The sequence below is a fragment of the Parahoeflea halophila genome (assembly GCF_900220985.1).
Taxonomy (GTDB): Bacteria; Pseudomonadota; Alphaproteobacteria; order Rhizobiales; family Rhizobiaceae; genus Hoeflea; species Hoeflea halophila.
In genome coordinates this window covers 115343-171139 of the sequence record NZ_OCPC01000004.1, presented here as the reverse complement: position 1 = coordinate 171139, position 55797 = coordinate 115343, and the positions used below count along the sequence as shown (strand labels likewise).

At 61.0% G+C, this 55797-nt stretch carries 56 protein-coding genes and 2 pseudogenes (2 of these 58 only partly in view); 30 read left to right on the top strand and 28 right to left on the bottom strand.

Translation table 11 applies throughout. The features are described 5' to 3' along the window. Both grpE and hrcA read right to left on the bottom strand, forming a co-directional pair. Positions 1-361: the 5' portion of a nucleotide exchange factor GrpE gene (grpE, locus tag CRO46_RS14120; RefSeq protein WP_097108436.1), read on the bottom strand. It extends 293 nt beyond the left edge of the window; the window shows 361 of its 654 coding nt (coding positions 1-361); it begins with the start codon at positions 359-361; its stop codon lies beyond the left edge, outside the window. Between the two features lie 192 nt (positions 362-553). Beyond that, complete coding sequence (hrcA, locus tag CRO46_RS14115) at positions 554-1639, bottom strand: heat-inducible transcriptional repressor HrcA (RefSeq protein WP_097108435.1); 1086 nt, start codon at positions 1637-1639, stop codon at positions 554-556. A gap of 192 nt (positions 1640-1831) precedes the next feature. On the opposite strand from hrcA, the gene rph reads away from it, so the two are divergent. From rph to hemW, 3 genes are read left to right on the top strand one after another with little or no spacing between them, the layout of a single operon-like run. Beyond that, positions 1832-2557: a ribonuclease PH gene (gene rph, locus CRO46_RS14110; protein WP_097108434.1), complete on the top strand. Its 726-nt coding sequence runs from the start codon at positions 1832-1834 to the stop codon at positions 2555-2557. Between the two features lie 5 nt (positions 2558-2562). Beyond that, complete coding sequence (locus CRO46_RS14105; protein WP_097108433.1) at positions 2563-3216, top strand: non-canonical purine NTP pyrophosphatase; 654 nt, start codon at positions 2563-2565, stop codon at positions 3214-3216. Further along, positions 3213-4433 carry a radical SAM family heme chaperone HemW gene (gene hemW, locus CRO46_RS14100; protein ID WP_097108432.1) on the top strand — a complete coding sequence of 407 codons (1221 nt, stop codon included), beginning with the start codon at positions 3213-3215 and terminating at the stop codon, positions 4431-4433. The genes CRO46_RS14105 and hemW overlap by 4 nt, the downstream gene beginning before the upstream one ends. Before the next feature lie 30 nt (positions 4434-4463). Here hemW and CRO46_RS14095 read toward each other — a convergent pair whose 3' ends face one another. The 3 genes and pseudogenes from CRO46_RS14095 to CRO46_RS20365 all read right to left on the bottom strand — a co-directional run bounded on the left by CRO46_RS14095 (position 4464) and on the right by CRO46_RS20365 (position 7517). Next, positions 4464-6494 carry a putative bifunctional diguanylate cyclase/phosphodiesterase gene (locus CRO46_RS14095; RefSeq protein ID WP_244577900.1) on the bottom strand — a complete coding sequence of 677 codons (2031 nt, stop codon included), beginning with the start codon at positions 6492-6494 and terminating at the stop codon, positions 4464-4466. 148 nt (positions 6495-6642) lie between these two features. Continuing rightward, complete coding sequence (locus CRO46_RS20165) at positions 6643-6861, bottom strand: DUF6500 family protein (protein ID WP_097108430.1); 219 nt, start codon at positions 6859-6861, stop codon at positions 6643-6645. Between the two features lie 354 nt (positions 6862-7215). Beyond that, positions 7216-7517, bottom strand: a pseudogene (locus CRO46_RS20365) (GFA family protein). 225 nt (positions 7518-7742) lie between these two features. Here CRO46_RS20365 and rsmI point away from each other — a divergent pair. After that, on the top strand, positions 7743-8696 hold the full coding sequence (gene rsmI / locus CRO46_RS14085; protein WP_097108429.1) for a 16S rRNA (cytidine(1402)-2'-O)-methyltransferase: 954 nt from the start codon (positions 7743-7745) through the stop codon (positions 8694-8696). Beyond that, a complete protein-coding gene (locus CRO46_RS14080) occupies positions 8693-9061 on the top strand; it encodes a YraN family protein (RefSeq protein ID WP_097108428.1) in 369 nt (122 codons plus the stop codon). Before rsmI ends, CRO46_RS14080 begins: the two co-directional genes overlap by 4 nt. A 5-nt stretch (positions 9062-9066) precedes the next feature. Here CRO46_RS14080 and CRO46_RS19860 read toward each other — a convergent pair whose 3' ends face one another. After that, positions 9067-9312: a hypothetical protein gene (locus CRO46_RS19860; protein ID WP_143439052.1), complete on the bottom strand. Its 246-nt coding sequence runs from the start codon at positions 9310-9312 to the stop codon at positions 9067-9069. Positions 9313-9419: 107 nt separating this feature from the next. Further along, positions 9420-10961, bottom strand: a complete 1542-nt coding sequence (locus CRO46_RS14070) for a sensor histidine kinase (protein ID WP_179759067.1) — start codon at positions 10959-10961, stop codon at positions 9420-9422. Between the two features lie 314 nt (positions 10962-11275). On the opposite strand from CRO46_RS14070, the gene gshB reads away from it, so the two are divergent. Beyond that, positions 11276-12223, top strand: a complete 948-nt coding sequence (gshB, locus tag CRO46_RS14065; RefSeq protein ID WP_097108426.1) for a glutathione synthase — start codon at positions 11276-11278, stop codon at positions 12221-12223. Between the two features lie 110 nt (positions 12224-12333). Next, the gene (locus CRO46_RS14060; protein ID WP_179759066.1) at positions 12334-14034 is read left to right on the top strand and encodes a mechanosensitive ion channel family protein; all 1701 of its coding nucleotides are present in this window, start codon (positions 12334-12336) and stop codon (positions 14032-14034) included. Positions 14035-14045: 11 nt separating this feature from the next. Here the strand turns inward: CRO46_RS14060 and CRO46_RS14055 are convergent, their stop codons facing one another. After that, on the bottom strand, positions 14046-14348 hold the full coding sequence (locus tag CRO46_RS14055; RefSeq protein WP_097108424.1) for a YciI family protein: 303 nt from the start codon (positions 14346-14348) through the stop codon (positions 14046-14048). A 410-nt stretch (positions 14349-14758) separates the two neighbouring features. On the opposite strand from CRO46_RS14055, the pseudogene CRO46_RS14050 reads away from it, so the two are divergent. Continuing rightward, a pseudogene (locus CRO46_RS14050) lies at positions 14759-16291 on the top strand (YifB family Mg chelatase-like AAA ATPase). Between the two features lie 89 nt (positions 16292-16380). Here the strand turns inward: CRO46_RS14050 and cysK are convergent. From cysK to dut, 3 genes are all read right to left on the bottom strand, one after another. Then, positions 16381-17352: a cysteine synthase A gene (gene cysK, locus CRO46_RS14045; RefSeq protein WP_097108423.1), complete on the bottom strand. Its 972-nt coding sequence runs from the start codon at positions 17350-17352 to the stop codon at positions 16381-16383. Between the two features lie 406 nt (positions 17353-17758). Beyond that, positions 17759-18763: a proline racemase family protein gene (locus tag CRO46_RS14040; protein ID WP_097108422.1), complete on the bottom strand. Its 1005-nt coding sequence runs from the start codon at positions 18761-18763 to the stop codon at positions 17759-17761. Beyond that, positions 18760-19224 carry a dUTP diphosphatase gene (gene dut, locus CRO46_RS14035; protein ID WP_425479284.1) on the bottom strand — a complete coding sequence of 155 codons (465 nt, stop codon included), beginning with the start codon at positions 19222-19224 and terminating at the stop codon, positions 18760-18762. Before dut ends, CRO46_RS14040 begins: the two co-directional genes overlap by 4 nt. 111 nt (positions 19225-19335) lie before the next feature. On the opposite strand from dut, the gene CRO46_RS14030 reads away from it, so the two are divergent. Further along, on the top strand, positions 19336-20925 hold the full coding sequence (locus tag CRO46_RS14030; protein ID WP_097108420.1) for a peptide chain release factor 3: 1590 nt from the start codon (positions 19336-19338) through the stop codon (positions 20923-20925). A gap of 126 nt (positions 20926-21051) precedes the next feature. After that, entirely contained in the window at positions 21052-21534 is a 483-nt protein-coding gene (locus CRO46_RS14025; protein WP_244577899.1) for a DUF305 domain-containing protein, read from the top strand. A 272-nt stretch (positions 21535-21806) separates the two neighbouring features. Here CRO46_RS14025 and CRO46_RS14020 read toward each other — a convergent pair whose 3' ends face one another. Next, complete coding sequence (locus tag CRO46_RS14020; RefSeq protein ID WP_097108418.1) at positions 21807-23195, bottom strand: HD-GYP domain-containing protein; 1389 nt, start codon at positions 23193-23195, stop codon at positions 21807-21809. A gap of 139 nt (positions 23196-23334) precedes the next feature. On the opposite strand from CRO46_RS14020, the gene CRO46_RS14015 reads away from it, so the two are divergent. The 4 genes from CRO46_RS14015 to CRO46_RS14000 all read left to right on the top strand — a co-directional run bounded on the left by CRO46_RS14015 (position 23335) and on the right by CRO46_RS14000 (position 25854). Beyond that, positions 23335-23634: an ArsR/SmtB family transcription factor gene (locus CRO46_RS14015; RefSeq protein ID WP_097108417.1), complete on the top strand. Its 300-nt coding sequence runs from the start codon at positions 23335-23337 to the stop codon at positions 23632-23634. Beyond that, positions 23631-24665 carry a permease gene (locus tag CRO46_RS14010; RefSeq protein WP_097108416.1) on the top strand — a complete coding sequence of 345 codons (1035 nt, stop codon included), beginning with the start codon at positions 23631-23633 and terminating at the stop codon, positions 24663-24665. Before CRO46_RS14015 ends, CRO46_RS14010 begins: the two co-directional genes overlap by 4 nt. Positions 24666-24771: 106 nt before the next feature. Then, positions 24772-25320, top strand: coding sequence for an XRE family transcriptional regulator (locus tag CRO46_RS14005; protein ID WP_097108415.1), 549 nt, complete (start codon positions 24772-24774; stop codon positions 25318-25320). Between the two features lie 6 nt (positions 25321-25326). Beyond that, complete coding sequence (locus CRO46_RS14000; protein ID WP_097108414.1) at positions 25327-25854, top strand: GNAT family N-acetyltransferase; 528 nt, start codon at positions 25327-25329, stop codon at positions 25852-25854. A gap of 168 nt (positions 25855-26022) precedes the next feature. On the opposite strand, the gene CRO46_RS13995 is transcribed toward CRO46_RS14000, so the two are convergent. Both CRO46_RS13995 and CRO46_RS13990 read right to left on the bottom strand, forming a co-directional pair. Beyond that, positions 26023-26619, bottom strand: coding sequence for a MarR family winged helix-turn-helix transcriptional regulator (locus CRO46_RS13995; RefSeq protein ID WP_244577898.1), 597 nt, complete (start codon positions 26617-26619; stop codon positions 26023-26025). Positions 26620-26789: 170 nt separating this feature from the next. Continuing rightward, positions 26790-27701, bottom strand: coding sequence for a pirin family protein (locus CRO46_RS13990; protein WP_097108413.1), 912 nt, complete (start codon positions 27699-27701; stop codon positions 26790-26792). 228 nt (positions 27702-27929) lie between these two features. On the opposite strand from CRO46_RS13990, the gene CRO46_RS13985 reads away from it, so the two are divergent. Then, on the top strand, positions 27930-28145 hold the full coding sequence (locus CRO46_RS13985) for a hypothetical protein (RefSeq protein ID WP_143439051.1): 216 nt from the start codon (positions 27930-27932) through the stop codon (positions 28143-28145). 99 nt (positions 28146-28244) lie between these two features. Then, positions 28245-28505 carry a hypothetical protein gene (locus tag CRO46_RS13980; RefSeq protein WP_097108411.1) on the top strand — a complete coding sequence of 87 codons (261 nt, stop codon included), beginning with the start codon at positions 28245-28247 and terminating at the stop codon, positions 28503-28505. Positions 28506-28621: 116 nt separating this feature from the next. Here CRO46_RS13980 and CRO46_RS13975 read toward each other — a convergent pair whose 3' ends face one another. After that, positions 28622-29095 (bottom strand): Lrp/AsnC family transcriptional regulator, encoded by a 474-nt coding sequence (locus CRO46_RS13975; RefSeq protein WP_097108410.1) that lies wholly within the window; start codon positions 29093-29095, stop codon positions 28622-28624. 109 nt (positions 29096-29204) lie between these two features. Between CRO46_RS13975 and CRO46_RS13970 the strand changes: the two genes are divergently transcribed. Both CRO46_RS13970 and CRO46_RS13965 read left to right on the top strand, forming a co-directional pair. Then, the gene (locus CRO46_RS13970) at positions 29205-29420 is read left to right on the top strand and encodes a DUF6356 family protein (RefSeq protein ID WP_097108409.1); all 216 of its coding nucleotides are present in this window, start codon (positions 29205-29207) and stop codon (positions 29418-29420) included. Positions 29421-29426: 6 nt separating this feature from the next. Further along, on the top strand, positions 29427-30236 hold the full coding sequence (locus CRO46_RS13965; protein WP_097108408.1) for a class II glutamine amidotransferase: 810 nt from the start codon (positions 29427-29429) through the stop codon (positions 30234-30236). A gap of 115 nt (positions 30237-30351) precedes the next feature. Here the strand turns inward: CRO46_RS13965 and CRO46_RS13960 are convergent, their stop codons facing one another. Both CRO46_RS13960 and CRO46_RS13955 read right to left on the bottom strand, forming a co-directional pair. Beyond that, entirely contained in the window at positions 30352-31152 is an 801-nt protein-coding gene (locus CRO46_RS13960) for a glutathione S-transferase (RefSeq protein WP_097108407.1), read from the bottom strand. Between the two features lie 4 nt (positions 31153-31156). Next, positions 31157-31600: a cupin domain-containing protein gene (locus CRO46_RS13955; protein WP_097108406.1), complete on the bottom strand. Its 444-nt coding sequence runs from the start codon at positions 31598-31600 to the stop codon at positions 31157-31159. Positions 31601-31710: 110 nt separating this feature from the next. Between CRO46_RS13955 and CRO46_RS13950 the strand changes: the two genes are divergently transcribed. Beyond that, positions 31711-32637, top strand: coding sequence for a LysR family transcriptional regulator (locus CRO46_RS13950; protein WP_097108405.1), 927 nt, complete (start codon positions 31711-31713; stop codon positions 32635-32637). A gap of 201 nt (positions 32638-32838) precedes the next feature. Here CRO46_RS13950 and coaBC read toward each other — a convergent pair whose 3' ends face one another. From coaBC to ubiE, 6 genes are all read right to left on the bottom strand, one after another. Continuing rightward, on the bottom strand, positions 32839-34056 hold the full coding sequence (coaBC, locus tag CRO46_RS13945; protein WP_097108404.1) for a bifunctional phosphopantothenoylcysteine decarboxylase/phosphopantothenate--cysteine ligase CoaBC: 1218 nt from the start codon (positions 34054-34056) through the stop codon (positions 32839-32841). Then, complete coding sequence (locus CRO46_RS13940) at positions 34053-34475, bottom strand: type II toxin-antitoxin system VapC family toxin (protein ID WP_097108403.1); 423 nt, start codon at positions 34473-34475, stop codon at positions 34053-34055. The genes coaBC and CRO46_RS13940 overlap by 4 nt, the downstream gene beginning before the upstream one ends. Further along, positions 34472-34741: a FitA-like ribbon-helix-helix domain-containing protein gene (locus CRO46_RS13935; RefSeq protein ID WP_097108402.1), complete on the bottom strand. Its 270-nt coding sequence runs from the start codon at positions 34739-34741 to the stop codon at positions 34472-34474. Before CRO46_RS13935 ends, CRO46_RS13940 begins: the two co-directional genes overlap by 4 nt. A 181-nt stretch (positions 34742-34922) precedes the next feature. After that, a complete protein-coding gene (locus CRO46_RS13930) occupies positions 34923-35360 on the bottom strand; it encodes an FKBP-type peptidyl-prolyl cis-trans isomerase (protein ID WP_097108401.1) in 438 nt (145 codons plus the stop codon). 210 nt (positions 35361-35570) lie between these two features. Continuing rightward, complete coding sequence (ubiB, locus tag CRO46_RS13925; protein WP_097108400.1) at positions 35571-37145, bottom strand: 2-polyprenylphenol 6-hydroxylase; 1575 nt, start codon at positions 37143-37145, stop codon at positions 35571-35573. Positions 37146-37150: 5 nt separating this feature from the next. Continuing rightward, positions 37151-37927, bottom strand: a complete 777-nt coding sequence (gene ubiE, locus CRO46_RS13920) for a bifunctional demethylmenaquinone methyltransferase/2-methoxy-6-polyprenyl-1,4-benzoquinol methylase UbiE (RefSeq protein ID WP_097108399.1) — start codon at positions 37925-37927, stop codon at positions 37151-37153. A 189-nt stretch (positions 37928-38116) separates the two neighbouring features. Between ubiE and mutM the strand changes: the two genes are divergently transcribed. From mutM to CRO46_RS13885, 7 genes are all read left to right on the top strand, one after another. After that, positions 38117-39013, top strand: coding sequence for a bifunctional DNA-formamidopyrimidine glycosylase/DNA-(apurinic or apyrimidinic site) lyase (gene mutM, locus CRO46_RS13915; RefSeq protein ID WP_097108682.1), 897 nt, complete (start codon positions 38117-38119; stop codon positions 39011-39013). A 61-nt stretch (positions 39014-39074) separates the two neighbouring features. Further along, the gene (locus tag CRO46_RS13910; RefSeq protein WP_097108398.1) at positions 39075-39848 is read left to right on the top strand and encodes an enoyl-CoA hydratase; all 774 of its coding nucleotides are present in this window, start codon (positions 39075-39077) and stop codon (positions 39846-39848) included. 195 nt (positions 39849-40043) lie between these two features. Continuing rightward, a complete protein-coding gene (gene rpsT / locus CRO46_RS13905; RefSeq protein ID WP_097108397.1) occupies positions 40044-40310 on the top strand; it encodes a 30S ribosomal protein S20 in 267 nt (88 codons plus the stop codon). An 887-nt stretch (positions 40311-41197) separates the two neighbouring features. After that, positions 41198-42658 (top strand): chromosomal replication initiator protein DnaA, encoded by a 1461-nt coding sequence (dnaA, locus tag CRO46_RS13900; RefSeq protein WP_097108396.1) that lies wholly within the window; start codon positions 41198-41200, stop codon positions 42656-42658. Positions 42659-42875: 217 nt separating this feature from the next. Then, positions 42876-43994, top strand: a complete 1119-nt coding sequence (gene dnaN / locus CRO46_RS13895) for a DNA polymerase III subunit beta (RefSeq protein ID WP_097108395.1) — start codon at positions 42876-42878, stop codon at positions 43992-43994. Between the two features lie 63 nt (positions 43995-44057). Further along, the gene (recF, locus tag CRO46_RS13890; protein WP_097108394.1) at positions 44058-45209 is read left to right on the top strand and encodes a DNA replication/repair protein RecF; all 1152 of its coding nucleotides are present in this window, start codon (positions 44058-44060) and stop codon (positions 45207-45209) included. 44 nt (positions 45210-45253) lie between these two features. After that, complete coding sequence (locus CRO46_RS13885; RefSeq protein ID WP_097108393.1) at positions 45254-46012, top strand: molybdopterin-synthase adenylyltransferase MoeB; 759 nt, start codon at positions 45254-45256, stop codon at positions 46010-46012. 90 nt (positions 46013-46102) lie between these two features. Here CRO46_RS13885 and CRO46_RS13880 read toward each other — a convergent pair whose 3' ends face one another. Beyond that, complete coding sequence (locus CRO46_RS13880; RefSeq protein ID WP_097108392.1) at positions 46103-47107, bottom strand: 2-hydroxyacid dehydrogenase; 1005 nt, start codon at positions 47105-47107, stop codon at positions 46103-46105. A gap of 316 nt (positions 47108-47423) precedes the next feature. Between CRO46_RS13880 and CRO46_RS13875 the strand changes: the two genes are divergently transcribed. After that, positions 47424-47960 carry an SH3 domain-containing protein gene (locus CRO46_RS13875; protein WP_425479283.1) on the top strand — a complete coding sequence of 179 codons (537 nt, stop codon included), beginning with the start codon at positions 47424-47426 and terminating at the stop codon, positions 47958-47960. 119 nt (positions 47961-48079) lie between these two features. Here the strand turns inward: CRO46_RS13875 and ilvD are convergent, their stop codons facing one another. Continuing rightward, positions 48080-49912, bottom strand: a complete 1833-nt coding sequence (gene ilvD / locus CRO46_RS13870; protein ID WP_097108390.1) for a dihydroxy-acid dehydratase — start codon at positions 49910-49912, stop codon at positions 48080-48082. A 197-nt stretch (positions 49913-50109) separates the two neighbouring features. Then, positions 50110-50541, bottom strand: a complete 432-nt coding sequence (gene irrA / locus CRO46_RS13865; protein ID WP_097108681.1) for an iron response transcriptional regulator IrrA — start codon at positions 50539-50541, stop codon at positions 50110-50112. Positions 50542-50776: 235 nt separating this feature from the next. Between irrA and fabA the strand changes: the two genes are divergently transcribed. The 3 genes from fabA to fabI all read left to right on the top strand — a co-directional run bounded on the left by fabA (position 50777) and on the right by fabI (position 53399). After that, a complete protein-coding gene (gene fabA / locus CRO46_RS13860; RefSeq protein ID WP_097108389.1) occupies positions 50777-51292 on the top strand; it encodes a 3-hydroxyacyl-[acyl-carrier-protein] dehydratase FabA in 516 nt (171 codons plus the stop codon). A gap of 68 nt (positions 51293-51360) precedes the next feature. Further along, entirely contained in the window at positions 51361-52584 is a 1224-nt protein-coding gene (gene fabB / locus CRO46_RS13855; RefSeq protein WP_097108388.1) for a beta-ketoacyl-ACP synthase I, read from the top strand. A 5-nt stretch (positions 52585-52589) separates the two neighbouring features. Further along, positions 52590-53399: an enoyl-ACP reductase FabI gene (gene fabI / locus CRO46_RS13850; protein WP_097108680.1), complete on the top strand. Its 810-nt coding sequence runs from the start codon at positions 52590-52592 to the stop codon at positions 53397-53399. 83 nt (positions 53400-53482) lie between these two features. Here the strand turns inward: fabI and CRO46_RS13845 are convergent, their stop codons facing one another. Together CRO46_RS13845 and pnp are read right to left on the bottom strand one after the other, a co-directional pair. Beyond that, positions 53483-54148 (bottom strand): ferredoxin reductase domain-containing protein, encoded by a 666-nt coding sequence (locus tag CRO46_RS13845; protein ID WP_097108387.1) that lies wholly within the window; start codon positions 54146-54148, stop codon positions 53483-53485. Between the two features lie 442 nt (positions 54149-54590). After that, positions 54591-55797, bottom strand: the 3' portion of a protein-coding gene (pnp, locus tag CRO46_RS13840; protein WP_097108386.1) for a polyribonucleotide nucleotidyltransferase. The gene runs 914 nt beyond the window's last position; 1207 of the gene's 2121 nt are visible here — the last part of the coding sequence; its start codon lies off the right edge, out of view; it ends in the stop codon at positions 54591-54593.

Genomic DNA, 55797 nt, shown 5'->3' with positions numbered 1-55797 from the left:
CAACGCCCTCGACAAGGGTTTTCAGACCATTGTCATCCGTGGTCTCGCCCTGCTCCGGCACGGCAGCAAGAGCGCGCTGGAGATTGTCGGAAACCTGCAGCATGTCACGGGCAAAGCCCGAGATTGCAAAGGTCTTGGCATCCTTGATCTCGCGCGCGGTGCGGCGGCGCAGGTTTTCCATCTCGGCCGCCATGCGCAGCCGCTGGTCCCTGAGGTCGGAAACCTCGGCCTTGAGCACTTCGACCGGATCGGGTTCCGTTTCCGGGGCGGGTGCTGCTGCGGCTTCCTCAGCCTTGGATGCGGCGTCTGCCTGCGGGTTGTCGTGTTCGCGGCCCTGGCTTTCATCGCTCATGTTGTGCATGTCCTGACTGTTTTGATAATGTCTTGGGTCTGCGTATTACGCCATGACCCGGATAGATGCCTCGCATATCGACGTTCGGGCAGCAAAAATCAAGGCCCACAGCGCCGCGGGAGTGCGCAGGCATTCCGATCAATGGGGAATCCAGCTGATGCGTGCTATCTGTTTCCTGCTGACCGGGCTTTCGGTCTGACGCTACTTGCGCACCAGCCGTGAAACCAGCTGGGCGGTGTAATCGACCATCGGCACGATGCGTGAATAATTCAGCCGGGTCGGTCCGATGATGCCGACGGCGCCGACGACCTTGTCTTCGCCGTCGCGCCAGGGCGCCACAATCAGGGACGAGCCGGACAGGGAGAAGAGCTTGTTCTCCGAACCGATGAAAATGCGCACGCCCGATCCCTCTTCTGCAAGCGTCATCAGTTCGATCAGGCTTTCCTTGCGCTCGAGTTCATCGAACAGCAGCTTGAGCCGGTCGAGTTCCTCGCCGGCGCTCAGGCCTTCGAGCAGGTTGCCGCGGCCGCGCACGATCAGCCGTGCGGTCCCGGCACCGTCGCGACTGCCGGCCCAGACCGCAAGCCCGCGCTCGACAAGGTCCTGCGACAGCAGGTCGAGCTCGGAGCGGACTTCGGCGGTAATGCGTTCGAGTTCGCTGCGGACCTCGCCCATGGTGCGTCCGGCCAGGTGGGCATTGAGGAAGTTGGCCGCTTCGATCAACTGACCTGCCGTGACACCGTCGGGCAGCTCCATGATCCGGTTCTCGACCTGGTCGTTGCCGCCGACCAGCACCACAAGCGCGCGTTTCGGGTCAAGCCGGATAAATTCGATATGGCGGATGGTAGCATCTTGTTTGGCGGCGATGACGAGCCCCGCCCCGCGGGTCATGCCCGACAGCATCTGGCTTGCTTCGGTCAGCAGGGTTTCAACCGGGCGGCTGGTGTCTTCCGAATGAACCTGTCGCTCGATGGTCTGGCGCATCTCAGGCTGCAGATCGCCGACCTGCATGAAGGCGTCGACAAAGAAGCGCAACCCCTTCTGGGTGGGCAGCCGTCCCGCGCTGACATGCGGCGCATAGATCAGGCCGAGATCCTCAAGATCGCTCATCACATTGCGGATCGAGGCCGGTGACAGCGACATCGGCAACATGCGCGACAGGCTGCGCGAGCCGAGCGGGTCGCCCGATTCCATATAGCTTTCGACAAGCGCGCGGAAAATCTCGCGCGAGCGCTCGTCCAACGCTCCGACGAGATCAGCAGAAACGGAAGGCGTGTTCATGGTCATTTTAATGTCCTGCAGGCTGCCTCTGACATACCCTCGGCTGGAATATAGGCAGTTGCGCAGCAACGCGAAAGGGGCAAGGCATCGTCATGCAGACCGGGCATGTGGGCACTCACGACAGCTGGACGCTTTTTCTTTGCATCATGCAGCTGCCACCGGTAGAAGGCGGCAAACTTTGAAAACGGGAGAAACATGATGCGCCCATCGGGTCGTAACACAGACAAAATGCGGGCGGTCAGTTTTGAGCGTAACGTGTCCAAGCACGCGGAAGGCTCATGCCTGGTCAAGTTCGGCGACACCCATGTGTTGTGCACGGCGAGCTTGGAGGAACGGGTTCCGCCGTGGCTGCGCAATGGCGGCAAGGGTTGGGTGACGGCCGAATACGGCATGCTGCCGCGCGCGACCGGTGACCGCATGCGCCGCGAAGCGACAGCGGGCAAACAGGGCGGCCGGACACTGGAGATCCAGCGCCTGATCGGCCGCTCGCTGCGTGCCGTGGTCGATCTCAAGGAATTGGGCGAACGCCAGATCACGGTCGACTGCGATGTCATCCAGGCCGATGGCGGCACACGGACCGCGGCGATCACCGGCGCATGGATCGCGCTGCATGACTGCCTCAAGTGGATGGAAGCGCGCGCCATGGTACGGACCGAGCGGGTGCTCAAGGATCACGTCGCTGCCGTGTCGTGCGGCATTTTTGCCTCGCAGCCGGTGATCGATCTCGATTATCTCGAGGATTCCGCTGCCGAGACCGACGCCAACTTCGTCATGACGGGATCCGGCGGCATCGTCGAAATCCAGGGCACTGCGGAGGCCGAGCCCTTCACCCAGGAGCAGCTGCTGGAGCTCATGGAACTGGCCAAGAACGGCATCGCCGAACTTGTTACCATGCAAAAGGACGTGGTCGCAGGACCGCTGTAACAGCCATGACCAACGCGCCCCTGACCAAACTTCTGGTCGCCAGCCACAATACCGGCAAGATCTCGGAGATCCGCGATCTGTGCGAGCCACTTGGAGTCACTGTCAGCTCGGCGGCCGAACTCGGCCTGCCCGAACCGGACGAGACCGGCGACACCTTCGAGGCCAACGCCGCAACCAAGGCGCTGGCCGCGGCGAAGGCTTCCGGGCTGGTCGCACTGTCAGATGATTCCGGCCTGGTCGTTGATGCGCTTGATGGCGCGCCCGGCGTCTACACGGCAGACTGGGCCACTTTGGAAGACGGAAGCCGCGATTTCCAGGTCGCCATGCAAAAGGTCGAGGACTGTCTGCGGGCTCGGGGTGCCGACAGCGAATCGCAACGCACCGGGCGGTTTGTCAGCGTATTGTGCCTGGCGACGCCTGACGGCGATGTCAGCTTCTACCGCGGCGAGGCGGATGGGGTTCTGGTCTGGCCGCCACGGGGCTCGCTCGGCTTCGGCTACGACCCGGTGTTCCAACCCGACGGCCACGAAAGAACTTTCGGTGAAATGCCTGCCGAGGAAAAGCATGGCTGGAAGCCCGGGCAGGCGACCGCACTGTCGCACCGGGCGCGTGCTTTCAAGCTGTTTGCAGAACAACGCCTTGGTGTAGCCGCCACATGAACACGTCCCCGCACCCCGACACGAACTTCGCAGCTGGCGGATCAGCTCCGGACAGCATGGCCCCCGACACAGGCAAGCCGGGTTTCGGAATCTATCTGCACTGGCCATTCTGTGCCGCCAAATGCCCTTATTGCGATTTCAACAGCCATGTGCGGCATGCCGGCATCGACCAGCAGGCCTATGTCAGCGCCTTCCAGCAAGAAATCGCAGCGATGCGATTGCTGTCGGGGCCTCAGGTGGTTACCAGTATCTTCTTTGGTGGCGGCACGCCCTCTCTAATGTCGCCCGACACGGTCGGCGCCATTCTCGATGCGGTGCGCGCGGCATGGGTGGTGCCCGAGGGCATCGAGATCACGCTCGAAGCCAATCCCTCCAGCGTCGAGGCGGGCCGCTTCCGCGGTTACAGGCAGGCCGGCGTCAACCGGGTATCGATGGGTGTGCAGGCGCTCAATGATGCAGATCTGAAGAGGCTGGGCCGCTTGCACGACCGGGCCGAGGCCTTGAAGGCCATCGGACTGGCGCGCGACATCTTTCCGCGCATGTCGTTCGACCTGATCTATGCCCGGCCGGACCAGACCGCAGACGCCTGGGCCTCGGAGCTGGAAGAAGCCATCTCGCTGGCTGCTGATCACCTGTCGCTGTACCAGCTGACAATCGAGGAAGGCACGCCGTTCTACGGGCTGCACAAGGCGGGCAAGCTGATCGTGCCCGACGGAGAGCTGTCGGCCGAACTCTACGAGCTCACACGGCAGGTCTGTGAACGTCACGGACTGCCCGCCTATGAAGTCTCCAACCACGCCCGCCCCGGTGCGGAAAGCCGCCACAATCTGACTTACTGGCGTTATGGCGATTATGCCGGCATCGGGCCGGGCGCGCATGGCCGCTTGTCGACCAAAGCCGGCAAGATCGCCACGGCGACCGAGCGGACACCGGAGCAATGGCTGAAGCTGGTCGCCGAGAACGGCCATGGCATGATTGAAACCAGCGAACTTTCTGCGACCGAACAGGCCGACGAGTTGCTGTTAATGGGCTTGCGTCTGCGCGAAGGGATCGATCTCAAGCGCTGGCGCGCACTGTCCGGACGCGACCTTGACCGCGACCGGACGGATTTTCTTATTCATCACGGCATGATCGAACAGATGGGCACGGACCGGATCCGCTGCACGCCAGCGGGCATGCTTGTGCTAGACGCCGTGGTGGCCGATCTGGCTATATGAGCGTAAGTGCCGGCTACCATGCCGTCCTGACTATCCCGCCTTTCGGGCCGCGTCTGACTCGGAAAGAAACTTGCCGGTCTCGTTCTCGGCAACCGGGGGCGAATAATAATAGCCCTGAACCAGCACCCCGCCGAGTTTTTTCAAGGCATCGAGCTCCTCACTGGTCTCGATTCCTTCAACAACGCAACCGATCCCCATGTCCTGGCTCAGCGCCAGCAATGATTTGACAATCTTGTAACTGGCCGGGTTCTTGTGCAAATCCGAGACGAAGCTGCGGTCGATCTTGAGTTTGGTCAGCGGCAGAGCGTGCAACTGGCTGAGACTGGAATACCCCGTTCCAAAATCATCAAGGGCAATTCCACAGCCCAAAAGCTTGAGCACATCAATGGACGTCTTGGCCTGAACGAAATCATACATCATCGCTGTTTCGGTGATCTCCAGGTCGAGCCGCCGCGGATCAATTCCACTCGACATTATGATGCCGACGATTGTCGTCACGCCGTCGGACGAACTGATATCGTGGGTGGACAGATTGAACGAGAGCCGAACGTCGTCCGGCCAAGCGCCGGCTGCAGCGAGCGCCTTCTTCAGCAATATGCAGGTCAGAGTACCGATCTGGCCAGTTCGCTCAGCGACTGGAATGAAAGCATCCGGCGATACTCTTCCCAGTTCCGGGCTGTTCCAGCGCGCCAGAGCCTCGAACGCCACTGTTCGTTCCTCCCGGACATCAATGATCGGCTGGAAGAATACCGTCAGTTCCGCCTCGAGATCCGCCCGGCTGAGAACTTGCTCGATCTGGTTATTCTGCTCAATGGCAATAACGTGCTCGGCGGTGAACACCTGCACCTGCCCACGGTTGCTGCGCTTGCCTTGGTAAAGGGCATAATCGGCTCTTTCGTAGAGCTGGTGGACGTCGCTTGCGAGGTCCGGGTAGACGGAAAAACCGATTGAGCCGGAGATTTGCACCGTCGCCTCGGTCAGTACGAAAGGACTGCGCAATGCCGCGCAGATCTTCTCGCCAAGGCCCATCAGTTCAGTGTTCCCGGGACACTCCGTGACCGTTACGGCGAATTCATCCCCGCCGAGCCGCGAGATATGCGTGTTGGTGCCGGCAAGCGCCGAAAGGCGCTGACCAACCTCGAACAGCAGGCTGTCCCCAACCGAGTGGCCGTAAAGGTCGTTGACCGGCTTGAAGCCATCGAGATCGATGATGCCCACCGCAAGACGGTTGCTACCCGCTTCCGCAAAAACCGTTTCGAGATGAGCGAAGAACTGGCGCCGGTTGGGCAGGCCCGTCAGGCTGTCGAGATTGGCAAGCCGTGCGTTCTCGCGGTTGGCCGCCTCCAGCTTGGTCCGCGCGCTGACGGCACCGGCAAAGTGCCGGAACTGCACTTTGACCACCAGCAACATGGCGGTGGAGACAAGCGCAAGATTGACCGACATTACCACAAAGGAGGTGAACCCGGCGGAGCTGAAATAGACCACGAAAGCGGTGTTGATGACGGCCGCGACAATCAAGGCAGCTGACGGCAATTGTTGCAGGCAGATGATGACACCCAGACCGGTAATGCCGACGAAAAAGGCTATATTGCCGCGGGCGTAGGAATCGCCATAGGGAAACAACATCAATGCCCAGGTTGCGAGGGCGATGGTCAGCAGAAAGCTGAACTGGTTGGTCCGTAGCAACGCCTTGCGGGCAGTCTCTGGCGAGGGAACTACTTTCCTCGACCGCCACCATCCGAGCAGGCGGAGAATGCACACCAGGGAAAGTCCAGCTGGGATCCAGACTGAGAGCCATACCGGCGCTTCTGACTTGAACATGAAGGCCAGCGCCCATGCGTTCACCAGCACGATGGAGTACATCAATGGGACCTGGCTCGAGAAGACCTCAAACTGTGCTTTTAGCAACTCAGCATTGTGGGATGGAGCCAAGACCAGGCGCTTTGCCTGCAGCAACAATTTTTTCAACACGTCTGACGCCATTTTTTTGAAACAGATTTGTTTAGCAAGTACTACATAGTGCATATTAAGATTGAGTTTCCTGATCGAGTTCGGATACAAGAAATCCGCCTCGTTGCCGTCACCGATCCGGTGGCTTGTTCGCCCGCGGTCTGGTCCTACGGATCATCTCAGGTATCGCGCGCCTGATATACTGAGCCTGTGGTCAGTTGGAGGTTTGGTCTCAAGAGTTCAGTGCATGCAATCAGATTCAGGCATGATCGAGAAGCATCTGCCTCATTTTCGCGGCCTTACAAAAGTGGTCCAGCTTGTAAGTTCTGATCCACCAAGTCGTGGCTTCCATCAGCAGTTCCGGATCGTCATTCCTGTTGGCAAAGGATGCGTAAAAGGACAGCCCGGCACCGTCGCCCCTGCGCGCAATCCTGACATCGCAGATCCCGATGACTTTCTGTCGCAGCAATTGTCTCATTGACGTCTCCCGAGCCCTTGTTCCTCAATGGCATCTCGCCGGGTCAAGACCTGACAGGAGCAGCGAACCCCATCAATGATGCCTGGCTCGCCGCGGTGGTCATAGGACGCTGAAATACAGCCGCTTGATCAAGCTTACACTTGCAGGACACGGGCGCAAACGGACTTGGGGCCTTGCCACAAGTCGGCGGTTGTCTTCGGGGCGTCGAACACCATGGGCTCAGCCGGTGTTCCGTCGTTGTGACCTGCGTGTTCCACGAAGACGGGAGTATGAGCCGGGATCAGTGTCTCGGTCTGCGCTACGCCCACGAAAATGTGCTTGGAGTTTTCAGGAGTGATCTGGATACGGTTGGGCTCATCCAGTGTTCCCCTGTAGACACCGACCGCTCCTTCGAAGCGTTCGAATGTCTGGAAAAAGCTTGGTGCCGCAAGTATCGCAGAAATTGATATGGATCGCCTTTCCGCTGCCCTCGGACAGATGCGTGTATATCTTCGGGCTGCCCTTGATCAGGGAGAAGCTGGCAGCTTCGTAGGCGGGTTGAACCATATAGGTGCGCCAGTGGATTTCTGACAGAACCTGCAGTGACACATCGTGGTTCTGGCAGGCTGGTTCGAGACCTCGTACCGGATCCTCCCGCACAAGCATCCACCTTGCATTGCCTCCATGTCTTCACCCCAACCTGCTTCAGATCCGGACCTTGAAGGCATCCCTGATGCCGGTGGTCGCGTCCTGCGCGTGGCCTTTTCAGCCAAGCCAAAACTGTTCACTAGTGCCAATATCATATCTCTCTCGCGCACCCACTCAAAATTCTGCTAAACCCGCCGGACACTCAAAACTGACGGAGCTGGATCCCAGTCAGGCAGTGCAGAAGCGGAGCGGACATGAGAGGCAGCAAACCAGGTGCCACAAGCGACGGCGGACAGGATACGGCAGCGGTACCGGTTTCGCAGAGCTTTCACATCGCGGCGCACGAAATTGCGGCGCGCCCGCTTGAGCCGGGGCTTTACCTGGTGTCCACGCCGATCGGCAATCTGGGCGACATGACCATCCGTGGGCTGGAGACGCTGGCCGGCGCCGACATCATCGCCTGCGAGGATACAAGGGTCAGCCGGGTGCTGCTTGACCGTTTCGGCATCGCCACACGGCCCCATGCCTACCATGAACACAATGCCGAGCGCGTCGGGCCGAAGCTGATGGAGGCCTTGGAGGCGGGCAGGAGCGTGGCACTGATTTCCGATGCCGGGACACCGCTGGTCTCAGACCCCGGCTATCGGATTTCGCAAACCGCGATCGAGGCAGGCATTGCGGTGATCCCGGTCCCGGGGGCCTCGGCGCCGATGGCGGCGCTGGTGGCTTCCGGCCTGCCCAGCGATGCGTTCCTGTTTGCCGGCTTCCTGCCGACAAAGGACAAGGCGCGGCGCGAGCGTTACGGCCGGTTTGCGACCACCGAGGCGACGCTGATGTTCTTCGAAAGCCCCAACCGGCTGGCAGCCTCGCTGAAATCTGCGGCTGAAGTCCTAGGTGCCGACCGTCCGGCCGCGGTCTGCCGGGAACTTACCAAGGCCTACGAGGAGATCCGCCGCGGCACGCTGGGTGAGCTTGCCGTCCAGTACGAAGACGAGGCAGTTCGTGGCGAGATCGTGCTGGTGATCGGTCCCGGAACAACGCCGGCGCCATCGAATGAGGATGCCGACGCAATGCTCACCCGGTTGGCGGCCGATCTGCCAGCCGGAAAGGCTGCAACGGAAGCAGCCAGGTTGACCGGACTTCCGCGCAAGCAGCTTTATGCGCGACTGCTTGCCATGAAGGCTGCCTCACCGGAAGGCGGAGCGTGAACGGGGACGGCAGGCTTGCTCGAAAACGGCGCTCCGAGCGCAAGGGCCGGCGCGCGGAGTATCTTGCCGCGTTTGCGCTGATGCTCAAGGGCTACCGGATCGTGAGGCTACGGTACCGCACCCCGGTTGGCGAAATCGACATCGTGGCGCGCAAGGGCGATCTTGTCGCCTTCGTCGAAGTCAAGGCGCGCCGGGAGCTGGCTGCGGGCGTCGATGCCGTGCGCTATCCGGCACAGAGGCGGATTGCGGCTGCGGGCGAAGTGTTCATAAGCCGGCAGATCGATTCTGCGCGCCTGTCCTGGCGTCATGACATCGTGGTGGTCAGCCCGTGGGCCTGGCCGGCCCACCTCGAGGATGCGTTCTGACCAGCTCATTGCGGAGTCTGCTCTGCTGCAACCGGGTCGGGCATCACGCGAGCTTGCAGCTCATCATCCAGGCATTGGGGTAGACAGTTTGTCGCGCTGTCGGACGACATGGCCTTGCTCGACAACATCGATGCCATCGCCTGCACGCCGGCCGATACACTGCGGTGTTTAGTTTCCGCTGAAGCCACAATCGATATAGCGCGCGGCGACCCCATTTCCGAGTTGCGCACGAACAGTGGATCGTCACCCATCAGGACCACCGTCAGCTGCCGGAAGTCCGGCGCACCATCGACCGGCTGTGCCGGATACTCGGGCGGGGGTAAAGTCGCTGACCTATGGAAGGCAGCAGCGATGTTGCTCAGACGACCGGGACGAAGCCGATATTGATCTCGGCTGAAAACACGGTGCCGTTGTCAAATTCGTAGTGGTAGGAACCATCCAGCTGTACAACCATGGCCTTGATGATCTTGGCTCCCATCTTCTTGCTGACGGTTTCAGGATCGAATCCAGGCCCGTTGTCGGCAATCAGGAGCCGCGACATGTCATCTGACAACCCCTTGAGACTGATGGTTATTGTCGAATCAGAACGGTCCAGATCAGCATATTTGAATGCGTTTGTGACGACCTCGGTAACCAGCAGCGCCAGCGGCGTTGCACGTTCGTGGCTGACCGACAGCGGATCAATGTCGAGGATCAGCCGTGCCGATGAGCCATAGGCCTGTGACAGCGTCTTGGTGATCGAAGCAATGAAAGCCGGAGCCTCGAGTGCCGCATAGGCATCGCGACTGTACATGTGCTCGTGCACAGCCGACATGGCTGCGAAACGCAATTGCATGTCGGTCTTGATGCCGGCGGGAAGATCCTGCATGCGAACCAGCGACTGCATCGACTGCATGTTGTTCTTGACCCGATGATGGATCTCGCGAAACAGCATCGTGTTGGTGGTAAGTGCGGTTTCCAGCTCCTGTTTGCGGCGGTCATCCTTTTGCAGAAGCCGGATGATCCAGATCGCGCACAGCGCCAGGGCGAAGGTGGTCGGAATAACAATGAGCAGAAAGATCCAGACACGGCGCCAGAACCGCCACATGGTCTCGGCGGTGGAAATGGACGCCAGAGCAATCAGCTCGGTACCGGGCACCGTCTGATAGCTGACCATTCGCTGGACACCGTCAAGCGGTGACCGTGCTGTGTAAACACCATGGTCAGACGCAGGCAGCAGCTCCGTGAAAAGTCGGTGACCGCTCAGATCCAGAGATGTGTCTGCGGGCGGGTAACGCGCGACCAGCATTCCGTCGGAGCGCAGGACGGCGATGGTGGATCCGGCGCCCAAATCCAACGATTCAAGCAGGTCTCCCAGAAGGTCCGCGTTGAAGGAGATGATCGCCACTCCAATGAACACTCCCTTCCGCTCAAGCCGCCGGCTGAAGGTGAAGATCTCGCTGCCATCGAGACGGCTGATCAGCAGCGAAGATGTATAGAATGGCTTGCCCGCCGCCGGTTCGGCAAAATATTCACGGTCGCGAATGTCGATTTCGACAAAATTGGAATCGGTGGTGTATAGGGTTTCGCCATCGGCGGCGACGATATAGGCCTTAGCGCTGGATGGAAGCCCTTCGAGAGCGTCCCTGAGACTGCTCAGGGTCGCATTTACATTGGGCTGCACCTCGTTGCCAAGGGCGTGGTCCATGCGTCTCAGCGCCTGGGTGGCAACCTCGACAATCCAGCCCGTGTTAATGGTCACTGCCTTGGCTGCAGCCGTCGCCGCTGCCCCTGCCCGCTCATGCTGGTCGCCAATTCCCTGATAGATGATGGAACCGATGATGACAGAATAAATCAGCAGGGTAGAGACAATGAAGGCAATCGCAGCTCTCGCTGAACCGGCAATCGCTTGAGTGACCATTGAGGATCCTTTGCAGAGCAAACCACCGCATCGCTTAGCGGCAATGAATTTCATTGGCCACAAGTGTTTTTCTTGCGACGAAATGGTTTAGACGTTTGATTTCCCGGCCTCATTCAACGCGCCAGTGGGAACGATGTTCCATAGGGTTTCGCATTGCCGTGAAACAGGTAGGCGGCCTTTCTTGCCACGATTGACAAAATCGGCTCCGGCTTTGCCCCGTCACGCTTTGACAGCCAAAACCGCGCCCACCCCGTTGCAATTGCCCCCACCCACGCCCTATGTGGAAACCAACAGATTGGCGGAGACTTCAAACCATGAGCAAGATCAGGAATGTCGCGGTTCAGATGGACCATGTGAGCTCGATCCGGATCGCCGGCGATTCCACCTTCGCTATGTCGCTGGAAGCACAAAACCGGGGCTACAAGCTGTTTCACTACACGCCGGATCAGTTGTCGATGCGCGACGGCAGGATCGAGGCCGTGGCCGAGCCGATGGTCTTGCGCGATGTCGAGGGCGACCATTTCGAACTCGGTCCGCAGGAGCGGATCGACCTCGCCGACATGGACGTGGTGCTGCTCAGGCAGGATCCTCCATTCGACATGGCCTACATCACCTCGACGCACCTGCTTGAGCGGGTGCATCCGAAGACGCTGGTGGTCAATGATCCGGCCTGGGTGCGTAATTCACCGGAGAAGATCTTTGTCACCGAATTTGCCGACCTGATGCCCAAAACCCTGATCTCCAGGGATCCGGCGACGATTGCCGAATTCCGCAAGGAAGTCGGCGACATGATTCTCAAACCGCTCTACGGCAATGGCGGTGCCGGGGTGTTCCACATCAAGCCCGACGACCGCAACATGACCTCGCTGCTGGAAATGTTTGCGCAGATGTACCGCGAACCCTTCATCGCGCAGAAGTACCTGCCTTCGGTACGCGCCGGCGACAAGCGCATCATCCTGATCGACGGCGAGCCCGTCGGCGCCATCAACCGGGTGCCGGCCGAGCATGATTCACGCTCCAACATGCATGTCGGCGGCCGCGCTGAGCACAGTGAACTGACCAGCCGCGAGCAGGAAATCTGTGCTCGGATCGGCCCCTCGCTGAAAGCGCGTGGCTTCATCCTGGTGGGCATCGACATCATCGGCGACTTGATGACCGAAATTAACGTCACCTCGCCGACAGGCTTGCGCGAAATCAGAAATTTCGGCGGCCCGGACGTCGCCGCACTGTTCTGGGATGCGGTGGAATCCAAGCGGCGATAGGCTCCCCCGGCCGGCGTTGAACGAAACCGGGCCAGAAGCGTTGTTCCCTCGGGTTGTAACCGCAAGGGATGACGATGCGGCTTTTGCTGGCATTAATACTGACTATCCTGGTGGCTCCCTGCACGGGAGCGACCGGGATTGCTGCTGCGCAGCAGAGCGGCTCAGGCAACACCTATTTCGAAGTCGAGACGCTCAATCCCGGTCTCGGCGACGGTGGACGTATCAACCGCGACACGCCGCAGGCCACGGTCGAGAGTTTTCTGTACCATGCCAAGGCCGGAGACCATGCGACGGCTGCTCACCTGCTTGACCTCAGCCAGATCGGACCAGGCAACCAGCAGCGCGTCGGGATTGAGAGAGCACGTCAGCTCGAGCAAATCCTCGCCCGCAAGGTCTGGCTCAAATGGGAAGACATCCCGGACCGGCCAGACGGGCTCGATATCACGGCAAGCCCAAAGGCGCTGATGGCAGGACAGCCCCGGCGCTCGATCCGGCTGGCGCTGATCGACCTTGAAGACCGCCCGGTTCCGATCCGTCTGGAACGGGTCAAGCCGGCAGACGGTGCCCCCGTCTGGGTGTTTGCCGCGCAGACCGTCGAAAATCTGCCGGCACTGCATGAACTTTACGGTGAGAACTGGTTCGAGGAATCGCTGCCGGACTGGGCGCGCAAGCAGGTCGCCACCGGCCTGGCAGCGTGGCAGTTGATCGCGACTCCGTTGTTGCTGATCAGCTCGGTGCTTGCAGGCTGGCTGGTCTACCGGGTCTTCCGCAACACCGGAGACCGGCTGAAGCCGCGCATTTCCGGTCGGTTGCTTCGAAGGCTGGCATCGCCGCTGGCAATTCTGACCGGCGCCATAGTCGGCTACCTCTTGCAACGGCACCTGTTCGTGTTTTCGGCGACCATTGATACCTTCCTCGGACCGCTGATGTTGCTGATCCTGTTTGGCGGCGGCCTGGCGGTGTTCGTCCAGACCATCGACATGATCCTGGAACGCACCCTGATTCGGGACATCGCCGAGCTGGAGAAACCCGAAAACCGCGAGATGCGGGCGTTTCAGACCAATCTCTCCGCCTTTCGGCGGATCGGCATCGTGCTGGCAGTGGTGTTTGCTGCCGGCCTGTTGATGACCCAGATCAACCTTTTCGCCACCACTGGCGTGGCGCTGATCGGTTCGGCCGGCGTGGCAACGCTGATCCTGGCCTATGCGGCACGCTCGGCACTGAGCAACATCATGGCCAGCCTGCAGATCGCCATTTCCAAGACGGCGGCAGTCGGTGACTCGCTCTTTTTCGAGAACCGCTGGTGTTATGTCGAGAAGATCAATTTCACCTATGTGCAGTTGAAAACCTGGGACAAGCGCCGACTGATTGTGCCGGTGACCTACTTCGTGTCCGAGCCGTTCGAAAACTGGACCAAGCGGGATCCGAACATGACCAAGGTTGTCCGGTTGCGGCTGCATCACAGCGCCGATATCGACGCCTTGCGCGCGCGCTTCGAGCAATTCGTCGAAAGCAATGACAAGGTGATCGACAAGGACGCCGCGCGGGTGCTCGTGGTCGATCATGACTCAACCGGCATGCTTGTCGGTTTCTACGCCACTGCGGAAGAACCGCTGACTGCCTGGTCCATGGAATGCGAGCTGCGCGAGGCGATGCTGAAGGCTGCGCGCGAGCTCGAGCTGGATCGGAGCCAGGGCATGCAGTACCTGCCGGCGGATCGCGAAAGCAGGTTGTCCGATTTCACCGCTCAAGCAGAAAAGGAGCGGGACAACGACAGCAGGCATAAGCCCGAAGCTGAATCCGACGCATGACGGAGACCGGGCTACTTCAGTGCATCTGCGATGTTGCCGGATTCGAACTCGGTTATCCGGTATTTTGCCACCCGGGCCATGTGGAACGGGTCGCCGGTGATCAGCGCCTCGATGTCTTTCAAATTCCGCCCGCGGGCGATGATGACCCCTCCAGTGCGCGGAACCTTGGCGCCAGAGGCAAGGAACAGGCCTGACGCATAACCACGCTCGACGAATGCCTTGTGCGAGGGGACCAGCTGATCAACCATTTCCAGTGATGCGATATAGGTAAGGTCGATGACGAAGAGATGGTCTCCGTCTTCAAGAAATGCCATGGCGATCTCCGAAATCGTTTGGTTTCATAAAACATCCGGCCCGCTGCCGAATTGTCCGGAGCCGCCCGGACTTCGCCCCTCCCCTAATCAGGTTTCCCCGGATTTTGTACCCGAGCGGCCAACTAACTTGTGAACACAGCACAATTCTGGGTCTGACACGGGCCGGGCCGTCCAATCAAAGGGACGTGCCGGTCCTCGGACGCGAGTGGCTCAGCTGCCGTTTCCGCTTCAATTCGATGTTCTCACCGCCACAACCCGACACAACCTGTCTCGCCTTAATGGTGTATTCGTTGCCATATTGTTCTTGTTATATTCCGCATACCGTGTTTCAATTCAACCTGGATCGCGCATAACGGGTACTGCTCTGCCTCCCGGCGCGGATGGACAGGCAACATGAAGGGGCTCAGGACATGGTCGCGCGGGTCAGTACGGTTTCATTTCAGGGCATCGAGGCGGTGCCGGTCGATGTTCAGGTGATGGTCGCACCGGGCAAGGTGGGCATGCAGATTGTCGGCCTGCCCGACAAGGCCGTGGCCGAGAGCCGAGAGCGGGTACAATCGGCCTTGCACGCATCCGGCCTGTCGCTGCCGGCCAAGAAGGTAACCGTCAACCTGGCGCCTGCCGACCTGCCCAAGGAGGGAAGCCATTTCGACCTGCCGATCGCGCTGGGGCTGATGGCAGCACTCGGCGCCATACCGGGTGATGCACTCGACGGCTATGTGGTGCTGGGCGAACTCTCGCTTGATGGTACCATTGCCAGTGTGGCCGGCGCGCTGCCCGCGGCAATCGGCGCCAACGCGCTGGGCAAGGGCCTGATCTGCCCCCTTGAAAGCGGGCCGGAAGCAGCCTGGGCCGGCGAGGAGATCGACATTCTGGCGCCGCGCTCGCTGATCGCCATCGCCAACCATTTTCGCGGCACGCAGGTCCTGTCTCGTCCGGTTCCAGCGATGCGGGCAGCGCCCGCTAACATACCGGATCTGTCGGACATCAAGGGCCAGGAAACCGCCAAGCGCGCGCTCGAGGTGGCAGCGGCCGGAGGGCACAACCTGATCATGGTGGGGCCACCCGGTTCGGGCAAATCGATGCTTGCCGCCCGGCTTCCCTCGATTTTGCCGCCGCTGTCGGCGCCCGAACTGCTGGAAGTCTCGATGATCCATTCCATCGCCGGGCAACTGGCCGGCGGCAAGCTGTCGGACCGGCGGCCGTTCCGGGCGCCGCACCACTCGGCCTCGATGGCCGCCATGCTTGGCGGCGGCCTGCGCGCCCGGCCCGGCGAGGTGTCGTTGGCCCATAACGGCATCCTGTTTCTCGACGAGTTTCCGGAATTCACACCGCAGGTGCTGGACTCGCTCAGGCAGCCGCTGGAAAACGGCGAGAGCGTCATCGCCCGGGCCAATCACCGGGTCAGCTATCCGGCCAATATCCAGCTGATTGCGGCGATGAATCCCTGCTGATGCGGCATGGCCGGCGAACCCGGGCACTCCTGCGCCCGCGGTCCGCGCTGCCAGGCCGATTACCAGGGCCGGATATCAGGCCCGCTGATGGACCGGATCGATATCCGCATCGATGTCCCGGCCGTCACCGCACAGGACCTGATTGCGCCGCAGGCAGCCGAGAGCAGCGCCGATGTTGCCGCCCGCGTGGCGGCGGCCCGTAGCATGCAGCAAGCGCGTTACCGCGACATCGGCCGTCCGGATATCCGCACCAATTCCCAATGCTCGACCTCGCTGGTGGAGCAGGTAGCCCAGCCGGATGCGGGCGGGCAGACGCTGCTTAAAGATGCCGCGGAAAAGATGCGGTTTTCGGCGCGCGCCTACCACCGCATCCTCAAAGTGGCGCGGACGCTCGCTGATCTTGATGGCGCCCAGACGGTTGGACGGATTCACCTCGCCGAAGCGATTTCCTACCGGATCGCAGCAGAGCGGGTGTCGGTGGCGGCGTGAAACAGAAACGGGGCAGACCGGTGTGGCCTGCCCGCACGGTTCCTATCGCCATACCTTGAGTACGGTTCCTGACGCGAATGGGTGGCGGGTCAGCCCAGACCGTCAAACAATGCGGTGGAGAGATAGCGCTCGGCAAAGGACGGGATGATGACGACGACCTGCTTGCCTTCATTCTCCGGACGCTGACCGACCCGGACGGCAGCGGTCAGCGCCGCACCGGACGAGATGCCAACCGGCAGGCCCTCTAGCTTTGCCACGCGGCGTGCCATCTCGAAGGCTTCGTCATTGGTCACCTTGGCGATCTCGTCGTAGATGCCGGTATCAAGCACACCTGGAGCAAAGCCCGCTCCGATGCCCTGGATCTTGTGCGGGCCGGGATTGCCACCCGACAGCACCGGCGAATCGGCCGGTTCCACCGCCACGATCTGGACGCCGGGCTTCCTGTCCTTGAGCACCTGGCCAACGCCGGTGATGGTACCACCGGTGCCAATGCCTGAGACGAGAATGTCGATGCCGCCACTTGTATCGTTCCAGATTTCCAGTGCCGTGGTGTTGCGGTGAATCTCGGGATTGGCCGGGTTCTCGAACTGCTGCGGCATCACCGAATCAGGGATTTCGGCAAGCAATTCCTCGGCCCTCGCAATGGCACCCTTCATGCCCTTGGGGCCTTCCGTCAGCACCAGTTCGGCGCCAAGCAGCGCCAGCATCTTGCGGCGTTCCACCGACATGGTTTCAGGCATGGTCAGGATCAGCCGGTAGCCCTTGGCGGCAGCGGCAAAGGCCAGCGCGATCCCGGTATTGCCGGAAGTGGGCTCGACCAGCGTGGTCTTGCCGGAAGCAATCTTGCCCTGCGCCTCAAGGCTTTCGATCATAGCGACGCCGATGCGGTCCTTGACCGAGGCGATCGGATTGAAGAATTCGAGCTTGGCGAGAAGCTCCGCCTTGACGCCATCCTCGGCGGCAAGCTTGCCGAGCCGGACGAGGGGCGTGTTGCCAATAGTGTCGACAATCGAGTCGTAAATTCGGCCGCGGCCGGGCGCTTCATCAGAGTAGGCGGACATAAAAATTCTCCTTGTTGTTGGCGCAAGTCTAGGTCAGCCCCAAACACCGCACCAGCCAATGCAATCAACCGGCATGGCTCAGCGGCGCGAAAAAAATCTCTCCATCTTGTGACAATGAGAATGAAATTCCGCACCAACGGCTGCTTCGCCCAAGGGCGACATCCGACAGCAGGGATCAGGATTGCCGGATCCTGCCCGGCACGGCGCCTCGGCAACTCGATCCACCGTAAGGTCGCTGGCCAGACCGAGATAATTTCGCGTTTCCAAGGCGTTATCGTTTGCGCATAGCCCGCGCAGATTTTTCCGGCCTGCTGCTGCCGGGCGGGCCCTCTACAGACAGCGGCTTACAGCCCTGACAATCATCAAGCCGCCGAGCCTGTGCGAATCAGCAAATCAGAGCAACAGTTCAGCGAACCAGAAACCCGCCTGCCAGCGGGTCATCCTGTTCAATGGTGAACTCGGCTCTGCCTGAATAAAACGCCCTGCCCGACACACGAGCGGTGACCGCCGGGTGCGGGCCGCAGGTCGTCTCCGAAGCGACCGCCCCTGAAAACCGGCTGCCGATGATACTGTCGAACCTTCGCGTCTGGCCAACAACGATCTGGCCACGGGCATGCATCGCTGCCAGTCTGGCGGTGACCCCTGAACCCGTGGGTGAACGGTCGACCTGGCGTTCGGCGAAGACGCAGATATTGCGGGTCGGCTGATCCGTGAAGGCATCCCTGCCGTCAGTCAGAATTGTGCCGTAGAGAAAAGCCAGATCGTCAGCTTCGGGGTGGCTGAGCGGAACGGCCGCTTGCGCCGCACTGGTCAGCTGGTCGGCAGCCTCGACAAATGCCGCCACCGGATCACGGCCGAAAGCGAGCCCGAACTGGCTTGCATCCGCCAGCGCGTAGAACGCACCGCCATAGGCGATGTCGAAACTGATCTCGCCCCAATGCCCAATGGAAAGCAACTGATCACGGGCAAACAGGAACGACGGCACACTTTCAAAGGAGACATCCGTTGCCTTGTAGCCGGACATCGAAACCTCGGCACGGATCATGCCGCAGGGGCATTCGATGTTGACGTGGGTCATGCCCTCGCCCGGAGGAACCAGCCCCTGATCCACGGCATAGCGCCCGAGCGCGATGATGGCGTGGCCGCACATGGTGGAATAGCCCTCATTGTGCATGAACAGCACCGCCAGATCGGCATCAGGCAGATCCGGCTCGACCAGCAGCGCGCCATACATGTCCGCATGGCCGCGCGGCTCGAACATCAGGATCCTTCGGAATTGATCGAGATGGTCGCGGACATAGGCGCGCTTTTCGAGGATCGTGCCTTGCGGCAATTCGGGATAACCACCGGTGATAATCCTGAGCGGCTCGCCACCGGTGTGCATGTCAATGACGGTCAGCGCGCCGCTCATGCCGTTCCCGTGGAACCGAAGCCGCCGTCGCCGCGGATGGTTTCATCCACCGCATCCCGTAGACTTATCCGGGCCTGCACCACCGGCGCGATGACCAGCTGCGCAATCCTCATGCCGCGGTTGACCACAAACGGCTCGGTACCGAGATTGGCGAGGATCACCTTGACCTCGCCACGGTAATCACTGTCGATAGTTCCGGGCGTATTGAGGCAGGTAATACCATGTTTAAGCGCCAGGCCGGAGCGCGGACGGACCTGCCCTTCAAAACCTTGCGGGATCTGCATGACCAGGCCTGTGGGCACAGCGAAACGGCCGCCGGGGGCGACTTCCAACGACTCTCCTTCCCCGACTGCAGCGCGCAGGTCCAAGCCTGCGGATCCTTCAGTTTCATAGGTTGGAAGATCGAGCCCCTCACCGTGCGGTAGGCGGACGACAAGCAGTTCAGGCTCGGCTCGGAACATGGTGTCAGGCTGGGTCATGGTCCAAGCTTTTACCCCTGGGTGCCCGAGGTCAATTGCATGGCGGGCAGCAAGACGATAGAAGGCAGCGCAATCAACAGGATTTGTCAGACGATGCCCGAACCACTTGCCGAGGAAGTCGGCCGCCGCCGCACCTTCGCCATCATCTCCCACCCGGACGCGGGCAAGACTACACTGACCGAAAAGCTCTTGCTGTTCGGCGGCGCGATTCAGCTGGCAGGTGAGGTCAAGGCCAAGAAGGACCGGATCCAGACCCGCTCGGACTGGATGAAGATCGAGCGCGAGCGCGGTATCTCTGTGGTCACCTCGGTGATGACGTTCGAATACGACAACCACGTCTTCAACCTGCTCGACACCCCGGGCCACGAGGACTTCGCCGACGATACCTACCGCACGCTGACGGCTGTCGACGCGGCTGTGATGGTGATCGATGCGGCCAAGGGCATCGAGCCGCGGACGCTGAAGCTGTTCGAGGTCTGCCGGCTTCGCGACATTCCAATCATCACCTTCGTCAACAAGATGGACCGCGAGGCGCGCAACCCGTTCGAGATTCTTGACGAGGTAGAGCAGAAACTGGCGCTCGATTGTGCACCGATGACCTGGCCGATCGGGCAGGGAAAGAGTTTTTCGGGCACCTATCATCTGGCCAGTTCCGCCATCCGCCAATCCGACAAGGAAACAGACCTGACGCCGGTAAACGGCCCGGAATCGGACAAGGTCGCAGGGCTCCTGCCGGAAAACGAGCGCGAGACCTTCGTCGAGGAAACCAGCCTTGCAGTCGAAGCCTGCAAGCCGTTCGATCTGGAGGCGTTTCGTGAAGGTCATCTCACACCGGTCTATTTCGGCTCGGCACTGAGGAATTTCGGTGTGCGCGACCTGATCAACGCACTCGGCAAGTTTGCGCCGCAGCCGCGGGCGCAGGTGGCGGATACGCGCACGGTGGAAGCGACCGACCCGAAAATGACAGCCTTCGTGTTCAAGATCCAGGCCAATATGGATCCCAACCACCGGGACCGCATCGCCTTTGTGCGGGTGTGCTCGGGCAGGCTTCAGCGCGGCATGAAGGCGCGGCTGGCACGCACCGGCAAGCCGATGGGGCTGTCGGCACCGCAGTTCTTCTTCGCCTCGCAGCGGCAGATCGCCGATACCGCCTATGCCGGCGACGTGGTCGGCATTCCGAACCACGGAACGCTTCGCATCGGCGACACACTGACCGAGGGCGAGGCACTGGTGTTCCAGGGTGTGCCGAACTTCGCGCCGGAAATCCTGCGCCGGGTCAGGCTCGAGGACGCTATGAAGGCAAAGAAGCTGAAGGAAGCCTTGCAGCAGATGGCCGAGGAAGGCGTGGTGCAACTGTTTTCGCCCGAAGACGGATCGCCGGCGATTGTCGGCGTGGTCGGCGCCCTGCAGCTCGACGTACTGAAGGAGCGTCTTCAGGCGGAATACGGCCTGCCGGTGAGTTTCGAGATGGCGCGGTTTTCGATCTGCCGATGGATCTCGGCGCCGGACAAGTCCGATCTCGAACGTTTCATCACCAACCATCGCGGCGACATCGCCCGCGATCTGGATGGTGATCCTGTGTTTCTGGCCTCGGACCAGTTCTCGCTCAATTACGAGGCGGAGCGCTGGAGGATGATCGAAATGGTGGCGATCAAGGAATACCACGTCACCAAGGCTGCCTGAGCTGGACGGCGCGGGTATACCCCGTGCCGGTTTTTCCTCCCTGCTCACAAATTCTACATACGGCTGGAACCATCCGCCCGCCCCCGCGTTGATGAAAGCTACTGTCGCACGTTTTGGGGGAACGACGTGTCCACATCCTGTATCCGCCTCGCAGCCATGATCACCACTTCGACGCTGGTGATGGTCGGGCTGTTGAATCTCAACACCTTTGCCGCCGACCATGTCTGGTTCAGCCAAACACCGATGTGGTGGGCGCCCTATATCGGGGCGGCCATGGCAGCGGTGATGCTGTCCTTCACGCTCGGCATGTACAAGAACACCAGGCTCAACGCTGCCATCTTCGGGGCAGCAGCGCTGGTCTTTGCTGGCTCGCTCTACCTGGTCCGCAGCCAGGCCCCGGTCGATGACGAAGCATGGACGAAGGCGATGATCCCGCATCATTCGACCGCCATCCTGATCAACTCTCGGGCAGATACTTCCGATCCCAAGTCGCACAACCTTGCCGGTGACACCATCGACGCACCGCGCATCGAGATCGCCGAGTTGGAAACGCTGATCGCCGACCTGAACGTCGGGCAGATAGCACCCAAGGAGATTGGCGGCAGGTAGGGGGGGCTCCCCCAGCACCGCGCAGCGCCGAACTTCGCGGGACGCTGTTGGGCGAGGTTGCAACCTGCGGCGTCCAGTAGACCGGCGAACCTCGATCCGGCAGTTGTTCGCTGCGGTAGGCTCAAGGACGCCTGAGCGGACAGACCAAAACCCAGGACGGAAGGCAACCAGTGCCGCAGCTCCGTCATAGACGGCCGGCGCGATCCGTCTCTCGCTGCTTCCGCTCCCTTGCGCAGGCGAGCAAAGCTCTCCGTCTGCAGGAAGTGCAGGGCTCAGGCAGCAGCGGTGACGGCGAGTTTAGCGAGGCCTGACTTGAGTGCAGCGATGCAGTCAGGGTCGAAAGCGGTGCCAGCGTCCGCATCGAGAATCGCGAGCGCCTTTGCAATCGGCATGGCGGCGCGGTAGGGGCGCTCGGCGGTGAGCGCGTCGAACACATCGGCAACGGTCAGGATACGGACCTCCAGACAGATCTCCTCGCCTTTCAGACCATGCGGATAGCCCTTGCCATCAAGCCGCTCGTGGTGGGCAGCGGCGATGGGAGCTATATCGGCGAATGCCGCGACTCGACCAAGGATGGCCGCGCTCTCCAGTGGGTGCCGCTTGATCGCCTCCCATTCCCCGGCATCGAGTTTGCCTGACTTGTCGAGTATCTGGTTGGAGATGGCGAGTTTCCCGAATTCGTGCAGAAGGGCCGCGCGACGGAGCCAACGGCGGTGATCGGGGCTCAGCCCGAACTCCTCCGCTATCATGTCGGAATACAGTGTGACACGATTGGAGTGGTCCGCGGTGAAGGGGCTCTTGGCATCGACCACATCGGCAAATGCTGCTGCAATGTCATCGAGGTAATCCTCGCCAACGGGAGCGGATTGCAGTGCCGGGGTCATGGAGAAGACGCGCGTCTCGAGATCAGGTGAAGCGAGCAACGGCCAGAAATCCGGTGCTTGCTGTGCGGTGACGAAGGCTGTGACGAGATCGGGATCGAACCAGACTCCGGAGCGGGCGACAGCTTCGCCAAGGGCTGCAGGCGGGCCCCCTTCGGCATGAAAGACATCAATGACCTGCGACAGCAGCGCAATGTTGGATAACTGCGGAATTTGCCGTTGCTTAAGGCCCTGCGGCTGGCCAGAACCATCCCAATGTTCATCAAGCGAGAGAATGCCGGTCTGCACCGGTCGGGAGAAGTGCATGCGCGCGGCAATGTCGGCACCACGATGACAGCGCGTCTGCATGACCTCGCGGGCAATTTTTCCGGATTTCTGGATGACGCTGATAAGCGTTCGGATGCGCTCGCCGAGGCCAGCTTCGAGCCCTGTCTGGGCGAAGACAAAACGCAGCGCGGCGCTCATCGACGAGTCGATGGTTTTGAAATCCCGTTTGAAGGCGATGTCATCCGCCAGGTAGAGCTCGCAGATGCGCGCCGCATTGCTGGAGCAACCCAAATCCTTGAGCAACAAGGTGTAGTAGAGGTCCTTGAGCTCTTCATCGGGCAGTTTTAGCGCCTCACCGATACGGGTGCCGATAAAGCAGCCGCGAAGGCAGTGGCCTGCAGGCTGACCCTCGGTCAGATCCAGTGCGTAGCTGAACGCACCGAGTAGTTCGGCCAGCCTGAAGCCTTGCGGGCGATTTTGCGCGGTCCGGGCAAGATACAGACTGGTGCTCATGGCGCCCCCCTTTGCGAAACGTGTGTACAACCGGCAACTTAAGAAGCCTTTACCGGCACGGCATTTTTGTCGAAACCGTCGCTTGCCAAGCCAATTAATTCGATATAACTAGTTTTTTCGAATTAATAGGAGTGCGTGCATGAATGTGACGGAAGCAGCCCTGGGGTTTTCGGCAATGGGCTCTGAATCCCGGCTCGAGGTGCTCCAGACCCTGGTTCGCGCCGGTGAACCAGGATTGCGGGTTGGCGATATCCAGCAGCGAACCGGTATCTCGGCGTCGACGCTGGCACATCACCTGAAATTTCTCTCAGCTGCCAACCTCATTGTTCAACGCAAACAGGGACGGGTGATCATGAGCACGGCAAACTTCGCCCATCTGAGCCTGTTGGCCGGTTTCATCCTGGAAAACTGTTGTACCGAAGCGGAGCCGAAGCCATGACTGACGTCACCCAGACAACAGGAACTTCGCGCGCAAACATAAAGGATTGGCTCGCGACACCGTGGACCGTGATCGTGCTGGCATTGCTGGCGGTGGCCGTCCTCGATCCGGCTCTGCTTGAAGCAGTCGTCAGCTTTGCCGCCCGTGCGTTTGTTGGCACCCTTCCATACATCGGTCTTGCCGTCATGCTGATTGCCGGGTTGAAGGCGGCGGGCGCGGAATCGGTTATCGCTGACGCCTTCAAGGGCCGTGAAACGCGAATGATCGTGATGGCGGGCTTGTTTGGCGGGCTGGCGCCGTTTTGTTCGTGCGAAGTCATTCCGTTCATCGCCGGGCTGCTGGCGCTGGGCGCACCGTTGTCGGCTGTGATGGCGTTCTGGCTGTCGTCTCCGCTGATCGATCCGCCGACATTGCTGATCACGGCGGCAGCGCTGGGGTGGCCATTTGCAATCGGCAAGGCGGTGATCGCGGTGGCGCTGGGGCTTTCGGGCGGGTTTGCGATCAAGGCGGCGATGGCGGCTGGCTGGTTCTCCGATCCGCTCAAGGCCGTAAGGCAATCGCGCTGTGGCTGCGGGCCGGACCCGTATTCTGGCAGGCCGGTCTGGCGGTTCTGGCGTGATTCGCCACGCCGTGCCACATTCCGCGACGAACTGGTCAGCAATGGCGTGTTCCTGATCAAGTGGCTGGCACTCGCCTATGTGCTTGAAGCGCTGCTGGTTACCTATGTGCCGGCCGAGATGATCGCCGGGCTGGTGGGTGGCGAAGGCGTCGTGCCGATCGGCATCGCGGCGCTGGTGGGCATGCCTGCCTATCTCAATTCCTATGTGGCCCCACCGCTGCTGGCGGGCCTGATGGAGCAGGGCATGAGCACTGGTGCTGCGATGTCGTTCATGATCGCCGGAGCGGTCAGTTCGGTTCCGGCAATGGCAGCTGTCTGGTCGCTGGTCCGCAAGCCGGTCTTCGCCGCCTATCTCGGCCTCGGGGTTACCGGTGGCATAGTCTCAGGCATCGTTTTCCAGATGGTGGTTTGAGACCAAGGCCTTCGGTTGCATCAGCATACTGGCGCAAGAGGCTTGACGGTAAAGTCAAACCTATCTATCCCATAAACAGGAATTTTTCCTGATTATGGGATGACACGTGGAGAATCTCAACGACAGGCTGGCGGAGCGGTTGAAGCAGGTTCGCCTGATGCGCGGTTGGTCGCTGCAGGAACTGGCGGATGTGAGCGGTGTCAGCCGCTCGACCCTGTCGCGGGTGGAGAACGCCGAGGTGAGCCCGACAGCCGACACGCTGGGCAGTCTGTCGTCCGCTTACCGGATGACAATCTCGCAACTGCTGACACCAATAGAAGCGCCGTTCACGCCGCTGATCAAGGCTGCGGAACAGAGTGTATGGCACGATGCCGACAACGGCTTCTCGCGCAAGGTGGTGTCGCCGCCAAGCGGCGGCCTGTCCGCGGAAGTGGTGCATTGCACGCTCGACGCCTACCAGATGATCTCCTACACAGCGCCATCGGTTCCGGGACATGAGCATCATCTGATGATGCTGTCTGGCGCCCTGACGGTCAGTGTAGATGACGACGAACACCATCTGGAGCCCGGCGACTGCCTGCGCTACCAGCTGTTCGGGCCATCGAAGTTCCAGACCGGGGTCGATCCCGCAACCTACCTGATCCTACTCGTGTGAGGTGTCATGACCAGCGTCGGCATTCATTGTCTTTTCGTCGAAGAACTCGACGCTCACGCAGACGCCCTGGCAGAGATCATGGCAGAGACGGTGCAGGACGGAGCAGCCGTGGGCTACATGCAGCCGTTCTCCCGTGCTGACGGACTGGCGTTCTTCAACGAACAGGTGTTTCCCGAGGTGCGGGCCGGACGGCGAAGGCTGCTGGTCGCCAGGCTGGATGGCAAGACGGTGGGGTCGGTTCAACTGATCACGGCGCTGCCCGTAAACCAGCCACATCGCTGCGAGGTAGCCAAGATGATGGTTCACCCGTCGGCAAGGCGAAAGGGAATTGGCCGAGCCCTGATGCACGCGCTCGATGCGGAGGCACGAGCAGCCGGCAAAACACTGGTCACCCTCGACACGAAGACCGGCGACAAGGCCGAGCCGCTTTACAAGGCGACGGGCTACCGGACCGCAGGCGTAATCCCTGGCTACGCGCTGGATCCCGACGGCAAGGCGCAGCACGCCACGACCTACATGTACAAGACGCTTTGACATCTCCGCAACAGGCAACGTTTTGCCTACAGCGCCGCGCATCCAATCGGATGCGCAAAGGTCGCTGTAACAATATGAGAAAGCATGCCGGTCGGGCTCCGGGACTGCGCGGGCCAGAACGAAAACGGAGCGCACCCGGAGCATCACCAAGGCTACGCGGAAACAATGTCACTGCACCTCATCTTCGGATCGGGGCACGCGGTTTTCGTCGAGAAGCTTGCGAATGGTGACCAGCCCCGGCAGCACTGAAAGCATGATCTGATGATGCTCCGAACGCAGGAAATGCCTGAAAGTGTGCGTCAGGGCCTCGATCGCCGCCATATGAAATGACCGGCCGGCAGGGGTGAGGAAGACCTTTTTGGAGCGGGCATCCGTTTCACTCGGCAGGGTCTGGATGAGGCCCCTCTTTTCCAGCACTTTGAGCGAATGGCTCATCGTTGCCTTGGTCACCTGCATGGCATTGGCGAGGCCGAGAGGGGTCGTTCCATCACCAACCCGCGTGAGATGCATAATAATGGCAAAGTGAGATGGATGAAGTCCGTCGGGCAGGGTCTTCCCCGCCAACGTTTTTCCAAGTTGCTCGATGATCGCAACTTCATTGAAGAAGGCGATGACCTCGCCGGGATTTATGCCGGAATCCATTTCGTTTCGGTTTCCCCTGCTCTGCCGCCAGCCGCCAGAAAGAGGCTGGAGCAACAGGCGGTTCTCATACAAGCCACGCAGAAAGTTCAAGCCAGCCACCTTTTCATCTGGTGAGGTCAGCATGGCCCTCTAACTGGCACATTTCAGGTTGCTGCACAAATCCACCGCCGACGCCCAATCATCGCGGGTTCTCGTCAGCAATGAACCACTGATTCGTCAACCCGAGCGCATCGCCAAGAGAGATGTCAGTTGGGCCCGGCATTTTGCCCTGTCGGAATTCGCGCCGCCACGACCTAGTGCGCGGGCCGGATGAAGGTGCCGTTCTTGAGCTCGGTGACGGCCTGGATCAACTCCTGGCGGCTGTTCATGACGATCGGACCGTGCCAGGCCACCGGCTCCCTGATCGGTTTGCCGGAAACCAGCAAAAAGCGGATGCCGTCGGCGCCTGCCTGCACTGTGATCTCGTCGCCGGTATCGAAGACCACGAGTGTGCGGTCGCCCGACATGTCGCGGATCTGGATCTCCTCACCCTCGACTTCCTTCTCCACCAGCACGCCAAAGGGTCTGGAGGCGTCGCGGAACGACCCGGAGCCAGCAAAGATGTAGGCGAACGCCGAGCGGTAGGCGTCGATCTTGAAGGTTTTCTTTCTGCCCGGCGGCACCGAGATATCGACATAGGACGGTTCGGCGGCAATGCCGTCGACCGGACCGCGCTTGCCCCAGAACTCGCCGCAGATGATGCGGGCGGCGGTTCCGTCATCATCGATCTCGACCGGGATGTCGGCGGCGGCGACATCCTGATAGCGCGGCGCGGTCATCTTGAGTGACGACGGCAGATTGGCCCAAAGCTGGAAGCCGTGCATCTTGCCGGCAAAATCTCCCTTTGGCATTTCCTGGTGCATGATTCCGCTTCCGGCGGTCATCCACTGCACGTCGCCCGCCCCAAGCGTGCCGGTGTTGCCGAGGCTGTCACCATGCTCGACAGTACCGGCCAGCACATAGGTGATGGTCTCGATGCCTCGATGCGGGTGCCAGGGAAAGCCTTTGATATAGTTCTCTGGCTGGGAATTGCGAAAATCGTCGAACAACAGGAATGGATCGGTCAACGACGGATCGTCGAAACCGAAGGCGCGCTTGAGATGGACACCCGCACCTTCGAGATGCGGGGTCGCGGTGGACTGGTGACGGACTGGTCTGATGGACATGGCAGCCTCCTTGAGACGAATGGCCGGCCGGGCTGACCGGAGAAATTTGTGTCGCTCAAGATGTAACGGGCTTGCGGAGATCATAAAGAGGCGACCTGCAAACGGAGTGTTCAGTTTTGCGCGCATTGGGGCCAGGCGCGAAATCGAGAAAGCACCTCCGAAAGTCGTTTTGCGGAACCCAAGTCAGTGGCAGGCGTTGTCATGACTGAAACAGATATGGAGCTTCCAATGTCCCTGAAGATTGATCGCAAGTCAGAACCTGAGCTGACAGGAAACAAAGCGTCAGAGCAGGAAGACTTGCCCCAGACAAAAACGCTCCGCAGTGTCAAGGACATGAAGTTCGAACTGGAGCGGCAAACCGGACGCGGCGCTCCGGATCTTGAGGAGCTGGAAGCGCGGATCGCCTCGGTCGATATCCCGACGGCACACGACAACGACCGCTAGACAGGGGCCGCAGCGGACCGGCGGAACGTATTTAGTTCAAACTCTATGGAACCGGATCAGGCATCCGGCGTTGCCTTTCCGTAACGGAAGGAGACGCCTATGCCTGCCATCCATCTTTCGCCTGAAGAAATATCCGCTCATCAACATATCAGCCGAGGAGAAAAGCTCGAATGGCTGAACGACATGAAACTCGATCTTGAGCTGCAAAACCGTCGCGGAATCGTCGATCCAGACAGGTTTGACCGTCTGTCGGCTTCGATCGAGCATGCGATCGCGCGGGTCACGCAACAGGTGTCGGACCGCCGAAGGCGCCGCTACCGCACCGAGGGTACGGTACCAGAGCACCTCTCCCACATATAATCTCAGAAAACAGGCGATCGCCTATCAGGCCCGGCATAACCGGGCGTTCCCGCTTGGGGCGTTCCATGGCCACAGAAAAGCGTTCCCATCGGGCCATCCTCACGTGATGCCCAGCCTTACCGTGCCAGGCCAGAAAGTGGAATCTGCGTGGTTTCCTTGATCTCTTCCATGACAAAGGAGGCCGAGACGTCGGCGAGCTTCACCTTGGCAATCAATCGTTGATAGAGCCGGTCGTAGGCTTTCACATCCGAAACCCGGGCGCGGAGCACGTAATCGAGATCACCGGATGTGCGGTAAACGCCGACGATTTCCGGAAACGCGCCGACCGCCTCGCGGAACTGTTTCAGCCAGTCGGCGTCATGACTGACGGCCCGGACGAATACGAAGACCGAGAGGCCGCAACCGGCAGTTTCGGCATCAAGTATGGCAACACGGTCCTTGATCAGACCACGCTCTTCCATCAGCTTGACTCGGCGCCAGCAGGCGTTGCGTGACAGGTTGACCCGCTCCGAGAGCGCGTCGACCGACAATGTACCATCGCGCTGAAGCTGGCCGAGTATTCGGATATCCGTATCGTCAATCTGATACATACAGGGATATCTATCCCAATAATTAGATAAAACAAAGGACATTTGGGACATTTCGCCCGGCGGACCGGGCTATTCTCTCGACATCGCATCCGAACGAGGGAGCACGTCCATGTCCAGCCAGATCGCCCGCCTTTTCAAGGCTCATCCGCAGTCGGTCGACGAAACCTATTTCGAGCACCTGCTATTCGCAGGCAAGTTTTCAGCCAAGTTGTTTGCCGCAGGCTTCTGCGCCCTGTGCCACGCAATCCTGCCGTTTACCTTTGAGAAAACAGCAAGCCGTATGATCAACGAGATGCATCACCGGATGCACAACCGGAGCAAATAGAAAATTATGTGCCGATGGGCCGCCTACCGTGGAACACCGATCCCGCTGGAGCAGATCGTCTCCGCCCCCGGCCATTCGCTGATCGAGCAATCGCACCACGCCATCCAGGCCAAGACCGCCACCAATGGTGATGGCTTCGGCGTTGCCTGGTATGGCGAGCATCCGGAACCCGGCCTTTACCGCGATGTACTTCCGGCCTGGTCGGACTGCAATCTGAAGTCTCTCGCCCGACAGATCCGTTCGCCGCTGTTTCTCGCCCATGTCCGCGCCTCGACCGGCGGGGCGACCAGCCGCGACAATTGCCATCCCTTCGTCAACGGCCGATGGTCGTTCATGCACAACGGTCAAATCGCCGGCTTCGAGAAGATCCGGCGGCCAATGGAGGCAGCTCTTTCTGACCGGCTCTACCAGGCCCGCCAAGGCACCACGGATTCGGAACTGCTGTTTCTGCTGGCGCTCGAATTCGGACTCGAAACCGATCCGGCAGCGGCCTTCGGTGAAGCCATCCGGTTTGCGCTTTCAGAAGCCGCACGCGCCGGCGTGCGTGAACTGGTACGCTTCACCGCAGCCGTCTCTGACGGAAACGCGCTACACGCCATCCGCTACGCCAGCGACGAATACGCCCCAACTCTCTACGCGGCACCTACCTGCAACAACCAGGGCCACTGCCTGGTGTCCGAACCGTTCAAGGACACCGGCACCAAATGGCACGAAATCCCGGCCGGCAGCATCGTCACGCTCACGGCATCGGGCATGACCTCGAAGCGGTTCAAGCCGATGCAGGCGGAGGCGGTGAAGGTGGCCGAAGTGGCTTGAGGACCGATCTGGTCTTCCGCCACATTCGCGTTGGCCACCGACCTGAAGACGGCTTCCTGTATTGCTCAGAGGCATAGCCTCGCATCCACCCCGGGCACGGTCCGCAGGTCGTGTTTCAGCTTACCAGACCCAAGGCCTCGTCACTTGCGGTGCCGGCATATTTGTCGCGGGGTGGCCAGGGCCGGTCTTGCCAGCGTGGAGAAAACGAAAAGCTTGAGACGGCACGGCCACTGACCAGTGCACCGTTTCCAGCCCCCAGCGCATAGTCGTAGTAGAGTTTGACGATTTCTTCTCGTGTCACCTGCTCAGTCGCCGCATGAGACATGCAGGCATCCTTCCAGGCACGCACCCGGCTGTATTCCCTCGATTGAGGCAACTGGAAATCCTCGTAATAGTCCAGGAACCAGAAACGCATGAACATGGGCGTGAATACCGTTTCAGCAAGGCCGAAGCTTTCGAACAAGTAGGGTCCTGCAGAACCGTGCTCGACCAGAAAGTCATTGATATCACGATAGATAGCCAGCAGTTTGTCGGCGAATTCGTCGCGTTTATCTCTCTGCTGGTTCATGACGAAGAGATACCCCGCCATCGTGAAGGGGCCTTCACGGGTAATGAGCATCGATTCGATAGCGTGTTCCAACGGGTCGCTACGACGCAATGCCGGCCCTTCGATAGCCTCATCGAGATATCGAAGGATCACGAGACTTTCCTTGAGGATGTCTCCTTGAGGCGTTTCGAGAACCGGGAGCGCAGTGGTCCCCCGCGTCTTTGCAAGCAGCTCGGGGTCCCGCGGCTTGGTGATGTCGACGACACGAAACTCTACTGCATCTTCCTGCCCCCGCAGGGCGAGAAGGATTTCCAGCCGCTGCGAGAACGGACAGACGGGGATGTGGTATACGATGGGCTTGGCAGTCATGAGGTCAATCCAGAGGTGGTCCAGTGAAGCTGAGGTGGTGCCGCCGCGCGGACTCCTCGATGGCAGGCATGTCTTCGGGGATCCTTAACTGTCCTCTCGCCATGTCGGCAAAAAACCCTTCAAATCCCCCAGGCGTCAGAATGACCAGGTGACGAGATGGCTTTTCTCCTACCACCTTGAAGGTATGGTTTGTTCCGCGTGGAATAAAAACACTCTCGCCTGGCCCGGCCAGTGTCTCCTGACCATCGATCCATACCTTGCAGGTGCCTGACAGCATGACGAAGGTTTCATCCTCCTTCTCGTGGATGTGCCGTGGAGGGCCGCTGCCGGCAGGTGACCAGCTATCCACGATCGACATGGCACCACCGGTCTGTTCCGGCGAGAGAATGGTTTTGTACCGCACACCAAGCCATTCGATGGCGTCGGTGTCATTTTCCAATTCGGTCATCGTTCCATTCCTTTCTTGGGACTGAAACGAAAGCGCTTTCGATGTCGGCAATATAACAATGAACCCTGGTATCGACCAAACCATATCTTCGAATATAAGATATCAGCATTATGAATTTCGCGACCTTCGACTTGAACCTGCTGCGCGTGCTTGACGCGGTCTTCCGCGAAGGCTCCACCGTGAAAGCCGCTCAGCGGCTGGGGCTCTCTCAGTCAGCGGTTTCCGGAAGCCTCTCGCGCCTGCGCCATTCTCTCGACGACCCACTGTTTGTGCGGCAAGGCAATCGACTGGTTGCCACCGACTTTGCAACGGGATTGAAAGAGCCCGTCATGCAAGAGCTTGAGAGACTCGAGAAGATGCTCTCTCCTCCCTCGCACTTCGACCCTGAAACCGCCCGAGGAACATTTCGGATTGCCGCAAGCGATTTCTTCGCAGAGATGTTGATGCCAGCCTTGGGGCAACTGCTTCACCACAAGGCACCGGGCATCAGGGCCCAGCTTGTGGACCTTGTGCCGCAGGACTACGTCGCCAGCCTTGAGCGGCGCAATGCCGATATTGCATTGATCCCGGAGACGGCATTACCCGACTGGGTCAGCAGCGAAGAGCTGTTTCGCTCACCCTTCAAGGTCATCGCTCGCAAGGGGAACCCGGGAATAGCTGACCTGAGGCAAGGACAGGTCATGCCCTTTGACGTATTCTGCAAGCTCCTCCACGTGTTGTTTTCTCCGGAGGGGAACATCACGGCGATGGGGGATGCCGCGTTGTCGCGCGTCGGACGGCAGCGTCACGTGGCGATGACAGTTCCGGTTTTCTCCGGCGTCTGTAGAGCAGTGCGAGAGAGCGATCTGATTGCACTCGTGCCCGCCCAATTGGCGGACGATGTCGCGCGGACCTTCGACCTCCAGATCTTTGACCCGCCGATGCCGATAGATCCGCCGCTGATCATCGGCATCTGGCATAAACGGTCTGAACACACACCGCTTGCAATCTGGATGCGAGGCCAGATCTTCGATCTGCTGCGTCAACTGAACTCATGATGCGTGTCGCGTTCAAGTTGGTTCGTTTGAACGAAACAACGATGCAGCATTTCAAAGCGTGACAGCAGACTTGAGCATCCAATTGGATGCGCCGCGCTCACGGGGCAAGAGACCCACTTCCTTTCCGGGCGTCGGCGCAAATCGGCATCGTGGTCATTTGTCCAGAATTGGAGTGAATGTGGTTCTATCAGATAAAAACCATCACAACGGTTTGCGGTTGAGACTCTCCGCAATCCGCGCCGCCAGCCGCGCAGCCACCTCGTCCTTGCTCAGATCCGGCCAGTCCTCGACGCCGTCGTTCGAGACAATGCGGACGCGGTTGCGGTCACCGCCCATGATGCCGGTTTGAGGGGAGACGTCGTTGGCGACGATGAAATCGGCGCCCTTGCGGGCAAGCTTGGCCCGGGCGTTGGCAATCACGTCAGCGGTTTCCGCGGCGAAGCCGACGACCAGCTTCGGGCGGTCCGCATGGTGGCCGATGGTCTTGAGAATGTCGGGGTTCTCGGTGAGCACCAGCGGCGCCGGGCCTTCGCCTTCCTTCTTCTTGATCTTGTTGTCCGCAGAGGTGGCCACGCGCCAGTCAGCTACGGCAGCGACAAAAACGGCAATGTCGGCGGGCAAGGCATCTGTCACGGCCTCGAGCATCTCGCGGGCGCTTTCGACATGGATGGTGTTGGCGCCGGCGGGATCCGGGATCGTCACCGGCCCCGAGACGAGGGTCACGTCAGCACCAAGGCGGGCGAGATTGGCGGCGATGGCGTGGCCCTGCTTTCCCGACGAGCGGTTGGCGATGTAGCGCACCGGGTCGATCGGCTCGTGCGTGGGGCCGGAGGTGACGATGGCGGTTCGGCCCGCGAGCGGTTTCGGGGCGTCATCCATGAGCGCCTCGATGGAGGCCACAATCTGCAGCGGCTCGGCCATGCGCCCCTCGCCGGCCTCATTGCTCTCGGCCATCTCGCCCGCCATCGGGCCGATGAAGCGGATGCCGTCTTTCCTGAGCGTTTCGACATTGCGGCGGGTAGCCGGGTGCGCCCACATGGCCGGGTTCATCGCGGGAGCCAGAAGCACCGGCCGGTTGGTGGCAAGCAGCACCGTGGAGGCGAGATCGCCCGCAAGGCCATGCGCCATCCTGGCCATGAGGTCGGCGGTGGCGGGGGCGACGCAGATCATGTCGCAGTCGCGCGCCAGGCGAATGTGGCCGACATCCTGCTCGTCCTCGCGCGAGAACAGATCGGTATAGACATGGTCCGCGGCAAGCGCACCGACAGCCAAGGGCGTGACGAATTCCTGCGCCCCTGCGGTCATGACCGGCCGCACCGACGCGCCGCGCTCGCGCAGCCGACGGATCAGATCGAGCGCCTTGTAGGCGGCGATACCGCCGGAAATGATCAGCAGGATGCGTTTGCCGGAAAGCGTCATGGCGCAGGGTCCCAAGGGTTGATGAGGGTGACACCGCAACCTTCGAAATCACGAATATTGCGGGTGGCAATCGACAATCCGCGCCTCAGCGCGATGGCCGCGATCTGGGCGTCGAAGATAGAAATTGGCCGGCCGGCTCTTCGACGCAATGCAGAGATTTTAGCGCAATACGGTGCATCGGCGCTCTCGAACGGAAGGACAGGCTGGGGCAAATCGAACTTGATCAGTCGCTCAATCACAAGAGCAAACGTATCGCGTCGTTTACCCTCGGGCATCAATTCTACACCAAACAGCAGTTCAGCTTCAGTGACTGAAGTTATGAAGCGCGCCATTTGCGCAGTCCGCTCGAACCAATCGGCGACCTTGGCATTTGGGACCGGCCGCATGATTTCGGATACGACATTGGTGTCGATTATCATTCCTCGTCGTCCAGCCAGTCGAACACCTTGCGCTCGCCGGCCTTCTCCGTCCGGGGAGGAATCTCCAGCTCTATCCCGCCCAGTGGTTCAACCAAGTCGCGTATACGCTGATAAGCGGACTTGCCTTGCGCAGGCGGGGGAGCCTGCACCAGTTGGCGCAACAGTACGCGGGCCTCTTCTTCCATGGACACGCCATGCCGCGCCGCGCGTTCACGCAGAGCCTGCTTCACCTCGTCATCGAGATTGCGGATGGTCAGTGTTGCCATGGTGAACCTCCTTGGCCCCGGGCTGACAATGCATGCAATGTAGGCATTGCATGCATTGCAGTCAAACGCCAGCAAGACCGGCAGCCTTGCGCGTTCCCCAGCCAACCAGAAGCTGAAGGACGCGCATTGCGGAGGCAAGCGACAACCCGGCGCCGGGCCGGGCTGTCAGTTTTTCATGCGGTCAGGCCGCCTGGAGGATCTCCAGCATCTCGATGTCGAAAACCAGGTCCTTGCCCGCCAGCGGGTGGTTGGCGTCAACGGTGATGTTCTCTTCGCCAACGGTAGTAACGAGGAGCATCACCTGGCCACCCTGTGGGGTCTGGGCCTGCAGCTGCATGCCTTCCTGCGGCTCGAGTTCCGGCGGCAGGGCGCTGCGCGGGACCTGCTGCACCTTGGCCGGATCGTGGGGGCCGTAGGCCTCTGCAGCCGGGACAGTGACAGTCTGCTTGTCACCGACCTTCATGCCCTCGACCTCGCGGTCAAGACCGGGGATGATCTGGCCGGAGCCGACCTGGAACTCCAAAGGCTCGCGGCCCTCGGAGCTGTCGAACTGGGTGCCGTCTGTCAGTTTACCGGTATAGTTGATCCGGACGGTGTCGCCGGATTTGGCTTCGCTCATATGTAAATCCAATGCTTGTGATTGTCCCGGCGTGTCCTTGGCGTCTGGATGCCCTGCATCCCGCAGCCGGGTTTTCATCAAGGCAGCGCAAAGGCGCCGCCGCTACATGCTGACCGGACAACAGGCGTATGCTTGAGCCGGTTCATGCCCCAAGCTAACGCGAGAAGCGAGTGAATTGCAAATCGGCGGATGTCGACCTGCCGCAAAGACCTAGAAAAGCCGGGTTGCGATGACGATCAGCGTGACCGCAATCACCCACAAGGCCACACGACCCGAGCGCGTGTGCCGGGCCTCGGCCTTGCCGATGGCTTCGGACGTGGCCGCATCGAAGCGCAGGCCGTTCTCCGCCATATCCCCCACTTCCTGGGAGAAGCGTTCAGTACGGGCGGCGAGATCAGGCAGCTGCTCAGCCAGCTTGAAGGCGGCGATGGCACCCTCCCTGATGTCGACGGCGATACGCTTGGGTCCGAGATTGTCGCGGATCCAGTCGCCCACCACCGGTTCGGCAGCCTTCCACATGTTGAATTTCGGGTTGAGCGTGCGGGATACGCCCTCGACCACGACCATGGTCTTTTGCAGCATGACCAGTTCGGGCCTTGTTTCCATGTCGAACAGCTCGGTGACCTCGAACAGCAGCGTAAGCAGCCGGGCCATCGAGATGGTTTCGGCCGGCTGGCCATGGATCGGCTCGCCGATAGCTCGGATGGCCTGGGCGAAGCTCGCCGGATCATGTCTCGCCGGGACATAGCCGGCCTCGAAATGCACGTCGGCGACGCGCTGGTAATCGCGGGTGATGAAACCGTAGAGGATTTCGGCCAGGAAACGGCGTTCTTTCTTGCCCAGACGGCTGACGATCCCCATGTCGACGGCAACGATCGTGCCTGCCGGATCGACGAAGAGATTGCCCTGGTGCATATCGGCGTGGAAAAAGCCGTCACGCAAGGTGTGGCGCAGGAAGGACTGGATCAGCGTGTCGGCGAGCGCGTGAAGATCGTGGCCGGCGGCGCGCAAGCCAGCAACATCGCTCATCTTGATGCCGTCGATCCACTCCATGGTGACGCAGTCGCGGCCGGTGCGCTCCCAGTCGACCTTCGGCACCCGGAAACCTGCATCATCCCTGGTGTTTTCGGCCATCTCGGACAGGGCAGCTGCCTCGAGCCGGAGATCCATCTCGATGCGAGTGGTCTGCTCCAGCGTCCTGGTGATCTCGACCGGGCGCAACCGGCGCGAGGACGGGATGAAACGCTCCTGCATCTCCGAGACCAGGTAAAAGGCCTCCAGATCATGCTTGAAGCGCTGGCGCACGCCGGGCCGGATAACCTTGACGGCAACCTTGCGGGGACCGTTTTCATCGGTCACCTCTGCGGGATGCACCTGGGCGATGGAGGCTGCAGCAACCGGCGGATCAAAACGGCTGTAGAGATCGGCGATCGGCCGGCCGAGCGAACCTTCGATGGCGGTCCGGGCTTCGGCTTCAGGGAAAGTTGCCATGCGATCCTGCAGACCGGCGAGATCTTCGGAGATTTCGGCACCAACCACATCGGGCCGGGTGGCAAGGAACTGGCCGAGCTTGACCCAGGACGGGCCGAGCCGTTCGACCGCCCGGGCAAGCCTGTCTGTGCGTTCGGCGCTTTTGGCGCGCCGTTTGGCAAACAGGCCTGCGGTGCGGTGCGCAAGTTGGACCGGCGCGGGCAGGTCTTCCGCAGGCAGCGAAGAGACGACGCCTTCGCGGACAAGGATAAAGCCCGCCCGCATCAGGCGCAGATAGGTTCCGAGACTTGCCATTCCTGTCAGATCTTCCAGGCCGTATGCAGCGCCGCGATGCCGCCGGTGTAATTGGTATAGCCGACGCGGGAAAACCCGGCGCGCTCTATCATCTTGGCGAAGTCGTTCTGCCTGGGAAACTTGCGGATCGATTCGACGAGGTACTGGTAAGGCTCGGCCTCGCCGGCAATGGCCTTGCCCATGGCAGGTATGCCGTTGAACGACCAGGCATCATAAACGCGATCAAGGATCGGCATTTCGACCTCGGAGAATTCGAGGCAAAGGAAGCGGCCGCCGCGGCGCAGTACCCGGTAGGCTTCGCGCAAGGCCTTGTCGATGTCGGGCACGTTGCGGATGCCGAAAGCGATCGTGTAGGCGTCGAAGCTACAATCCTCGAAAGGCAGTTCCTCGGCATTGGCCTCGACGAAATCGAGATTGTCCGCATAGCCCTTCTTCCCGGCGCGCTCGGCGCCGACACCGAGCATCGAGCCGTTGATGTCGAGCACCGTGCCCTTGGCCTGTTTGTCCGAAGCCGCAACAATGCGGAAAGCGATGTCACCGGTGCCGCCAGCCACATCGAGAAAACGGAAGCCGGACCGGCGCGGCGGATTGAGGTTTGCGACCATCGCGTCTTTCCAAAGCCGGTGCAGCCCACCCGACATGACATCGTTCATGATATCGTAGCGCCTTGCCACCTTGTGAAAGACGTCGTTGACCAGGGTCTGCTTCTCGCCGTCCTCGACCGTGCGGAAGCCGTAGCTGGTCTGCATTCCGCCATCCGTGGCGACGCGCTGCTGTGACATCATCTCTTCCCGTCTTCTTCCATATCAGGTCAAACAGCCCGGCCCCGGCGGGGAACAGACTAAATTGCCGCAACCATAGCGGATCGCTCCGCTCCACGCTATCTAGGCATGAAAGACCAGCCTGCGGCATAGCGTTCCGCCATATAGGACAGCCACAGGCCAATTGCCACCAGCCCCATGGAGACCGCGGTGCCCGAATTGCCAGAAGTCGAAACGGTTCGACGCGGCCTGCAGCCGGTGATGGAGGGTGCCCGGATTGTCCGCGTCGAGCAGCGCCGCGCCGATCTGCGGTTTGTCTTCCCCGCAGATTTCGCCTCCCGGCTCGAAGGCCGGCAAATCATTTCGCTGGGACGGCGGGCGAAATACCTGATTGCGGATCTCGATGACGGCATGGTGCTGGTCAGCCATCTTGGCATGTCGGGCTCTTTCCGGATCGAGGCGGACGGCGAAGGCACTCTCAGGCCCGGCGCGTTTCATCACGAGCGCTCGAAGGATGACAAGCACGATCATGTGGTGCTGCATGTCGAAGGGCCCGCGGGCAAGGCCCGGGTGATCTACAACGACCCCCGCCGCTTCGGCTACATGGACCTGATGGCCAGAGCAGCGCTTGTGGAGCACGCCTGGTTCAGAAGCCTCGGGGTGGAGCCGACGGGCAACAGTCTTAATGCGACGGGGCTCGCCGGACAGCTCGCCGGCAAGAAGTCACCGCTGAAGGCGGCCCTGCTCGATCAGCGGATCATTGCGGGCCTGGGCAATATATATGTCTGCGAGGCGATGTGGCGGGCGAAGCTGTCGCCGCTCAAACCTGCGGGCGGGCTGGTCACCAGTACCGGGCGGCCACGCAAGCAGCTCGAGCTTTTGACCCAGGCCATCCGAGACGTGATCGACGAGGCGATCGCCGCCGGTGGCTCGTCGCTAAGGGACCATATTCGCACAGACGGGACGCTGGGTTATTTTCAGCACGGATTTTCCGTTTACGACCGCGAGGGAAAGGCTTGCCCCCGCCCCGGCTGTGGCGATACGGTCCGCCGGATCGTGCAGAGCGGGCGCTCGACATTCTATTGCCCACGCTGCCAGAAACACTGACACGGCGAGAAACGCCGCCCCTGACGGGCAGGGCCGAAAGGCCGTAACGAGGAGAGAGACGATGGCACTCAAGACATTGAAGACGGAAACGCGCGGCCGGGTGGCCATCATCACGCTGAACCGGCCCGAGGCACTCAACGCGCTAAATTCCGAACTGCTGGGAGAGCTGCGCGAGACGCTGGCGCAGTACGGAGCGGACGAGAAGATCGGCGCGATCGTGCTCACCGGTTCCGAAAAGGCCTTTGCAGCGGGCGCCGACATCAAGGAAATGCAGCCCAAGGACTATATCGGCGCCTATATGGAAGACTTCTTCGAAGGCTGGAGCGCGGTGGCCGAAACCCGCAAGCCGGTGATCGCAGCCGTGTCGGGCTATGCACTGGGCGGCGGCTGTGAGCTGGCGATGATGTGCGACTTCATCATCGCCGCAGACACCGCCAAGTTCGGCCAGCCGGAAATCACGCTTGGCGTGATCCCCGGCATGGGTGGCACCCAGCGCATGACCCGCGCAATTGGCAAGGCCAAGGCGATGGATCTGTGCCTGACCGGACGGATGATGGATGCAGAAGAGGCTGAACGCTCGGGCCTGGTTGCCCGCGTGGTACCGGCGGCGGAACTTCTGGCAACGGCCACGAAGGCGGCGGAGAAGATCGCCGGCTTCTCGCTGCCGGTGGCGATGATGGTCAAGGAAGCGGTCAACCGCGCCGACGAGGTGACACTGTCCGAAGGCCTGCGCTTCGAACGCCGCATGTTCCACTCGCTGTTTGCCTCGGAAGACCAGAAAGAAGGCATGGCTGCCTTCATCGACAAACGCAAGGCACAGTTCAAACACCGGTAGGCAAATGTACCGGCGGGCGGCGGGAAAGCGGTTTTTCGCGTTGACGAAAGCCGCGATACCCGGTATAGGCCCGCCATCGAATGGCAGCTTTCGGGCTCGCCGTGGTTTTTCTCGCATTCCGCATGACAAAGCGACAGTCCTCGCACGAGGCGCTTTCCGGTCGGAATAGAGCATGTGACACATTGAGAGGCATTCATGGCCAATACAACTTCGGCGAAAAAGGCGACCCGCAAGATTGCCCGCCGCACTGACGTAAACAAGGCACGCCGTTCGCGTGTTCGCGGCTTCCTCCGCACCGTCGAGGAAGCAATCAGCTCCGGCGACCAGGCTGCTGCAGCCGCTGCGCTCAAGGCAGCCCAGCCCGAGCTGATGCGCGCCGCCGGCAAGGGCGTGTTTCACGCCAATACCGCATCGCGGAAAATCTCCCGACTGTCGAACCGGGTGAAGGCGCTGAACGCCTAAACGGTTCGGAAATTCGTTTGTCGACAAAAGGCCCGGCTCGTCCGGGCCTTTTTCTTTTTGCCTCAGTGACTTGCATATTTTCGATTCCAGACGTGAATCCCGCGCCGTCACTTCTTCGTCATAACCGCATCAAATAACAATTAATTTCAATCACTTGCCAGAGGTAGCGGATTCGCAGCCCGATTGGGAAACCGGATTCGGCGGATAAACTGTCAAGCCCTGAAATTTTGTATCCAAGGCTTCCTGAAGAGAACAAAAAGATCGGGAGTGGGGAAAAGGCAATGAATCCAATTGCCTGTTGAAAACCTCTGTGAAGGGGCTTTTTTCAACCATTGCGAGTCAATCCCTAAAGTGTGAATGAACCGTAAATAAGCCGCTTGATATGACCCCGCCATCCTGCCTAAATAGCTCTCGACAAGGGGCACGGAGCCGGGCGGTTCCACGGACAGTTTGCCTTTTATTGCAGGTGACCGAAGTCCAACCTGCCCCTTGGTGCACGGCATTCTCGCCGGGCAAACTCAAAACAATCTTCGGTTGCATTGGCGTTTCATCGCCATGCGGTGAAGCCTTAACTCTGCCGAAACCTGGGTTTCGGCGGAACGTCAAAGATTTGTCCAAGCCGGCGATACGAGGTCACAGGGGCGGGCGCAATGGAGAGGGAAAGCATAGCGGGGACAACCGCATCGAAATGAACGTGTCGACGGGGGCGCGTTGCGCACCGGGCCATGATGGCCGGGGCAAAATACCTAAATGTGGCAACAGGGAATACAGCGGCGATGCAGACACACATGACGACAGCGCGTAAGGCGGAAGCATGGGACGCACAGACTACAAGCTCCCAACCGCTTGGCGGCGATGTTTGCCCGCTGACTGACAAAGGGGCGGACATGAACGAGAATAACAAGACTTTTGACCGGGTAATGGCGCGCTTGAAGGCGCAGGTCGGGCCGGAAGTCTTCACCAGCTGGTTCGGGCGGCTCAAGCTGCAGTCGGCATCCAAGAGTGTCGTGCGCCTTTCGGTCCCGACCGCCTTCCTGAAATCCTGGATCAACAACAAGTATCTTGAACAGATCAGCGCCCTGTTTCGCGAGGAAGACGCCGATATTCTCAAGGTCGAGATCGTTGTCCGCTCGGCGACACGCGCTAACCGGCAGCCACCGGCCATAGAAATCGACAGCTCGGCAAATTCAGCCGCAGCGGCACAGCCGACCGCCTCTGCCGCGCGCAAGGACCAACTTCTGTCGGTCAAGGGAGCAGGGGCGCATCTTTCAAGCTTCCAGAAAGGCCCGCAAGCAGCCAATAACGTCATCGGATCGCCGCTCGATCCGCGCTACACCTTCGAAAGCTATGTCGAGGGATCGTCCAACCGGGTAGCGCTGGCGGCGGCCAAGACGATTGCTGAAGCCGGAACCGGGGCAGTTCGCTTCAACCCGCTTTTCATCCATTCCAGTGTCGGACTGGGCAAGACCCATCTGCTGCAGGCGATCGCTGCCGCGGCCAGCCGCCATGCCCGCAATCCCCGGGTCGTCTATCTGACCGCCGAATACTTCATGTGGCGCTTTGCCACCGCCATCCGCGACAATGACGCGCTGTCGTTCAAGGAATCGCTGCGCAACATCGACCTGCTCGTCATCGACGACATGCAGTTCCTGCAGGGCAAGTCGATCCAGCACGAGTTCTGCCATCTGCTCAACATGCTGCTCGATTCAGCGCGCCAGGTGGTTGTCGCCGCCGACCGTGCTCCGTGGGAGCTGGAATCGCTGGATCCCCGGGTCCGGTCCAGGCTTCAGGGTGGCGTTGCCATCGAGATCGAGGCACCGGACTTCGAGATGCGCCTGGAAATGCTGCGCCAGCGGCTGGCCATTGCACAGATCGAGGACGCCACGCTCGATATTGGCGAAGACATTCTCGCCCATGTCGCGCAGAACATCACCTCAAGCGGCCGGGAGCTGGAAGGCGCCTTCAACCAGCTTCTGTTCCGCCGCAGCTTCGAGCCCAATCTCACGCTCGACCGGGTCGACCAGCTGCTCGGTCACCTGGTCAATGCCGGCGAACCCAAGCGGGTCCGCATCGAGGACATCCAGCGGGTGGTTTCGCGACACTACAACGTCTCCCGGCAGGAGCTGGTTTCCGATCGCCGCACCCGTGTCATCGTCAAGCCACGGCAGATTGCCATGTATCTGGCCAAGACCATGACACCGCGCTCATTCCCGGAAATCGGCCGCAGATTCGGTGGTCGAGACCACACAACCGTGCTCCACGCGGTCCGTAAGATAGAAGAGCTGATCAACTCCGACACCAAGCTGGGCCACGAAATCGAACTGCTCAAGCGGCTGATTATCGAATAGCCCGCAGTTCCGTACGCTTATCCCCAGAATCCCGGTCCGGGCCGAATGGCCCGGGCCGGTTTTTGTTGCATATCAGGGGCATAATCTGCCATTTTGCACGCCCGGACCCAGCGCACCATGCGCCTCTTCGCGGTCCAGACCGGGCAGAGCCGGACAAGACAGAATTTGAAAGGCCTGCGCATTCCGACGCAAGCCCCAGCCAAGCGGTAGTCAGATCATGCGTGTCACCCTCGAGCGTTCCCACCTCCTCAAGTCGCTGAACCACGTTCACCGCGTGGTCGAGCGGCGCAACACCATCCCGATCCTGTCGAATGTGTTGCTGAAGGCCGAAGGCGCGACCCTCGACATGAAGGCCACCGACCTCGACCTCGAAATCACCGAAGCAACCGCGGCGATGGTCGAACAGGCAGGCTCCACCACCGTTCCCGCACATCTGCTCTACGACATCGTGCGCAAGCTGTCGGATGGATCCGAAGTGCTGTTGTCGACAGACACCGACGGCGCGACCATGACGGTGGCCTCGGGCCGCTCGAAATTCTCGCTGCAGTGCCTGCCGGAATCGGATTTTCCCGACCTGACAGCGGGCGCCTTTACCCATACGTTCCGACTGCCGGCAACACAGCTCAAGATGCTGATCGACCGGACCCAGTTTGCGATTTCCACCGAAGAGACTCGCTATTACCTCAACGGTATCTTCGTACATTCGATCGAGAGTGAAGGCGCGCTGAAACTGCGCGCCGTCGCCACCGACGGCCACCGGTTGGCGCGCGCAGATGTGGAAGCACCTTCGGGCTCTGAGGGCATGCCGGGCATCATTATCCCGCGCAAGACCGTGGGCGAACTGCAGAAGCTGGTCGACAACCCGGACGTTACGGTGACAGTGGAGCTTTCCGACGCCAAGATCCGTTTCACCATCGGCGGCATCGTGCTGACCTCGAAGCTGATTGACGGAACCTTCCCCGATTACCAGCGGGTGATCCCGACTGGCAACGACAAGGAACTGACCGTCGACTGTCAGACCTTTGCCCAGGCCGTCGACCGCGTGTCGACGATCTCGTCCGAGCGCGGCCGCGCGGTCAAGCTCGCCATTGCCGACGGACAGCTGACGCTGACGGTCAACAACCCGGATTCGGGCAGCGCGACGGAAGAGCTGGCCGTAGGCTATGAGCGCGATCCGATCGAGATCGGCTTCAACGCCAAGTACCTGCTCGACATCACCAACCAGCTGGCTGGTTCGGACGCGGTGTTCATGCTCGCAGACCCCGGTTCTCCGACACTGGTGCGTGATACCGCTGGCGACGATGCGCTCTACGTGCTGATGCCGATGCGGGTATAGCCGAGCTTGCCTTCCTGCACCGACACGCGCTGCCGACCGTCCTGCGGTTGAGCGGGGAATTGCATGGCCGCCAGGGTGCACATCCAGAAACTCAAGCTCACGGGGTTCCGCAACTACGCGAAGCTGTCGCTCGATCTTGATCAGCGCCACGTGGTGCTGGTCGGCGACAATGGCGCAGGCAAGACCAACCTGATGGAAGCCGTCTCCCTGCTGACCCCGGGGCGGGGAATGCGCCGCGCGCCCTATGGTGACCTGATCAAGTCCGGGGCCGACCCCGCCAGCGGTTTCACCATCTTTGTGAGCCTCGAAGGCATGTCGGGTCCGACCGACATCGGCACCGGGGTGGACGGCGGTGAAGAAGGCGGCTCGCGCCGGGTGCGGATCAACGGCGCTCCGGCCCGCACCTCCGACGCGCTTCTCGACCATCTCCGGCTGCTGTGGCTGACGCCGGCCATGGACGGGCTGTTTACCGGTTCCGCCGGTGACAGGCGCAGGTTTCTCGACCGGCTGGTGCTGTCGGTGGATCCGGCGCATGGCGGTCGGGCGCTGAACTATGAACGGGCCATGCGCAGCCGCAACCGCCTGCTGGCGGAAGGACGTGCGGACCCTGCCTGGCTCGACGGGCTGGAAGCGCAGATGACCGAGCTCGGCGTGGCGATGGCGATGGCGCGCAACGAAGTGGTAAGCCTGCTGTCCGACTTGATCGAGAGCAACACCGGCCACGGCGTGTTTCCGGCGGCCACCGTGCGGCTGGAAGGGTTTCTCGAGGGTGAGGCGTTCGCTTCGGCGAGCGACATGGAGGCAACCTTCGCCGGAATGCTCGAAACCGGGCGGCGGCGCGACGCCGCAGCCGGGCGGACGCTGTCGGGGCCACACCGCTCCGACCTGATCGTGCATCATCGGGCCAAGGGCATGCCGGCAGCGCTGTCGTCGACCGGCGAACAGAAGGCGTTGCTGATCGGCATCGTGCTCGGACATGCGCAGCTGGTGCGGGCGATGACCGGTCATGCACCGATCCTGCTGCTCGACGAGATCGCGGCCCATCTTGACGAAGGCCGCCGGGCGGCGTTGTTTGACCTGATCGAGGCGCTCGACTGCCAGGCCTTCATGACCGGGACCGACGCGCAGATGTTTGCAAGCCTGGGTGCGCGCGGGCAGATCTTCACCGTTTCGGACGGTCAGGTGACGCCTTGCAAGGACCAACCGACCGACTGAGTGGCGAGAGCAAGTGGCGCATTGCCGCCGTCTGGAGGGACCCCGTGGAGAGTTCACAGTTAGAACCCGATGAGGTGGCGCGCTATGCCCGCCACATCGTACTTGCGGAGATAGGCGGCTCCGGCCAGCAGCGGCTGAAGACTGCCCGGGTGCTGGTGATCGGTGCAGGTGGGCTGGGCTCGCCGGTGCTGAGCTATCTCGCAGCCGCCGGCGTCGGAGTGCTGGGGGTGATTGATGACGATTCCGTGTCGCTGTCCAACCTGCAACGCCAGATCCTGCACGACACCGACACGGTAGGCATGGCCAAGACCGAAAGTGCCGCCCGCGCGCTCAACCGGCTGAACCCGCACACGCGGGTGGTGCCGCACGAGATGCGGCTGACGGCGGACAATGCCGTCGACATCCTGACCGGTTACGACATGGTGGTGGATGGATCGGACAATTTCGACACAAGATATCTGCTGGCCGACACCTGCGAGATGCTGAAGATCCCCCTGATCACCGCCGCCGTCGGGCGGTTCGACGGTTCGATCACCGTGCTGACACCCTATGAGGATGGGGCAGACGGGCAACCCTGCCCACGCTACCGCGACCTGTTTCCCGAGGCGCCGCCACCGGGGCTTGTGCCGTCCTGCGCCGAGGCCGGGGTAATCGGGGCGCTGACCGGCGTGATCGGCACCTTGCAGGCTATGGAAGTCATCAAGCTTATCACCGGTGCGGGCGAGCCGCTGGTTGGCCGCCTGCTGCTCTATGACGGCCTCGCCGCCAGCTTCCGCACTGTGCGCTACGGGCGGAAAAACTGAGAAGCTGGGATTCGCTTACGTCTGCTGACGCAATGCCCCAACCCGCGCCGGGGCTTTCACGGCAAACGCAACTGCCCCGAACCCGCAATCTCAGTTCCTGAGTGGCAGCACCCGGTCGGGTGGCCGGTGGCCGTCGAAGAGGGTGCGGATGTTGATGATCACCTTGTCGCCCATGTCGATGCGGCCTTCGATGGTGGCCGAGCCCATATGCGGCAACAGCACCACCTTGCCTTCCGAAGCCAGCTTGACCAGTCGCTTGTCGACGGCAGGCTCATGCTCGAAGACATCGAGGCCCGCACCCGAGAGACGGCCTTCCTTGAGCGCCTTGACCAGCGCGTCTTCGTCGATGATGCCACCGCGGGCGGTGTTGACGATGTAAGCGCCGGGTTTCATCAGCTCCAGCCTTCGGGCCGAAAGCAGATGGAACGTTGCCGGTGTCGACGGGCAATGCACCGAGACGATGTCGACGCGGGCCAGCATCTGGTCGAGGCTGTCCCAATAGGTGGCTTCGAGCTGATCTTCGGTGGCGGGATCGACACGGCGGCGGTTGTGGTAATGGATCGACAGGCCGAAGGCCTTGGCGCGGCGCGCAACCGCGGTGCCGATGCGGCCCATGCCGATAATGCCGAGCCGCTTGCCGCCGAGGCGATGGCCAAGCATCCAGGTCGGTGACCAGCCCTTCCAGTTGCCGCCGGTTCCAACCAGCACTTCCGCACCTTCGATCAACCGCCGCGGCACCGCAAGCATCAGCGCCATGGTCATGTCGGCGGTGTCGTCGGAAAGGACATTCGGCGTGTTGGTGACGGTGATCCCCTTCTTCTGCGCGGCCTCGACATCGATATTGTCGACCCCATTGCCGAAATTGGCGATCAGTTTCATCTGCGAACCGGCCTGTTCGATCAGCGCCGCATCAATCCTGTCGGTAACCGTCGGCACCAGCACATCGGCCGAACGCATGGCTTCGACAAGTTCAGGCTGGGTGCGCGGTTCGTCGGTGATGTTGAGCTCGGCATCAAACAGCTCGCGCATACGTGTTTCAACGGCATCCGGCAGGCGGCGCGTGATGTAGACCTTTGGTTTTTTTCTATTTGGCATTTTCTTGCGGTCCAGCGTTGAGAGCTCTTTAACCAAACTCGGCGACAGTGGCTTATGCGTAACGCTTTTTCTATCAGACCCTCCGGCGATGACAATCCGATGCGCCGGAATTGCTGACTAAAAAGCGCTGCAAGCTGGCCCCCAGCTACCGACGGCGCTGACTGCGCTTGACGCCTCCGGCCATGGAGCGCGCCGCCGTAAGGACAAGATCTGCGGGACCGGAACCGCAACAGCATCGGCGCCGCGCTTCCGGCGCCCAACCCAAAAGGTGTAAGTCATGCGTCGCCTTTCCCTTTTCTCCGCCGCCTGCCTGGCCATGGCAGGCCTCACCGCGAGCCCCCTGATCGAGGCCAGTACGAGCCTCGAACAGGGAGCAGCGCTTGGCACCCAGGCAGAGGCCGCTGCGAAGGGGCCGAGCGGATTGCCCCTGCCCCGGTTTGTCAGCCTCAAGGCCAAGCGTGTGAATCTGCGCGTCGGCCCAGGCCAGGATTATGCGGTGGCCTGGCTCTACACCAAGGCCGGTGTGCCGATGGAAGTGATCCAGGAATATGACAACTGGCGCCGGGTGCGCGATGCCGAGGGCACCGAGGGCTGGGTCTACCAGTCCCTTCTGTCAGGCGAACGCACCGCAGTCACCGCGCCATGGAAGATGGGTGAAACAAACGGTGAGTATATCGACATGCACCGTGAGGCACGCAGCAATGCCGACGTCATCGCCCGGCTCGAGCCCGGTGTGGTGGTGGTGGTCAAGGCCTGCAATGGAGACTGGTGCGAAGCCCAGGCCGACGGCGCCGGTGGATGGGTGCAGCAGAACGAGATCTGGGGTGCCTACCCGGGCGAAGCCTTCAAGTAGAAAGGACGATACCCCGTCATCCATCATCATCGACACAACGAAAATCAGGCGCTGGTAATCAGCGCCTGATTGCATTTTATCCCGGCCTGGGGATCATTGATACCGTAGTGGCAGGCGCATCACAGGATGCGGACTGCGCCCTTGGCAGCGCTGCTGGTCATCGACGCATAGGCTTTCAGTGCGGTTGAGACAGCCCGCTTGCGCGGCTTTGCCGGTTTCCAGCCCTCGGCCTCGCGCTTGGCGCGGCGTTCGGCAAGAACGGCCTCGTCAACGGCGAGATGGATGCTGCGGTTGGGAATATCGATCTCGATCAGGTCGCCGGTCTCGACCAGGCCGATGGTGCCGCCCTCGGCGGCTTCCGGCGAGACATGCCCGATCGACAGGCCCGAGGAGCCACCGGAGAAGCGCCCGTCGGTGACCAGGGCACAGGCCTTGCCCAGCCCCTTCGACTTGAGATAGCTGGTCGGATAGAGCATCTCCTGCATGCCGGGGCCGCCTCGCGGGCCCTCGTAACGGATCAGCACCACTTCGCCGGGCTGGACCTTGCCGGTCAGAATGTCGGAGACGGCATCGTCCTGGCTTTCGAAGATCTTGGCCGGGCCGGAGAATTTGAGGATCGATTCGTCGACGCCGGCGGTTTTGACGATGCAGCCGTCCTCGGCCAGATTGCCGAACAGCACCGCGAGACCGCCATCCTTGGAAAAGGCATGTTCGGCGCTGCGGATGACGCCGGCTTCACGGTCGGTGTCGACATTGGTGTAGCGGCGGGACTGCGAAAACGCAGTCTGGGTCGGCACGCCGCCGGGAGCCGCTCGATAGAAATCATGCACGGCTTCGTCGGACGACTGCACCACATCCCATTTCCTCAGGGCGTCCTTCATGGTCTTTTCGTGGATGGTGCCGACCGAGGTATCGAGCAGACCGGCCCGGTCGAGTTCGCCCAGGATCGCCATGATGCCGCCGGCACGATGGACGTCTTCCATGTGCACATCGGCTTTCGCCGGCGCGACCTTGCACAGCACCGGAACGCCGCGCGACAGCCGGTCGATGTCGGCCATGGTGAAATCGACCTCGCCCTCATGGGCGATGGCGAGCAGATGCAGCACCGTGTTGGTGGAGCCACCCATGGCGATATCGAGCGTCATGGCATTCTCGAAGGCCTTGAACGTGGCGATCGAGCGCGGCAACACGCTGGCGTCATCGCCCTCGTAATACTGCCGGGCCAGCTCGACAATCGTGCTTCCCGCCTGTCGGAACAGCCGTTCGCGATCGGAATGGGTGGCAAGCGTCGAGCCGTTGCCCGGCAGGGCCAGCCCCATGGCCTCGGCAAGGCAGTTCATCGAGTTGGCGGTGAACATGCCCGAGCAGGAGCCGCAGGTTGGACAGGCAGAACGTTCGATGGAGGCCACATCCGCATCGCTGACATTGTCATCGGCGGCGGCAACCATGGCGTCGACCAGGTCGAGCGCCTTTTCGGTGCCGTCTTCGAGAATGACCTTGCCGGCTTCCATCGGGCCGCCGGAGACGAAGATCACCGGGATGTTGAGGCGCATGGCGGCCATCAGCATGCCGGGCGTGATCTTGTCGCAATTGGAAATGCAGACCATGGCGTCGGCGCAATGGGCGTTGACCATGTATTCGACGGAATCGGCGATCAGCTCACGCGATGGCAGCGAATAGAGCATGCCGTCATGGCCCATGGCGATCCCGTCATCAACCGCAATGGTGTTGAATTCCTTGGCGACGCCGCCGGCCTTTTCGATCTCGCCTGCAACCAGCTGGCCGAGATCCTTCAGGTGCACGTGGCCAGGCACGAACTGGGTGAAGGAATTGACCACCGCGATGATCGGCTTGCCGAAATCGCCGTCTTTCATGCCGGTGGCGCGCCACAGGCCGCGGGCACCCGCCATGTTGCGGCCATGGGTGGATGTTCTCGAACGATAGGGCGGCACGGTGTCTCCTCACTCAATTCCCGGGCCAGGCACGATCAGGCGCACTGGCCGAAAGCAAAAACAGTTCGCTGAAGCTAGTAATCGGAAATTGGCAGCATTTCCAGAGCGATCAGGCCATCACAGGTCCGCAAATCGCAAACGATGGAAAGCAAATCGGGGGAAAGTCGTCCGCGCCGCACCTAGCAGGCACGAATAGCTCAGCGCTTCCGACGGACGCGGATCACCACATCGACATGAGTGATTTCCATGCCTTCCGGTGCCTCGGGCAGATCCGAAACGGAAATGTTGCCCACGGGAATGTCGAGCACGTCATTGGAGCCCTCGACAACGAAATGATGGTGATCGGACACGTTGGTGTCGAAATAGGTCTTGGCGGTTTCAAGCGACAGGACCCGCAGCAAGCCAGCCTCGGTAAACTGGTGCAGCGTGTTGTAGACTGTCGCCAGCGAGCATGGCACCCCAACGCCGACGGCCTCTTCGTGCAGCTCCTCGGCGGTCAGATGGCGGTCACCCTTGGCAAACAACAAATCCGCCAGCGCCACGCGCTGACGCGTCGGGCGAAGCCCTGCCCCGCGCAGGCGATAGGCCGAATCACGGTCGGTTGTTTTTGATCTGTGCGTAGCTGGCATGGTCGACAGCGTCCGGTCGATGGATTTCATTTGTTTCATATAACTTTTGTGGGCATTGCTTTCAATAGAGCTGTGAATTCGACTTTCCGAGCCGTCGCCCCTTTCACTTGCAAGGCTCATCCGGTATTCGGGGATGCCGTGTCTGGTGGCTTCGCCCCTGCGCGGGCCTGTGCTAGTTTGCACATTGCTAATGAATGCCGTGCGGAAAGACGGCGAACGAGGAGATGCTTTTTACATGGTCGACAGGCAATCCAGCTACAACTACGACGACATTCTCAAATGTGCGGAAGGTGAGCTCTTCGGACCCGGAAACGCGCAATTGCCGCTGCCGCCCATGTTGATGGTGCATCGGATCACCGACATTTCGGAAACCGGCGGCGCCTTTGACAAGGGCTATCTGCGCGCCGAATTCGATATAACCCCCGATCTCTGGTTCTTCCCCTGCCACTTCAAGGGCAACCCGGTAATGCCTGGCTGTCTTGGTCTCGACGGCATGTGGCAGCTGACAGGCTTCTATCTTGGCTGGCTCGGCGAAGAAGGCCGCGGCATGGCGCTGTCGACCGGCGAAGTCAAATTCAAGGGCATGGTGACGCCTTCGGTCAAGAAGCTCGAATACGGCATAGATTTCAAGCGGGTGATGCGTGGCCGGCTGGTGCTCGGCATCGCCGATGGTTGGCTCAAGGCCGATGGCGAAACGATCTACAACGCCTCGGATCTGAAGGTCGGCCTTGCTAAGGACAAAACTGCCTGACACTTGGCTGCAGTGTGCGAAGTAGCGCGCCAGGTGAATTCAGGACCCTCTACATGAAAGGGCAGGACATGAGACGAGTCGTCGTGACAGGCATGGGGATCGTATCCTCCATCGGCAACAATGCGGACGAGGTGACCCAATCCCTCCGTGAGGCCAGATCCGGCATCAGTTTTAGCGAAGACTTTGCTGAACACGGCTTTCGCAGCCAGGTCTGGGGTGCACCGACGCTGGACCCGACCGAGCTGGTTGACCGCCGCGCTATGCGCTTCCTGTCGCGCGGCGGTGCCTGGAACCACGTCGCCATGAAACAGGCAATCGAGGATGCCGGACTGACCGAGGCCGAAATCAGCGATGAACGCACCGGTATCGTCATGGGATCTGGCGGTCCCTCGACACGGACCCTGATCGACGCTGCCGACACCACTCGCAAGAACGGCAGCCCGAAGCGCATCGGCCCGTTTGCGGTGCCAAAGGCAATGTCGTCGACTGCTTCGGCCACGCTTGCGACCTGGTTCAAGATCCACGGCGTCAACTACTCGATCTCGTCGGCCTGCTCGACCTCGGCGCATTGCATCGGCAATGCGGCGGAACTGATCCAGTGGGGCAAGCAGGACATGATGTTCGCCGGCGGTCACGAGGACCTCGACTGGACCATGTCGAACCTGTTCGACGCGATGGGTGCGATGAGCTCGAAGTACAACGAGACCTCGCCGTCCACTGCCAGCCGCGCTTATGACGTGACCCGCGACGGCTTTGTCATTGCCGGCGGCGCAGGCGTGCTGGTGCTTGAGGAGCTTGAACATGCCAAGGCCCGCGGCGCCAAGATCTATGCCGAGCTGACCGGTTATGGCGCGACCTCGGACGGCTATGACATGGTCGCACCATCGGGCGAAGGCGCAATCCGCTGCATGCGCCAGGCGCTTGCCAATGTCGAAGGCCGGGTCGACTACATCAATACGCATGGCACCTCGACGCCGGTAGGCGATTCCAAGGAAATCGGCGCGATCCGCGAAGTCTTCGGCAGTGACATGCCGCATATCCAGTCGACCAAGTCGCTGACAGGTCATTCGCTTGGCGCCACCGGTGTCCAGGAGGCGATCTATTCGCTGTTGATGATGAAGGAGAATTTCATCGGCGAGAGCGCTCACATTACCGAGCTGGACCCGGAATTCGACGGTGTGCCGATCGTGCGCTCGCGCATCGACAATGCCAAGATCGACACGGTGCTGTCGAACTCGTTCGGCTTTGGCGGGACCAACGCGACGCTCGTCTTCCAGCGTCACAACGGGTGATCAGCATGGACGGGATTATGAAGGGCAAGCGCGGCCTCGTCATGGGTGTGCTCAACAATCACTCGATTGCCTGGGGCATCGCTCAGCAATTGGCCGAAGCCGGCGCCGAACTGGCCTTCACCTACCAGGCTGAGGCTTTCGAAAAGCGGGTCCGGCCACTGGCCGAGAGCGTCGGCTCGAAACTGCTCTTGCAGTGCGACGTCGAGGATGTATCGACCGTCGATGCAGTCTTCGACACGCTCAAGGCAGAGTGGGGCAACATCGATTTCGTTGTGCACGCCATCGGCTTCTCCGACAAGAGCCAGCTCAAGGGCCGCTATGCCGACGTGACCACGCGGGAGAACTTCTCCCGTACCATGGTGATCTCGGCCTATTCCTTCACCGAGGTGGCGCAGCGCGCGGCGCCGATGATGAACGAAGGCGGCTCCATCCTGACGCTGACCTATGGCGGCTCGATGCGGGTGATGCCGAACTACAACGTCATGGGCGTGGCCAAGGCGGCACTGGAAGCCATGGTGCGCTATCTGGCTGCCGATTACGGTCAGGACAGAATTCGCGTCAACGCGATCTCGGCCGGTCCTGTGCGCACGCTTGCGGGCGCAGGTATCGGTGATGCGCGCGCCATGTTCAACTACCAGAAGAAGAATGCGCCGCTGCGCCGGACCGTCGATATCGGCGATGTCGGAAAATCGGCACTCTACCTGCTGTCAGACCTGTCGTCGGGGGTGACGGGTGAGATCCATTATGTGGATTCAGGCTTCAACATCACCTCGATGCCGATCACTGAAGAGTTGAAGAAGGCCGATACCGAATAGACCGGACGAAAACGCCGAGCGAATTTGTAAAGCCCCGGAAGCTCAAGCTCCGGGGCTTTTTCGTGCGAAAATGGCACAGACGCCTACTCCTCGAAGGTCAGGCCGTCAGGATCGGCGCCCATGTCCTTGAGCGCGGCATTGATGTCGTCGACCATGTCGTCTGGACCGCAGACGTAGAACTGCTCGTCGGTGCTGCCTATCAGACGCTGGAGCATATCCTTGTCGATGCGGCCATGTTCGAAGCCGTCCTTTTTCTCGTCGCTGAGCACGTAGATCACCTCGAGCCCCAGCATGGCATCGAACTCATTGCGCAGGATGATGTCGGCTTCTCGCTTGTTGGAGAAGATCAGACGGTGGCCCGACAGTTCACCACGCTCGCGCAGCATGCGCAGGATGGCGATGAACGGGGTCACGCCCGCGCCGCCGGCGATGAAGGTTCCCTTGCCCTTGTACTTGATCGTGCCCCAGGGGTCGCCGATGATGAAGCTGTCGCCGACCTTGAGCTGGCCGATTTGTTCGGTCAGGCCGTCATGCGAGGGATAGATCTTGATCGTAAACTGAAGCTCGTCCCACTCGGGCAGCGCTGTGAATGTGAAGGGATTGTCGGAATCGCGCCAGCCATCCTTGTCGATCCCCACTTCGGCTGCCTGCCCCGGCGTGAACTCGAAACCGTCCGGCTTTTCGAAAGTAAACTGGCGGACGTTGTGGGTGATATTCTCGATTTTGCTGATGGCGAGCGTGTGGGCCATGGATTTGCTCCTGTGTTGGTGTTGCAGAGGCAATGCATGAGGGCAAGGGATTGTTCCGGGGGAGGCGCAGCGATCCGGCACTCTTCGCTTTCAAACTGCATTCGTTTGGACGCTTAATGATCAACGGCTTTGCTCAATCAGGCTAGCCCACTGAAGCAGGCGTAGCTCCTGCTCATCGAAATGCAGCTGGCTTTCACTCTGGAATTTAAGGATGTGACCAGACCTGCATATCTCTTCATCCGAAAGCCTCAAATGATCACCGGCCGCGCCAGACCTGCCATCGGATATGGCGCGCCGAATAGTAGTCAGAAGATATGCCGGTTCACATAGCAGGCATTCATACGGTCCGGGGAAACAGAAAAGCCCCCGAATCTTCACGATCCAGGGGCTTTGAATTCGTGGCTGCCTGCCGGTTAGCCGCCTTGAGGCACCATGCCGGGACTTATTCGTCGCCGGTGATTTCCTTGCCGGTTTCCTGATCGACGACCTTCATCGACAGGCGGACCTTGCCGCGTTCGTCGAAGCCGAGCAGCTTGACCCAGACCTTCTGGCCTTCCTTGACCACGTCGGAGGTCTTGGCAACACGCTCGGCAGCAAGCTGCGAGATGTGGACCAGGCCGTCCTTGGGGCCGAAGAAGTTCACGAAGGCGCCGAAATCGGCAACCTTGACCACGGTGCCTTCATAGATCACGCCGACTTCAGGCTCAGCCACGATCGAGTGGATCCATTTCTTGGCGGCCTCGATCTCTTTGCCCGAGGACGAGGCGATCTTGATGGTGCCATCGTCGTCGATGTTGATCTTGGCGCCGGTCTTTTCGACGATTTCGCGGATGATCTTGCCGCCGGTGCCGATGACGTCACGGATCTTGTCGACCGGGATGTTCATGACCTCGATACGCGGTGCGAATTCACCCAGCTGGCCGCGGCTTTCCGACAGCGCATTGCCCATTTCCTTGAGAATGTGCAGACGGCCGCCTTCGGCCTGGCTGAGCGCGATCTTCATGATCTCTTCGGTGATGCCGTCGATCTTGATGTCCATCTGCAGCGCCGTGATACCGTCAGCGGTACCGGCCACTTTGAAGTCCATGTCGCCGAGGTGGTCTTCGTCACCGAGAATGTCGGAGAGTACCGCAAACTCGTCGCCTTCCTTGATCAGGCCCATGGCGATACCGGCAACCGGCTTGGCCAGCGGTACGCCTGCATCCATCAGCGCCAGCGAGGTGCCGCAAACGGTCGCCATCGAAGAGGAGCCGTTGGACTCGGTGATTTCCGAGACCACGCGCAGGGTGTAGGGGAACTGCTCGGGCGACGGCATCATCGGGTTGATGGCGCGCCAGGCGAGCTTGCCGTGGCCGATTTCGCGGCGCCCGGGCGAACCGGTACGGCCGGTCTCACCGACCGAGTAGGGCGGGAAGTTGTAGTGCAGCATGAAGGTGGCCTTCTTCGTCCCCGTCAGGCTGTCGACATACTGCTCGTCTTCGCCGGTGCCGAGGGTGGCGACCACGATGGCCTGGGTCTCGCCGCGGGTAAACAGCGCCGAGCCGTGAGTGCGCGGCAGCAGGCCGACTTCCGAGACGATCGGGCGCACGGTCGAGAGATCGCGGCCGTCGATGCGGCTCTTGGTCTCGAGGATGGCACCGCGGACGACC

Excerpts from the sequence above, each read along its gene's own strand:
- fabB (WP_097108388.1), top strand. The coding sequence starts at position 51,361 with ATGAGACGAGTCGTCGTGACAGGCATGGGGATCGTATCCTCCATCGGC.
- dnaA (WP_097108396.1), top strand. The coding sequence starts at position 41,198 with ATGAACGAGAATAACAAGACTTTTGACCGGGTAATGGCGCGCTTGAAG.
- gshB (WP_097108426.1), top strand. The coding sequence starts at position 11,276 with ATGAGCAAGATCAGGAATGTCGCGGTTCAGATGGACCATGTGAGCTCG.
- CRO46_RS13910 (WP_097108398.1), top strand. The coding sequence starts at position 39,075 with ATGGCACTCAAGACATTGAAGACGGAAACGCGCGGCCGGGTGGCCATC.
- CRO46_RS13990 (WP_097108413.1), bottom strand. The coding sequence starts at position 27,701 with ATGTCCATCAGACCAGTCCGTCACCAGTCCACCGCGACCCCGCATCTC.
- rpsT (WP_097108397.1), top strand. The coding sequence starts at position 40,044 with ATGGCCAATACAACTTCGGCGAAAAAGGCGACCCGCAAGATTGCCCGC.
- CRO46_RS13985 (WP_143439051.1), top strand. The coding sequence starts at position 27,930 with ATGTCCCTGAAGATTGATCGCAAGTCAGAACCTGAGCTGACAGGAAAC.
- hrcA (WP_097108435.1), bottom strand. The coding sequence starts at position 1,639 with ATGACCATGAACACGCCTTCCGTTTCTGCTGATCTCGTCGGAGCGTTG.
- dnaN (WP_097108395.1), top strand. The coding sequence starts at position 42,876 with ATGCGTGTCACCCTCGAGCGTTCCCACCTCCTCAAGTCGCTGAACCAC.
- CRO46_RS14000 (WP_097108414.1), top strand. The coding sequence starts at position 25,327 with ATGACCAGCGTCGGCATTCATTGTCTTTTCGTCGAAGAACTCGACGCT.
- CRO46_RS13980 (WP_097108411.1), top strand. The coding sequence starts at position 28,245 with ATGCCTGCCATCCATCTTTCGCCTGAAGAAATATCCGCTCATCAACAT.
- hemW (WP_097108432.1), top strand. The coding sequence starts at position 3,213 with ATGAACACGTCCCCGCACCCCGACACGAACTTCGCAGCTGGCGGATCA.
- CRO46_RS13950 (WP_097108405.1), top strand. The coding sequence starts at position 31,711 with ATGAATTTCGCGACCTTCGACTTGAACCTGCTGCGCGTGCTTGACGCG.
- CRO46_RS14015 (WP_097108417.1), top strand. The coding sequence starts at position 23,335 with ATGAATGTGACGGAAGCAGCCCTGGGGTTTTCGGCAATGGGCTCTGAA.
- coaBC (WP_097108404.1), bottom strand. The coding sequence starts at position 34,056 with ATGACGCTTTCCGGCAAACGCATCCTGCTGATCATTTCCGGCGGTATC.
- CRO46_RS20165 (WP_097108430.1), bottom strand. The coding sequence starts at position 6,861 with ATGAGACAATTGCTGCGACAGAAAGTCATCGGGATCTGCGATGTCAGG.
- rsmI (WP_097108429.1), top strand. The coding sequence starts at position 7,743 with ATGAGAGGCAGCAAACCAGGTGCCACAAGCGACGGCGGACAGGATACG.
- CRO46_RS13975 (WP_097108410.1), bottom strand. The coding sequence starts at position 29,095 with ATGTATCAGATTGACGATACGGATATCCGAATACTCGGCCAGCTTCAG.
- CRO46_RS14010 (WP_097108416.1), top strand. The coding sequence starts at position 23,631 with ATGACTGACGTCACCCAGACAACAGGAACTTCGCGCGCAAACATAAAG.
- cysK (WP_097108423.1), bottom strand. The coding sequence starts at position 17,352 with ATGTCCGCCTACTCTGATGAAGCGCCCGGCCGCGGCCGAATTTACGAC.
- CRO46_RS13960 (WP_097108407.1), bottom strand. The coding sequence starts at position 31,152 with ATGACTGCCAAGCCCATCGTATACCACATCCCCGTCTGTCCGTTCTCG.
- CRO46_RS14030 (WP_097108420.1), top strand. The coding sequence starts at position 19,336 with ATGCCCGAACCACTTGCCGAGGAAGTCGGCCGCCGCCGCACCTTCGCC.
- CRO46_RS13940 (WP_097108403.1), bottom strand. The coding sequence starts at position 34,475 with ATGATAATCGACACCAATGTCGTATCCGAAATCATGCGGCCGGTCCCA.
- fabA (WP_097108389.1), top strand. The coding sequence starts at position 50,777 with ATGGTCGACAGGCAATCCAGCTACAACTACGACGACATTCTCAAATGT.
- CRO46_RS14070 (WP_179759067.1), bottom strand. The coding sequence starts at position 10,961 with ATGGTCACTCAAGCGATTGCCGGTTCAGCGAGAGCTGCGATTGCCTTC.
- CRO46_RS13930 (WP_097108401.1), bottom strand. The coding sequence starts at position 35,360 with ATGAGCGAAGCCAAATCCGGCGACACCGTCCGGATCAACTATACCGGT.
- CRO46_RS13965 (WP_097108408.1), top strand. The coding sequence starts at position 29,427 with ATGTGCCGATGGGCCGCCTACCGTGGAACACCGATCCCGCTGGAGCAG.
- CRO46_RS13970 (WP_097108409.1), top strand. The coding sequence starts at position 29,205 with ATGTCCAGCCAGATCGCCCGCCTTTTCAAGGCTCATCCGCAGTCGGTC.
- CRO46_RS14040 (WP_097108422.1), bottom strand. The coding sequence starts at position 18,763 with ATGAGCGGCGCGCTGACCGTCATTGACATGCACACCGGTGGCGAGCCG.
- CRO46_RS13995 (WP_244577898.1), bottom strand. The coding sequence starts at position 26,619 with ATGCTGACCTCACCAGATGAAAAGGTGGCTGGCTTGAACTTTCTGCGT.
- irrA (WP_097108681.1), bottom strand. The coding sequence starts at position 50,541 with ATGCCAGCTACGCACAGATCAAAAACAACCGACCGTGATTCGGCCTAT.
- rph (WP_097108434.1), top strand. The coding sequence starts at position 1,832 with ATGCGCCCATCGGGTCGTAACACAGACAAAATGCGGGCGGTCAGTTTT.
- CRO46_RS13955 (WP_097108406.1), bottom strand. The coding sequence starts at position 31,600 with ATGACCGAATTGGAAAATGACACCGACGCCATCGAATGGCTTGGTGTG.
- CRO46_RS19860 (WP_143439052.1), bottom strand. The coding sequence starts at position 9,312 with ATGGGTGACGATCCACTGTTCGTGCGCAACTCGGAAATGGGGTCGCCG.
- dut (WP_425479284.1), bottom strand. The coding sequence starts at position 19,224 with ATGTTCCGAGCCGAGCCTGAACTGCTTGTCGTCCGCCTACCGCACGGT.
- CRO46_RS13935 (WP_097108402.1), bottom strand. The coding sequence starts at position 34,741 with ATGGCAACACTGACCATCCGCAATCTCGATGACGAGGTGAAGCAGGCT.
- CRO46_RS13875 (WP_425479283.1), top strand. The coding sequence starts at position 47,424 with ATGGCAGGCCTCACCGCGAGCCCCCTGATCGAGGCCAGTACGAGCCTC.
- recF (WP_097108394.1), top strand. The coding sequence starts at position 44,058 with ATGGCCGCCAGGGTGCACATCCAGAAACTCAAGCTCACGGGGTTCCGC.
- CRO46_RS14020 (WP_097108418.1), bottom strand. The coding sequence starts at position 23,195 with ATGAGCACCAGTCTGTATCTTGCCCGGACCGCGCAAAATCGCCCGCAA.
- CRO46_RS14055 (WP_097108424.1), bottom strand. The coding sequence starts at position 14,348 with ATGGCATTTCTTGAAGACGGAGACCATCTCTTCGTCATCGACCTTACC.
- CRO46_RS13880 (WP_097108392.1), bottom strand. The coding sequence starts at position 47,107 with ATGCCAAATAGAAAAAAACCAAAGGTCTACATCACGCGCCGCCTGCCG.
- ubiB (WP_097108400.1), bottom strand. The coding sequence starts at position 37,145 with ATGGCAAGTCTCGGAACCTATCTGCGCCTGATGCGGGCGGGCTTTATC.
- fabI (WP_097108680.1), top strand. The coding sequence starts at position 52,590 with ATGGACGGGATTATGAAGGGCAAGCGCGGCCTCGTCATGGGTGTGCTC.
- CRO46_RS13845 (WP_097108387.1), bottom strand. The coding sequence starts at position 54,148 with ATGGCCCACACGCTCGCCATCAGCAAAATCGAGAATATCACCCACAAC.
- CRO46_RS14105 (WP_097108433.1), top strand. The coding sequence starts at position 2,563 with ATGACCAACGCGCCCCTGACCAAACTTCTGGTCGCCAGCCACAATACC.
- ubiE (WP_097108399.1), bottom strand. The coding sequence starts at position 37,927 with ATGTCACAGCAGCGCGTCGCCACGGATGGCGGAATGCAGACCAGCTAC.